Raw genomic sequence first — 57671 nt, forward strand, 5'->3', positions numbered from 1 at the left:
TTTACCCTTTAGCAAAATTGGTCCAGTTCACACGAGATACAAAAAAACGAGAAACTGCGAAATGGCGAGTATTTATTAGAAAGACTCCATAATTAAGGGGCCGAACCGCTTTCTGACGTTTTTGATCCAATAGTTCGAAATTAGCTGTACTTTTTACAGTTAATAGAGTTAAAGCGTGAATTCATGCAAAATTAACTGTATGTTATCCATTTACTATGCCTGTTACATTCCAAAACTTAGCTACTTCAAGCCACCCACTCCTAGCAAATTTCCATATAACTTCCACCTCAAGCACAAAAAGCCGCTCACATTGTGAGCAGCTTTCTATTCGATCCCCTTAGTTGGTAGCTGTCGGGGCTGGTGTTGCTGATTGTGTGGATGCCTTGCGATCCGGACGACCTTGACCACCTTCAGGACGCAGGTGAGCCGTACCTTTCTCCTCTACAGCCTTCTTGATCGAATCTGTCATGCCGTCTTTAATTTTGCTGATCAAATCATCTTCGCTAATTCCTTTCACTGTCGCGATATCAACGAGGGATTTGCCTGATTCTAACTCTGTTCTCAATTCTTCTTGAGTAAGACCTAGAATTGTCGTGATGACTTCCGGGTTACCGAAGTGTCCGCCGCCGAAGCCTCCTGGGCCACCTTTACCGCCAGGACCACCTTGGCCGCCTGGGAAACCACCCTTAAAGCCCGTACCGTCAATTTGCTTCGTTAATTGGTCGCTTAAACCTTTAATTCTCTCATCTGCCTTCTCTTGTGTCAGCTTACCAGCGGTTACTTCAGCTGTAATTGTAGCTGTCTCAGCTGCAATGAGCTTGGATAAGTAATCTTCCTTGGATAGTCCTTTTTCAAGGGCAAAAGCTGCTAATGTTTTATCCGCTTTAAGTGCTTCCTGTACAACACTTTCTTCAACACCTAGGATTGTTGCCGTTTCTTTGATCACGTTGCCGACACGGAAGCCACCACGATCTCCCATTTGTCCACGACCTTTATCGTTAAAGCCTTTGCCGCCCTGTCCTGCTGCGGGAGCTGTCGTACTCGTGGAACTGCCTACTGCTGTATCTGCGAACGCTTCATTATGTAGGGCTCCTACTAAGCCGACTCCGATGACAAAAGATGCTACTAGTGAACCTGCGAGAATTTTTTTGCTGATTTTTTTCATAATTATATTCCACCTCATCTTTGGATTTGTGTGTTTCCCTTACAAAACCAAGTATAGACCCCTTACCTGAAACCCATCTGAGCGTAAACTGAAGGTTGGTTGAGAGCTATCTGAGAATTGGCTGAAAATGGCATGGAATATGTTTCATTAAATTTTTACGTACTGGTGTTCGCTTTTGTCATGTTTCATGGTAGAATAAGGATTATATGAGCACATTTCTGAAAGAGGGGGACTCTGTCTAATGTCTTATCGTAAAGAGCGCAATATGCTAATCGCTTACTGGGTAACCACCATCCTAGGACCTGCAAGTTTCGTCATCGGCGGATTCTTCTTCATCACCCATGGAGAGCAGCAAATCGCTACGTTGACTGGGCTCGGATATCCCGAGTACATCTTAACCATCCTGGGTTTCTGGAAGCTGATGGCCGTCATCGCGATCCTGATCCCGCGTTTTCCGCGACTGAAAGAATGGGCATATGCCGGCTTTTTCTTCGAGCTCACGGGAGCCGCAGCTTCGCATATTTTGAATGGCGACAGCCTAGTTCTCGCTGCCCAACCGCTTGTGTTTCTAGCGCTCGTCATGGCTTCATGGGCACTTCGCCCACGCAGCCGTAAGCTTATCTCATAGCTATTGATTCCAAAGAGGCCGACCATTCAGGGTTGGCCCCTTTGGTGTTTGTGTACGCGGGATAAGCTGTGCCGTCACACAGTAGGATCGGGTGGAGTAGCTGGTTGTGGGGATGAGAGAGAGAGGACTAGCTCGTCTTGGCGGGTGGCGATAACTTTGTACGTTGGGATGCTACTTCTACTACTTCTACTACTTCTACTGCTTCACTCATTACCTTCTCCCGTCCCCACCAACCATTAAGTGTATAAAGTACAGTTAATTCCCGCGCAATCTCCCAATATCAATGTTTAACTGTATTTCCTCCATCTATTTCTGACGATTTTAGAGAAAATCGGTCATGTCAGCTGAATTTAGCTACAGGAAATCCATCTATTTGCTCAAAAATGCGTTTTCCATCCAATTTACCTGTATAAAATCCATCTATTCCCTCCGCCGAAGGTGGATTCTCGGCATAAACCCAGCTGTAAGCCCTACTTTGATCTGCTTATGACTCTCTAGCTCCTGCCACGAGCCCAATTACCCAAAGAGGCCAACGCCTCAGCGTCAGCCTCTTCTTTTCTTCCCTATCCCGGCAACCGCACGATAAACGTGCTTCCCTCACCGACACTGCTCTCCACATGGATGGAGCCGCCATGGAGCTCCACGATGGAGCGAGTAATCGAAAGGCCTAAGCCCGCTCCGCCGCTGCGTCGTGCCCGCGAGGAGTCGATGCGGTAAAACCGATCAAATAAATGCGTGATATGCTCCGGCGCAATCCCGGGACCATTATCGCGTACTGCAATTTCAACACCTGCGTCCGATTGCGTCAGTGAGACTCTCACCTCACCGGTCTCCGGATGCGTATGCTGGACCGCATTGTGGAACAGATTGAGGATGACCTGCTTGATTTTATCCGGGTCGCAATGACACAGTGTCTCCGGCTCCAAGAGGAAGCTGACCGACCTCTCGCCTGCAAGCAGACACAGCTGGTGTTCCATTTCATGCAGCACATCGTCCATAGCTACCTCCGTCTTGTGGAAAGACGGCGTTCGGTCCAACCTAGCCAATAACAGCAGGTCCTCAACTAATTTATTAATGCGGACGGATTCACCGTGCATGCTTTTCAGAGCTTTCAACAGCGGTTCAGGCTGTTGATACGCCCCGCGCAGCAGTACCTCCAGGAAGCCATGAATGGAGGTCAGCGGCGTGCGAAGCTCATGCGAGGCATCCGCAGCAAAACGCCGCATCTGCTCCTTCGCTTCCTTTTCTGCCTCAAATGAAAATTCCAACCGCTCTAACATACTATTGAAGGAAGTCGCCAAGCGATCCATCTCTGCCTGCCCTTGATGGTCTGGGAACCGCTCATTCAAATTACCTGAATCAATACTTTTCACTGTATCTACCAAATTAGACAGTGGCACGAGTGTCCGCCGCAGCACAGGCAGGAAGCCTAGCAACCCAATGATCATTGCCAGCATCGATAGAAATAAGAACGTGAGCAGCTGCCTTAGCAGGACATCCTTAATCGGCGCTGTGCTTGTGCTTGCTTGAATGAGCCCCTGATAGCCGCGGGAACGATCTGGTTCTCCACCTCCGATTTGATGGAAGACAACCAGCTGTTCATTCCCTTTGCTATCTTTCATGATCATGTGTTCCTGCTTCTTTGTGCGCTTTTGCAGGATTCTCACATATTCTTCCTTGTCTAGCTCCAACGTCGACTGCTCATCTTGGGACGAAACGAGTTTATAGGTCCCTTTGTCATCAATCAGTGCAATCGTTAAATCCGGTACGAAAATCCGCGGACCTTCGCCGAAATTATCCTGCCGATTGTTTCGCATGAAATCCTGCCTAGGCAGGAATGGGCTCGTACTCTTATCTCCCCCAAGCTCAGCTCGAAGCCACACATTAGGCGGTAGCGCTGCAAGTTGGTTGCGGATCGTCTCTGCTTTATTCTGAAACATAAACTGCTGCATGAACACATATTGAAACACGCCGATTAACAGCAAGAGTGCAGACATGACCAATAAGGTGCGAGATAAAATTTGAAACTTTAGGGATCTCGTCTCCAAGACAGCCGCGAACCAACCGCGCGTCTTCATGTCAAATCCATCCGATACCCTGCCCCGCGAATGGTGCGAATCAGCTTGTGCTCCTTATCTCCTAACTTGTCACGCAGGGAGCGTATGTACACTTCTACAATATTTTCTTCGCCGCCAAAATCATAGCCCCATACTTTATCCAGAATCATCGTCTTACTCAGTACGAGACCGTGATTGATTGCCATAAATTTAAGCAACTCATATTCCGTTGGCGACAGCTCTAAGATTCGGTCATGCATGCTGATCTCCTTGCGGCGATCGTCCATACGAAGCGGTCCAATAACAACTTCCCCGAACAAGTTTGGAAAATGGTTTCGAATCCGCGCATAGATCCGTGCCAGCAGCTCCTCAAAGCTAAACGGTTTGATCATGTAATCATCGGCTCCGAGCGTGAGCCCTTTCACCCGATCATCGATTTCATCTTTGGCTGTCAGCATAATAACCGCGATATTGTCTGTCTTTTTAATCATGCGACATACCTCGAAACCATCCATGCCCGGCATCATAACATCCAGAATCGCGATATGCGGCTGAAATTTATTACAAGCTGTGATTGCACTGATACCATCCTGTGCTGTCATCACTTCGAATCCTTCGTTCGTTAGTCCTAGCTCTAGAAACTCTAAGATATGTGGCTCGTCATCGACGAGTAATATTTTAATCCCTTTTAATTGACGCATCTGCACTCGCCTCCCCCGAAATTCATTCGTTCACAACTTCTACAATCAGTATCCCATATCCTGCCTAAAAGCAATCTGAGCAGCGGCTGAAAGCTAGCTGAAAGTTAGAAATCTTCAGCTATTATTCAGCTAACGGTCAATTCAATCTCAGCTATCCCTAATATACTGATCTCAGAATAAGTAAGGATTCGACAGAAAAGAGGAATTCCCGATGACAATAACGACAAACACCTTCCTCCCTTTTCATTTTCAAACGCTGGACTCGGCTATTGAACTTCTTCTTCCCCATGGTGAGCAGAGACAACAACTGCAGATTCATGAGATTGGCAACGAATGGTTCAGGCGTGAAGAGAAGCGATTCAGCCACAACCTCCCTGACAGTGAAATCAACCTTTTAAATACATTAGCCGGAGAAAGCTGCCTTGTGTCCAACGCCATGATAGAGGTGCTCTTCCTTGCTGAAATGTATCAAGCGATCACAGATGGTAAATATACACCTCTTCTATATAAAGAGGGCACAATCTCAACGTATCCCCCAACCCCTGCTACACAAAGCTGGAGAGTGAATCCTACGACCAAATCAGTAACACTGCCGGAGCATACGTGTATTCATTTGCAAGGACTCGACACAAGCTGGTCCCTGAAACGATTAACCGACTATTTGAAGAAAACCTTAGCTATTTCAAGGGGACGTTTGCTATCTCAAGGTGATGTAACGGTATGGGGGCCATCTAGCGCCGAGCAGGAGCCGTGGATGATCGGAATTCAAAATCCATGGAACGAGAATGCTAAGTTAGGTGCGATTGTGATGCTAGAAGGTGCGCTATCTACGTATAGCCCGCTTGAAGATCACAGACATGGCGAGTCTAGCAGCGATGTGCTGCAGTGCACAGTTGTTGGCCACGATCTCGTGGCATGCCATGTATGGGCACGTCTATTAGGCTCACTTGGGCTAGAGGCTGGCCTGTCCCTTCTCGCCAAACGCAGTGACACTTGTGAAGCAATTGTGCTTACTAAGCAAGATGGGCTTCACTACTTTGGGCAGGAAACCTCCCTTGGGCATCGATGGCTGGATCTTCAGGTAGATCATTATCATTTTAGCGACGGACATGGTAGGCAAGATGTTGATAGTTTCACCTAAAGGATTTGCAATAAAGACCGTTTGTGGATGAAATTAGGAAAAAGTGCATCTTATCCACAATTCATTTATAATTGTCCACAATCGATAGGTCAGTTATCCACGAAAATGGCTATTTTATCAACAAGTTATCCACGTGTTGTGTGTATCTTTTGAATATACGGCTCTCCACATGCTATGATATAGAAAATATGTGAGGCAGGAGCTCTATGGAATGACATATGATGTAATCGTAATTGGCGGCGGTTCAGCTGGCCTCATGGCTAGTATTGCCGCAAGCAGGGACGGCGCCAAAGTGCTGCTCGTCGATAAAGGCGATAAGCTGGGGCGTAAACTCGGCATTTCTGGCGGCGGCAGATGCAACGTGACGAATAACAAAGACATGGATGAATTAATTAAGCATATCCCCGGCAACGGGCGCTTTCTTTATAGTGCATTTACCCATTTTGGGAATAGGGACATTATTGCTTTCTTTGAAAATCTCGGCATTCACCTCAAAGAAGAGGACAATGGCCGGATGTTCCCCATCAGCGACAAAGCCAAAACCGTCGTCGACGCGTTGATCGGCCAAGTGCGGCGCCAAGGTGTGGAGATCCGGACCAACAGTCCGGTCAAAAAGGTGTTGTACGCAGACAGTCGCGTGAGCGGCGTCCAGCTGCAGGGCGGAGAGACGCTCAGTAGCCGCGCTGTGATCGTCGCCTCTGGCGGATGCTCAGTGCCGCATACCGGCTCCACGGGAGATGGGTATGCGTGGGCTGAGGCGGGCGGGCATACGATCACGCCGCTTTTCCCTACCGAGGTTCCGTTAACCTCGAAGGAGCCTTTCATCCGCAGCCGCGAGCTGCAAGGACTGTCCTTGCGCGACGTGACGCTCAGCGTGCTGAACGCGAAGGGGAAGACGATCATCGCGCATCGCGGTGATATGATCCTTGAATCACCCACATGCATATGTGCATAGAATGAATTCCCTAATAAAATCAACTTCTTTCGGGGGAAATTTATTTTTATTTTACATTCTTCTTTCTACGCATAGGAAAAAAGAGTTTTCAAACCTATAACTGGGGGAATAATTGCAAAAAAAAAGGAAGTGCAGCATATGCACTTCCTTTTTTTTTATAAAAAATCAGTAAGTCTTATTGTTATCGATTGGCCGAATATATACGTAGCCATCTTTATTTTTTTCTTGAACGAAGTTGTTACGCATATCAACAATTTTTGCCTCAGAGTATCTGTTATTGATATTTTGATCAAGATAGGGATTGGCAAGTCGGTCACGAGATAAATTTCCTTTTCCTTGAAATTTTTTCATGTCGTTCCCCTCCATAACTTAATTATATCACAAAAATCCAATAAGAACTAATGTTCGTTAAGTATTTTTTCTATTTTTGTAAATGCTTCTTGTTGAGAACTACTTGTTGTACTCCATTTTGAGATTTTAGTTGTATTATTTGATGATCTCATGAATTTATGCCCTTCTGTTTTCCATGCTCCATTTAATTCACTTAGCGTTAATGAATGAATACTTTTTTCTGTTTCCTCAGTCCATTTATGTATATTCCCAGTTGGTTCGATCTCATAACGCCAATCTAGATTCTCACTAATATCGCTTAAATCATTCATCATATGAAGTATCGCCCTATAACGATCATTCGGATCAACCTTCAATGCGTTCTTAATTATTTTTCTAAGCGAATTTGGAATATGTGGAAGAAATTTTCTCCTATCCGGGAAAGTACCAGACAATACCTCTTCTCTTGTAAGTCCACTTTTTAATTTCTCAGAGAATTCTTTATTCCCATTACACATTCTATATAGAGTTAAACCTGCTTGAAAAATATCATACTGAGATGTAAATGATCCAGCTAGGTACAACTCCGGTGTTAAGTGCGTAGGATAAACATACTTAGTCTTGGCGAACCCGAGTTCATCAGTAAGTTTAGCCAAGCCAAAATCAGTTAATACAGCTTTTCCTGCATCATTAATAATAATATTACTTGGTTTAACATCAAAATGAATTAATCTTTTAGTGTGGATATAGTGTAATGCACTTAAAAAATCCAAACCATATTGAACAATTTCACGGACTGTTAGAAACTTACGATCTATAAGTGCATTTAAAGAACCATTCTTGTAATACGGCATAGCCAAATAAATATGTTTATCGTCTTGACTTCCATAGTGTATTTCCATAACATTTGGATGTTTAGAGAGATACAATAATCTGGCTTCATTAAAATAAGTTGTGTCAGTTGGTATCTTCGCTTTTTCAACTTGCTTAATTACAAGCGCAGCATCTAACTGAAGGTCTTGAGCAATAAAAGTGCTTGAATTAAGACCTTCTGCTCCGATATTTTTATCTAACCTAAATGAAAGCTCAGTTACTTTCAATTCTGTAAGCATATTTGCCCTCCTACCTATTGCTCTAATGAAGCTATTGCTGTCAAAATGCTCTCACGTTTTTCGGAGTGGGATTTCCCGATATCTGGGATGCCCAAAAAATCGTTTTTTCCTTCTATGTAATCTGTTATTGTCTGATTTGTCTGGTTCAAGCATCTTGCTAACTTTGTTTTAGTAGCAAGGAAATATTTTTCAACAGAACTGTTTGCAAAAAGTTCCTGAATAACTCCTTCTAAATAAATCCTAAAATTACTCACTGATTGTGCAGTTCCCTCAGCAATTCTAACTCCAGCTTTGTTTATTTCAAATTCCATGATTATTGATAATAATGTCGTCCTTAGATACGACAGTTTGCGCGGATCATCTAAAGCCTCTGGTATTTTAATCTTATCTATTACAATTACCTCATAACTATCGTCAGATAAGCTTCTAACTATTGAATAATATATTACCTTTGGAGCAACTCTTAACCCTATTGCAATTGACATTCTACTACTCCTCGTGGTCAATTTTTGAGATTCTTTGACATTATATCAATTTGCTTCAAGATAGGATACCACTTATTGGATAATATTCCACTACGCTTTTGGGCGTTAATCTTTCTTAAGTAGTGAGCACAACTTTTTCGCGCTCGTTAAAATCCTCAGCTCGCCGACGACAACACAATCAATAATTTTTTTTAGCCGAGCAACTACGCTTCGGGGAGTTAATCCTTCTATAGTTGTGATCGAATGATTCGCCTCTCGTTAGAATCGTCAACTCGGCCAACGATAACACAATCAATATTCTTTTGGCCAAGCTGCTACGCTTCAGGGAGTTAATCCTTCTATAGTAGTGAACAGAACTTTTTCACGCTCGTTCGAATCATCAGCTCGGCCAACGACAATACAATCAATAAATTCTTTTGGCCAAGCTGCTACGCTTCAGGGAGTTAATCCTTCTATAGTAGTGAGTAGAACTTTTTCACGCTCGTTCGAATCGTCAGCTCGGCCAACGACAACACAATCAATAAATTCTTTTGGCCAAGCTGCTACGCTTCGGACCATTAATCCTTCTATAGTAGTGAGCGGAACTTTTTCGCGGCTCGTTCAAATCGTACAGCTCGGCCAACGATAACACAATCGACAAAAAGTTCTTTCGGCCAAGCTGCTACGCTTCAGGATGTTTATCCTTCTATAGTAGTGAGTGGAACTTTTTCGCCGCTCAGTCGTATGGAATATCTTGGATGTTGACTACAAACTCCAAATTTCCAGCTAGGAAGCTATGCTTTTGGGAGTAGAATCCTCAAAAGTAAGTGAGACCACATATGGAGGTAAAGCAAAATGTATTAATCCAACATCTAGCACAAGGGGCGGGGAAAAAATGGCATACCAGCAACGCAAGAAACACAAGGACCGGTTCACCGATGTCCGTGATTTTTTAATCGGTGTAGGCCCACCTGTACCAAACAATCGCATTCTAGCCTTTAGGGACGTCGTTCAATTGTTGGTATTTGACAATCTGAAAGGACTTTACCCAAAAGCGGTAACCGATGATATTGTGCAAGATGCCGTGGCTAGAATCGTAAGAGCCGCCAAAAAAGGTAAAATTAAAAAGGACCTTCTCGGCTATTCTTACTACAAGGTTCTTGATGCCATTCAGGCATATTTTGAAACCCATCTGCGGGCGAAAGAACACCTTTCGACTGAAGAATATCAGTTCAGCCCCGTAGCAGACTTCGCCACAAGCGCATCAAACAGTGTTGAACGCCGAGAAAACATATTGTCTGTACGGGTTGCAATTAATAAACTAAGCGAGCGTGAGCGAGTCGTCATCTACCGTCACTATTACTTAGAAGAAACGCTTGAAGTAATTGGACAGGACCTTAGCTACAAAAAGGGCAGTGTACGTTCCGTTCACAAACGGGCGATTGAGCGGCTGCAAAAAATGCTCGAATCAGAATGGACACTCAGCGGAGATACATACCGTGATCTTACCATTGCGGCTCCAACAAAATCCGAGCGATTAACAACACCTTGGCTGAGTGCCAGTAGCATAGAAAATATTGCAACAACAACTTGTTTGACCAAGAACAATGCAGACAGCACTTTTATTTCCATGGAGCAAGGCATCTAGAAAATCACAAAACAACAACCTATGTGGGGCTTAGAAATAAGTCCCCCACATAGGGACTACGGTCTGAGGAGAGCCAATATGACTAAGAAAACTTCTAAACTTATAACTATTAAAAAAATGCAAAACTTTATCAAGGAACATCGCACTGAGTTATTTCAAAAGGAAATCGAAGATACAAACTTTTTAATCTTCTTCCAAACTTTAAATGACATGCCAATAGAAGATATAGAAAGGAGGATTAGAAAATTACCAGATGAATTAGAAGAAGATGGAGAGGATTTAACTCTAACCGATCTCTTGGATAGAAACATAGAAAACATAAAAGTCGATCATGAAATTAAAAAAGTTATTGAATCTAAGCTTTATATATGGGATGTAAGTCCAAATAAGATAGCCCATATTTTTCATCAAATTGGATTGGAATTAGAAAAAGCTGTAGAGAAAATACAAAGTTATTGTATATCAGAGAGATATTCTGCACCTCCTGCAATAGAACTTTCTACAGGGAGAATTAGTTATAGAGAACATTCTATTGACGTTTATCAATTTAATAAAGAAATCAAAAAACGTGATTCTTTTTTACAAGAACTCAGAGAAGAATTTATAAAACTAAAATAACCTCCCCCCCAATTAGGTTATGTCTTTTGCTAGGTTGTTATCGTATATATAAAGCATTGTTAGGAATTAATATTCAATGTACAAAGAGTTAAATATAGTTTTAAACTATTAAATCCTGGACGGATCGATTATTGAGTTGATAGCTTTTAACACTAAAGTATAAGAATTTACTACTTTCTTTTTAATAAAACTTTTAAAACTTATTGTACTTATTTTTATAAAACAATTTTCCTACTCTATTCAATTTCATTTGAAGATAATAAATAATGTTTAACTATCCATTCAAACCATTATGCTACAAGTTACAACTGAGATACGCATGTTAACTGAGTTAATTTCCCTATAATCCAAGGGATCATAATTAACCACGCATACAAATGTAAGCAGTATGAGGATGGATAGGTATTATAGGTAACTTTCATCTCACTAAAGAAATAAATCTATACTCCCTATCCACTCTTATAACTGAGAGCACGCCCAATTCTGTACTTTTTTAAGGAGGTGAGAATTTTCATCACTAATTAACTATTGCCCTGTCAATTTGTCGTTTATGCCCATAAAAAACAAAAAAGGCCGTCGCATCTCGCAAATGCAACGACCCTTGCTTGACCCCTGTAAGGAGCCGGTGGAACGTATATAGTGCTAGTATAGCATGTACCTCCGGTTAATAAAAACACTAACTTTTGGAGGTAATAATATTATGAATACTTATGTCCCTACACTTACTGTTTCTAATCCCATTGACATGTCGTGGAGCCATGTGAACTGTACTGTTCTCTCCAGCTCTAAATACGGACTTCTATACGACCGCGTGAAGGTCTTGCATGAGATTGGCCTAACCTCCCCTCTCGCCCAAGACGAAAGCTTCTACGCACCGCCTGTTGGCCGTCCAATCGATGTTCGAACTATCTTCCCTGACGGAAACATAGTAAGCTTCGTTGGACAACGTTACGCCGATCTCCAAGACGAGCTTGCCAAGTACGGACAGGCTGTGGCTACCGGCAATGTTGACGAGTTGAACCGCCTACACCAGTTGTTCCTATCAACAGCCTCCCTCGCTCCTGTTCTCTTCAAACAAGGTACACAAGTGCTAACATTTGAATACGAGCTAGCGCTGCATCCTATCGCTGAAGGCACTACTGACTTCGAGTTGACGTTACTTGCACCGATGCCAAGTTTCCGCCCTGTTGGCCAAGCTCAAATCACTGTACTCATCAGCCTGCCTAGCTCGAACAATCTAGCATTTAATGCCACTGTATTAGAAAAGAACGGCTACGTGTTCGATCCAGCGACAGGTCAGATAAACGGTGAAGTACCACTTCAGGTTGAAGGCGACTACGGATTGCGAAAAGTGCTCGTATGGAACTGGCAGCAAGATCCTTACTTCCGTGTCCTTTACCGTTATAACTAATACTTTAAAAATTACCTTTTATCCCTCGATCACCATCCCTTAGGGTGACCAATTAGAGCAATACAAATATTGGTGGTATTACAAATGAAAGATCATACTCAATGAATGAGGAGGAAACATCAATGCAAAAGAATACTTGGCCACGCGATCGATATACCGGCCCAGGCGGTGGTTTATATACAGGTCCTGGTGGCGGACTTTACACTGGTCCTGGCGGCGGTGCCTATACTGGTCCTGGCGGTGGACTCTACACTGGCCCTGGCGGCGGACTTTACACTGGCCCTGGTGGTGGACTCTACACTGGTCCTGGTGGCGGACTCTACACTGGTCCTGGTGGCGGACTCTATACAGGTCCTGGTGGCGGACTCTACACTGGTCCTGGTGGTGGACTCTATACAGGTCCTGGTGGCGGAAAATACACTGGCTCCTGCGAAAATCCTTACCATAGTAATTTACCCCCTCTCAAAGCACTCTTAGATTATCTAACTCGAACAAACAATCGCAATTTACTTAGGCAGATAGAACAACATTTGGCGTAGTTGTTCTTATTACTGGCATAGTTGCTCCAAATTAAAAGGGACGCGGTGTATAGCCTCGTCCCTTGTTTTATTGCTACTCAAGAATAATAACGGTGGGTCACCTAATTGCCAAAACAACGAAAATGTTAAATGTCTACATCCTACAGATCAATCATCAATTCTTCTGCCCACTCTTTGATTAACTCCGCCTTCAATACATCTTGAAAGCTAATCCACTCCCAATTCTCTAATCCGCTGAACGCATCAATGGTGTCCAAACGAAATTCTCTTTGCTTGCTTCGTGTCACTATTCCCGAAATAGTACGTGACTGGTATTTGTCATATATCGTAAGTTGTACAGTTCTTTTGTAAATTTGGGATTGGCTAAGTGTAGCAGAGATGAAATGAATTTCTTGCTCATCGAGTGCATATCGCTGAATATATTGCTTTTCTTTCTGACCTCTGATTGCGGACTCTTTATGTTGCGGAAGGAATCTACGGAAATATATTGTACATAAATTTATTTATAGCTATATTTCCTTATTAATAAGCCTTTTCTAAGCTTTTTATAATTGTACATTATTCAACTTGAGCAAAATTCGCTTTTAATTATGCTCACTAGTTCTTCGTTTTTCATGCAACAACAAATCTTATCGCATTAATCCGTTTTCATCTCCAACCCGATTAATTAATCTGGTGATTTGAGAAAAACCCTGGCATGTATTTATTCTTTTTCCTACACCTTTTGTAGGATACTAACGAGACTTTGTATATAACTTCCAATCTTAGCACTGACCTCTGCTCGCACAAATTCTTTGGTAATAATTAACTTATCTTTGTGACCGCGGCAAACAAAACGATAATAAATTGCAGTATCATCTTTTGAAATTTCGAATAAACTAATATTTTTTTCTACAAGGATTTTTTTTACTTCTTTCAAATCCTCTCTTATAATTTTAGCTAACAATCGTGTTGTTGCCGAATACAATAACTTGAGAGTCTGAGATGACATTTCAACTTCAATATTCTTCTTTTCAATTACCTGAAGTGTGAATGCTAGAACTATATGGTTCCGCATAATTTCAGTTTCTTTTCTAGTCGGAGGTTCAGTTGCTCGGGGGGTACTGCCATTCCTCATCAACATTACTTGTTCTTTATGTTGCGGCAAGATCATCCTGCTCGATTCCCAAAGACCATTTTTTTCAAGTTTCTTACTCACTTTAATGCACCCCATTAAGCCAGATATTTATATCCACAAAAATTATCGAACATATATTCTCACTATTCATTATATACCGAACATGTATTCGCGATACAAGTGTATTCCGCATAATTTACTAAGGATGAAGGTTTGGGCAGTGATGCTAACAGATGTGGCCGATAGCAATAGTCCTAGAAAAAGCGCATTGGATTGGTCCATACCAATGCCTAGCCCAAAATAATGAGTCTCAGATTTTTACATCAGTTGGTGTAATACAGTCCTCGAAATAACGACAATGTAATTGTCTTCACCAGTCTCCTCAAAGCGCGTATATATTGAATTAGCGAATGCATTTTCATATCGCACATCCACTAGATAAATTCCAACGGTACACCCAAAGAACCGACCGCCTCGTCGCTTGGATTATTGTGTCATCAATTTTCCCAAAGATTCCAATTGTTCGTTTAAAACGCGATCCAAAAAGGAATAATAAAGGAAATCACAGCGCACTGATTCAGGAGGGTGAAAGATGACAGCAATCTCATTGGAAGCTTTAGAGCATCACCTCGCCCTAATGGATGACGCAGAGATAATTGATCGAGAGACTGCCGACGGTCTTCGCTTGACATTTATTTATCTTAGAACCTTAATTGATCAGGAACGTCTTAACGAATCGATTCTGGAGCCGCTCTTTCGCTCATTCCGAGTTTCGGTGGAAAAGAGCCTGACTACCGCCAAAATTACGCGCTTATCCAGTTTGGAGCAAGCCCTCCAGTATCTCATGAAGGGTTCGGTGCTAGCTCACGACCCATCCAGCGGGCGATGGCATGCTATTTTGCTCCCCAACTCGCTCAGCCGGTCCATCGAAACCTCCGAGACGGAAACCATAATGTTTGGCCCAAAAGACAGTTTCAGCGAACAACTCGAGCAAAACATCTTGCTAATTCGAAGAAGGCTTCCTTTAACAGCGCTCAAAACGGAGAGATACACCGTAGGCTCCTTAACCCAAACAACCGTAGTCCTTATGTACATCGACGGGCTAATCAATCCAGAATTTGTAGCAGTCGCGAAAGATAAGCTTTCCAACATCGACTTCGATATGTTTTTGGACTCTTCGCATGTTGCCGGGTTTATGGAAGACCATTATCACAGTATCTTTCCTCAATATCTTCAGACGGATCGACCGGATTCCTGCGCGTATTCACTAGGCCTTGGAAAATTGGTCATTTTCGTCAATAACACTCCTTTCGCCCTAATCGCTCCGATAACGCTGTTTCACTTGTTTCAGTCGCCTGAAGATTATATAAACCGATGGTTGGTAGCTAGCTTTTTGCGGCCATTACGCTATCTGAGTTTTCTTCTTTCCATTAGTCTAATTCCAGTTTATGTCGCATTAACGACTCATCATTATCAAATGCTACCCCTGCAAATTTTGTATGTAATCATCGAGTCTCGTAGCAAACTGCCACTATCCCCCTTTTGGGAAGCGCTTTTTATACTTATTACGCTTGAAATTATCAAGGAAGCCAGCCTAAGAATGCCGACCAAAACGAGCCAAAACCTGGGGGTAATTGGAGGGATCGTCATAGGACAAGCTGCAGTAGAAGCCGGATTTGCAAGCAAAGTGCTAATTGTTTTGGCCGGCATTTCGGCGATTTCCACTTTTCTCGTTCCAAACTATCTAGTCACCAAGTCAAGTTTACTGCTTCAATTCATGTTCTTGCTTCTCGCGTCCTATTTAGGCGTTCCCGGCATTTTGCTCGGACTCTTTGGCATGCTTGCCCATCTGAACGGGCTAACATCCTTGAACCAGCCCTATTTGGCGCCGGTATCTCCGTTCTATTGGAGAGATTGGATCGATCTCTTCGTCCGAGGGCCGTTCCACGCTATGCGCATTCGCCCTGAAGCATTGCGTCCTTTGAACAAATATCGTGTTAGGCGAAGGAGTAAATGAACCCATGCATGCTAATTCGATATTTCGAAAAACCTCACAGCAACAAAGCGGCTTTTACGCGCTCTTCCTCACCAATAGGCTTCAAATGCTGTATTACATGATTGTCATGCCCTCAGCTCTCGTTCAACCGCACATGTTGTGGGCGATTATAGCAATGGGCATAGTCTCCCAGTTTTGCTTATTTATTCTGTCCAAATGGTTCGCATCCCCCTATCCCGCCCAAGGGTACCAGGGTTTTGAAAGATTATTCGGAAAAACAGGCATCAAAATCTTAGCTTTGGTAAGCTTGCCGCTTCTTTTGCTCAAGATTTCTTTCGTTTCAATCAGTTACGCCGACATCATGCAGCAATTCATTTTTCCCTCTATGGACCGGGAATGGCACATTGTGTTTCCTTTTATCCTTAGCTGCTATTTTGCTCTGTTCGGAATGGAAAACATGATACGGTTCGTAACGGTGGTATTCATTGGAACGATTTGGATCTTATTTATGTATATTCCATTCTTTTGGGTACAATCAAATTCTATTCACGAGCTATACCCTCTCATTCCGACAGGCCCAGAGCCGTTTACGTGGAAATCCCTACTGCTCGTATTTTCGTCGTTATCCGGACCTGAATATTTAATCGCAATTTCAATTTGGCTGAATCCGCAGCGTAAAATGCTAAAATATTTAACGATCGCTAACGCCTTCTCAGTCGGTGAATACCTCTTTATTTCCATTGCGTCTTTGCTCTTCTACGGTTCCAATTACTTGCCGACCATCAAATACCCTAGCGTGGAGATGGGGCGCTACCTGCAATCTCCTGTATTCGAAAGGGTGGATATTCTCCTGATCTCGGCATATATGTTCAGCATCATTTACTCGCTCGCCCTGTTCGTGCTGATGGTATATGGCGCATCCCGCTTGTTAGGCAAAATGAAGACAAACACTACGCGTATTGGGCTGATCGTCAGCGGCTGTGCGGCGGTGACCTGCACGCTTTCGATCAGTAAATGGTGTTGGGAGCCCGGGATCGAGCAAGCATTTTGGCTTGACTTGCAGATGTGGGCAGGATCCGCATCTTATTTGTTAGCGCCACTCCTCGTCTGGATCATGATCAAGCGCAAAGCCAGGACAACGTCATGAAACGGTTCCTTCGAGCAACGCTTGTGCTACTATCGTCTTCTTTGTTGGTACTCGCATGCGGTTGCGTCCTCTTACCAGAAAACAATATGATTGAAGAAATCACTCCGATCATTTTCTGGTCCGTGAAAGGAGGAGGAGAAGACGGAAAGATAACAATCAGCACGCTCGTCCCTCCTCTTATCAAAGAGAAGAAGCGCGTGCTTACCCATAAGGTCTCTCTATTGAACGAAGGCAACAAAGGGTTTAATTTGAGCTATTATAATGAACTGAAAGCCGGCCAAATCCGCTTACTGTTCGTGGACGAAGCTTATGCGAAACAGGGACTGACCAGTCTTATCAATACCGTTCTGACCGATCCGAACATTTCGCAACGACTGTATTTAGTCATAACGAAGGGCAACTTCAATGTGTTCCTTGCCAAACACTTGGATGAAAAAGACAATATCGATTATTATCTTTATCGCATGTTCAAGCATTACGAAAAGAAAAAACAAGGCGAAATCACAATCGTTAATTTGCATCAGTTTATGAAAATGCTTTACTCCCAGGTTTCCGACCCCCAGCTACCGGTATTTCGCGCGGAAGGCGATCAGTTCCTATACGAAGGCACTGCATTTTTCAACCGGGACAGCATGGTCGCGGAGATACGAGGAAAGGACGATCAAATCAAACAGTTGTTGTATAATGATCGATTCGTACGATACTTAGTCCTTCCTGACCTCTCGGTCACGCTAGGGCATATTCGCGCACATACCCGCAAGAAACTAACTCCGGATTTATCATCCCTGTCCATCGAAATCGACTTGAAAGGCAGTATTGATGAATTGGATTCGCTCGCAAGAATCGAGGATAACTTCCAATATGCCGCTCTCACACAAAAAATCGAACAGTACTTGGAGGAGAATGTCATCCACTTGCTATCCCAAATGCAACAAATGCAGATTGACCCCCTTCAAATCGGGGGGTTGACTGCTAAACCTTTCTCCAAACCAATAACCAGAGATACATGGGATCGGCATTGGTCTACTATGAAGATTAATGTAAAAGTGCGGCTACATTTGGAGCCACTGACGAAGGTGAAATAGAAAATTGAAATCTTGTTCAAATGAGCTCATCTTGTCACTCAATTCCAACGCTTATGTACAAATTATCAATGAAAGCACTAGTGCAGAATTAATTCGTTTCGATCTTGGTGAGGATATCTCCATTGAGACAGGGAGTTGTAGTAGGAGAATTGTATCGGAATAAGGGTGAGTGGAAACTCAGCGCAATAGGCAGTGGGTATAAAGATGGGCTTGCTGGGGTTGCTCATGATTACGGCTTGCAAACATCCTAAGGTACTCTAAAGATTAAATTGAAATGTTTAACGAGGAATTATTTAGAAATTCTCACCGAATAAACAAAGCCGCTCAAAGTATATAGAAGCAGCTTTGTTTATATTTTATATTAATGAGGATTAGTATAGTTGAAATGAAAAACTCCAGAATATATATGTTCGAGTACTCGCACCAGACCTTAGTAAATGGCTTCAAGAAGGACAGAATCATAATCTCATGCCTATATGAAGAATGACCTGCGGGAATCATTATCCAGGCTCTGGCAAGGCATACTGATTGGTAACATTGGAGTGACTAACACACCTTTTAGATAATGTTAATGTTCTACAATGTAAATAACACGTTAATGAAAAAGACGTAAAGAAGGAAAAAATAGTCCAAAAAATAATCTCTATAAGTTCGTCCAGTCATCGCCTTACCATCCTCACACTTCGGACAACAAATCGAGTATCTATACGAGTAATAGGCAAAACCTTTTGGGATTGAACATTTATCAATTTTTCTTTCATAGTTCAGCTCCTATTTATGCACAACAAATTCATTGAATTCATCCATTGGATATGTAGCTAATTGCCATGTTAATGCAGGGTGCATTTATGAACAATATGAGATTATTGGAAATAAAAAAAAGCCTAAAAAATCTGGCTTTTTTTATTATTTATGCTCATATTGTATTATGTTCAAATTTCCGTAGATAGAGGAAGCATCATCCGACTTGATTCCCATAGACCATTCATTTCTAGTTTCTTGCTCATCTAAAATGTCCCCCAATTTTACCTGCTCTGTCCGTTGCCAACCCTGCATTCATTAGACTCGAAGCACGAATGATTGCTGTATTACCAAAACGGTCTTTTATGCCATCCACTACACGATCAAGCTCACGTAATTTTGTCACATCTTCAAAAAGATCGAGTTGAGTAACATCTTCCTCTGCAAGTGTTCCCAGGGTAACGCCTACCTTTCGAACGGGTAACCCGTTCCAATTACGAAGAAATATTTCTCGCACTGAGTGGTAAACTTTTAACGTATGATTTGTATTAAGTGGCATCTTGCGTTGTTGACTGAATCCTGTTGGAGAGTCATAAGGCGAGCACATACAGAAAACATGTACTGTCCCACTTGTAAACCCCTTCGACCTAGCATCGCGGCAAACTTCTTCTGTTAACTCCAAAAGTACAACGTCAACTTCTTCAGCCGTCAAATAATCCCTAGGGAGTGTCATAGCATGGCCGATCGATTTTGGTGCGATATCAAACGTTCCAGGTGTAACCGGACTATCATCTAGTCCGTTTGCCGTTCTCCACATGACTTCCGCTTGAATATCCGACTGCTTTCCGAAACGTGCGCGGAATTTTTGCTTAAGTGTTGCTAGTGGAGTTTTTGCTACATGACCAATAGTAGTCATACCAAGAGCAACAAAATGGCGAGTCATTCGTGAACCAACTCCATACATCTTATCGATAGATAACGGCCAAAGGAAACGCTCAACATCATCTTTGCCTAGCGTAAAAATTCCACTAGCATTCTTCTTTGCAAAATTATCCGTTGCCTGCTTTGCAAGTATTTTAGTCGGTCCGATGCCTACTCGGATTCGTACATTCATAGATGCAGCAACTTTCTGTTGAATCATTCCTGCGAGCTCAACTGGCGTACAGCCGAAATGATTGAGAGAACCTGTCACGTCCAAGAACTGTTCATCGATTGAGAATATCTCTACAAGATCAGTATATTTTTCGTATATAGCTGTAATTGCGAGAGATACATCAATATAACGCTGCATGTGCGGACGCATTACGATAGCATTTGGGCAAAGTTGTAACGCCTCACCAAGACGCTGGGCTGTGGTGATGCCAAAGCTTTTAGCAATAGGACAAGCCGCCAAAATAATTCCTGATCTCCTAGCTGGATCTCCGGCCACAACCACAGGGAGATTATCAAGACCTGGATGAGTAGCCTTTTCTACGCTTGCATAGAATGACTGGCAGTCAGATAGGAATATAGTCCTTTCGCATCTCTTGCTCATCTAAACGCGCCTCCGCATATTCATTAGTGTGGTCATTAGTTCTGCTTTAACCAAACTTCGAAGCATCGTGAAATAATAGATGTAACCGCGGACTTTGTATTCTACATTAATACCGATTGCATTTGTGTTTGTGTTTAGCACTTTGATATCACGCTTTTTCATATTATTCTTAATACTTTGTATTTTGGGGTAGATAGCGGTCTCGATCTCTTTCAGATAAAAAAGTAAATGATTATAAACAATTTTATCCTTATACATCTTCAGCTCCTCCATGTCTCTGGTTAACATATCGAGCAAAATAGGTAACAGCGTGTATTCTTTAATAATTTGGATATCCTCTTCGTTCTCAATTCTTGATAATAAGCTCAAATTTTTCACCACCATACACGAACATATATTCGTATTAATCATTATATACCGAACACGTATTCGCTATGCAAGCGATTTTTTAAACTAAGGCTCAATAACAAAGAACCTAAGACTAACTTTCCCCCAGGCGAACAAAGCAAGTGGATCAGGTAAAGGAAGGGGGGTTATCTTGAAGGTTTTAATTTGCTTTGTACTCCTTAAGATCTCAGCTGCTGGGATCGAACTGAAAAATTTTGAGCATCTTTTAGAGGTCCGAATAAGAACGACTCTCCCCAATTACCAAGATCTATTAAAGTAATGAAGAAACGGAAGTTAATATATTTGTTACTAACTAACAATTAACCTAAAACAGCCATCATTCTAAAAGGATGATGGCTGTTTTAAATAAATCAGTTGGCAACGACAGAAGGCGGGAAGGAATCAAGTTCACCTTTTAACTATGAACTAGGAGTTGCTTCTGGAATTACATTTGCAACAGCACGCCATTTAATTATGGCGGTTTCAGCTGGATTAAGTATTTTGTTCAGACTATTGGTTCGTTGATTAATTAATGACTGCCTGTCTCTAACATAGTCAAGTAACGCCTTGCTATCTTTTATATCCTCATAAGTAAATTTTAAATAGCCAGAAAACAAGTCATCTTCTGAGTCAATACCACGAAATGGATAAGGCTGACTCCGTTGCTCCTTGTAGATTGCAATTGAGGCTTGAGAAGGATCTGTAATTGTATTGTCTTTGAAAAGGCAACTTACTTCATAGGTGAAACCAGGTTTATGCTCTGTTCTGCCATTTTCTTTTGTCTCTACGAGAGCAGGTTTTAAGTTACTAACACTCCAATGCGGTTCTGTATCAGAAAGAGGTGGCGTTAAACTATCATTCATTGTTAGACGAAACTGATTGGCTTTATCTTCTATATTTTTTGCATATACATTCAAATTGTTCTTTACTTCTTGATAGTAGGTAGGGATTTTTACTGCTTTTGCTCTTAGGATGAGAATATAGACATTTACTGCATAGACAAATGCAGTGAATGCTTCAAATGAATCTTTTGTAGCAAGATTGCTAAGCACCAAGGGAATTTGGCCGTGTATCTCGGTAAGCAAGGCTTCATCTTTTGGAAATGAATTTAGATAAGATTTTAAGTTCATACCAATGCCAACCAAATCTGCAATTTCTTTATTTAAAAAAGCCTGATCAATCATCTGATGTATGCTTTCTTTTAAGTCTTGTATAGCATTTGCAAATTTATCTTGACCACCTGACTCGAATAGTGAAGAAGCTATCATCTTACCGAGAGCAGCACCAATTTCACCTCCAAGTGCTGATCCAAAAGCAACAGCAGCTGCTTCTAGTCCCTTTTCAACTATTGGACCCCATTCTATATCATCTATTTCATCTGGCATAATACAACTCCTTCTTAAATTCTCATTCATTTACTATTCTGAAGTAAGTTGTGTTAAATTATTCATATCATTATTTTCATGGTATAATTTAGCTAAAAGGCTCAAGAACGATAGTTTAATCAATCATTGGCAGTTTAAGTTCGAAATATTTCAATTCAATGAACACAAAAGAGTATACAATTATGTAATAATATGGTAATATTAAATCGTACTGGAAGCACCGTACAAAAAGAAGGCCCTGAGGGAAAGCATCCCCAGGGTTTTCTTTTTTAAGTACTTTTCGAAAGGAGTGTAGAAAACATTCTAGCTTAGGTTTTCCTAATTACACTTGCTTTCATTTCTTATAATTGGCTATATATCTTAATTTTTGTTGCTGTTTTATTATTTTATATATTTACTATCAAGAGCTTAACAAATCCTCGTCGTCAATAAGTTCATATGCCACCATCGAAGTATCAAAAACAATAACCTGCCCGGCATCGCCGTACACCATATCATTCACTTCAAGGTGACTCAGCGTCTTTTCTTCGCCTGTCTCCTTATGCTTGACATGATATTTCATACTATCATCCCCTAAACAATAAATTCTTCGAACACTGGCAGCCGCATTGCACCGGACTTATACCAGTCTCGATATTTCACTTTGCAACGTACTAACGGCTGCACATAGACGTGTTCCTTGCTCTCTCCACTTTTGTATGCCTGAAATACTGGCCACATCGATTGCCGAGCTGACGGTGTTATTCCCAGTTGCATTGCTCCAACCGTACGGATCCTGACACCATCTGGATAACCTAGCAGCCATGAATGTTCTTTCTTGCTGTACCCCGTTATGAAACATTCAGCCATCTGATAATTGATAACCTTCTGCCATGACCAGGAGCGTGTATCTTTCTCGTACTTAGAAGATTTTTTCTTTATGACTATGCCTTCCAAGCCATGTTGACAAATAAGTTTAAAGAAATCAGTTGTGCTGCCCTGTATTGGCCGAACTATCCTATAGTTTTCATTTTCTTGCACAGCTTCTTCAAGTAATCCCTTGCGAACCTCTAAGGGTAATGCCGTAACATCTACGCCGCGGTGGTACAAAATATCAAAAGCCATAAATACGACGGGCTTACGCTTCTTACTAGAACGGAAACCCGCGTTCGTCGCTTCAAAATCAGCCTTCCCTTGTTCGTCTAGGACCACAATTTCACCGTCCAGAATTGTACCTTTAGGAATTGGTGGATTGTGTAACTCTGGATATTTAGCTGTTGCATTCGTGTTTTTAGTATATAGGTTTAGTTCATCCAAATTTGAAACGATTAAACGTATCCCGTCCCACTTGAGTTCTGCAAAAGTGGAAGGATCATTAAAAGGCAGATTGTTTTTACTGTATTGGAGAAGCATTGGAGGAATAAACATTTTCTTCATCACCCATAATAATGGTACACCTTAGCGAAATCTATGACTAATGGAACTTGAAGGAAGTAAGGAGTCTTGTAAAATGAAGAAATTAATAATACCCAGTTCAATTGTTTGTTTGAGTATTGCAACTGCAATATCATTTCCAGTTTTCTACGCACTTAAAGGAAGATGAATCCCTGAGCGAATAGGCCTGCTTATATTATGATTTATATAGTAATGGGGCTGAATTGAATATCAATGATTCACGCAAGACTAATCAGAGCTCGAATCGGAAAAAACCGTAATCATAATGATTACGGCTTTTAGTTACTCTATTTAATTGCTTTGATTATCGCCGATTGAATGTAGTTATCTACATTTGCGCCAGGCACCCAATCCTTAATAAATTCTCGAGAATCGTCTTTAGGTTCAACAACAATACTTCGAAATCCGCTTCTTTGCAGGAATACCAATACTTCATCAATTGTAGATGCACCTGAAACGCACCCGGCTAGTGAATTAAGGTCACTTTTCAACTCCGCTGGAAGTTCTGAAGTCATTACTACATCGGAAATCGCCAAACGCCCGCCTGGTTTTAATACACGAAAAGCTTCATTGAATACTTGCTGTTTATCAGGTGACAAATTAATAACACAGTTTGAAATAATAACATCAATCGAATCGTTCAGTATCGGCAGATGCTCAATTTCTCCAAGACGAAACTCTACATTTTCATATCCATGTTTCTGAGCATTTTGACGTGCACGACTAATCATCTCTGGTGTCATATCAACTCCATAAACTATACCCTTTTCTCCAACTTGTTTAGATGCCAAAAACACGTCAAAACCAGCACCACTCCCTAAATCTAGAACAACTTCACCCAATGTTAGTGAGGCGATCGCTTGAGGATTTCCGCACCCTAACCCGAGATTTGCACCGCTTGGAACAACATTAAGCTCTTCATTTGAGTAGCCTAATTTGGTGGAAACCTCATCCGGTGTGCTACAGCAGCTTGTTACTGGTTCAGTGGAGGAGCAACAACTTGCACTAGGAATACTCTCTATTGCAATCTGTTTATACCGATTACGAACATGTTGACGTACTTCATCATTTTGAACCTGACTCATAGATCATCTCTCCTTTGTTATATCAAGAAATATTGATTAATACTTCATTTAAAAACCCACCTATGTGGGTTACGAGCAACATCCGCTTGATTGATTTTCGTCGCTTTTTCGGAAGATACAGCATAATTCTGGTGATAGCAACCTGTTAACCTCTACGTGATTTAATTCATAATAACTCCAAGTTCCTTTGGTCTCTTTCGTGATCAGATTAGCATCAAGCAATATCTTCAAATGGTATGATAATTTTGACTGCGGCATGTTTACAATATCAACCAAATCACAAACGCAGACACTTCCTTTTTGAGTAAGCTCATACATGATTTGCAACCGTTTCTGATCTGCTAAAGCTTTAAACTGGAGTTCGTATTTCGAAAAATCAACTTGACTCTCAACACTCGAAAAAATAGGAAGCTCTTTAATCACTTTTAACTCCCCCTTTAGCAACAAGCTGGACAGCATGCCAAATTGGTCTGTGGAACAATCCTAGGAAATTGCAGCTTATCTGGCTTACTTTCTTTGATATTGGCCCATTTCCAGGCATGACGAGCTTGCTCTTGGATTTCATATTGTTGAAACTGCATGAGTTTCTCCATACTGTAAGAGTTCAACATTTCAGCCGCCTCCTTAAATCAATTTTATTTGATGAACTAATCCTAACACATAATATTTGGAAAATTCAATAGTTAAATCAATTTATTTTGATTTATTTAATTCAAGATAGGATTGATTTACAAAACCTTAACTTTTATATATAACTGAATAATTATATAATCATTTACAAATGATATTGGAGCTGAGATAATGATGAAAAAACCAGTTCGCATTTACTTTTTATGCATTCAAAATCGTTGCCGAAGTCAAATAGCAGAAGCATTTGCTAAACATTATGGCGGGGAACACGTTATTGTCGAAAGTGCAGGGCTAGAGCCGCATGATATTCATCCTTTAACTCTAAAAGTCATGAGGGAAGTTGGGATTGAGTTATCAGGAAACACTTCTAAGAAAATTGATATGAAGTATTTCATCGCATCGAATGTGATTGTTAAGCTCTGCCAGCAAGTTACAGAACGTTGTCCCATTGTACCCTTTGGCATCACGAGTGTCGATTGGGATATTGAGGATCCATTACTTTCAAATGACATTCAGCCAGTTCGACATGCACGTGACACAATACAAAAGAAAGTGATTGAACTATTAAAAGGTTTGAATGTACCAATTTAAAGGAGCGTGTAATTTTGCCCGATATTGAACAATTATCTGACCTGTGTAAGCTACTTGGAGACAAAATGAGATTGACGATTCTCTCTCTGCTCAAAGAACGTGAGCTTTGTGTATATGAGCTTGTTGAACTCTTACAAACCAGTCAGCCCAATGTGAGTCAGCATATGCGAAAACTGAAAGCCGGCGGTTTAGTTAAAGAAGCCAAAAAGGGCCAATGGGTTTTTTATTCTTTACATATTGAGGATAAACCCTTTCTGAACGAGTTTTTTCAGCACCTGCCATCCCAAAAAGAAAAAGTGGATGCCATATCTTGTGAAGATCTAAATTGTTGTGATTAGGAGGAACCATGACTTACATTGCGGTATTTATTTTTCTTATTACCCATAAGCTTCACTAGTACTTGCATATAGAAACTTCGANTTTCAGCACCTGCCATCCCAAAAAGAAAAAGTGGATGCCATATCTTGTGAAGATCTAAATTGTTGTGATTAGGAGGAACCATGACTTACATTGCGGTACTTATTTTTCTTATTACATTAACTTTTGTTATTTGGCAGCCTAAAGGCCTCAACATCGGATGGTCTGCTTCTGCTGGCGCTATCCTAGCTCTTATCTTCCAAGTCGTGTCTTTCCACGATGTACTGACGGTTACATCCATCGTTTGGAACGCTACGCTCGCTTTTGTCGCAATTATTCTCATTTCCTTAATCTTAGACAATATCGGATTTTTTGAATGGGCTGCCTTGCATATGGCGAGGATTGCAAAAGGAAATGGACGGCTCATGTTTGTGTACGTCATTTTATTAGGCGCGGCAGTTGCTGCATTTTTCGCAAATGATGGTTCTATAGAAGAAACAACGGACACGTTCCGTACCCAGCCTTAATCTTAGACAATATCGGATTTTTTGAATGGGCTGCCTTGCATATGGCGAGGATTGCAAAAGGAAATGGACGGCTCATGTTTGTGTACGTCATTTTATTAGGCGCGGCAGTTGCTGCATTTTTCGCAAATGATGGTGCAGCGTTAATTCTAACGCCAATTGTATTAGCGATGGTCCGAGCGTTGAAGTTGCCAGATAAAATGATTTTTCCTTTCATCATGGCAAGTGGTTTCATTGCAGATACAACTTCTTTGCCTTTGATTGTCAGCAACTTAGTGAACATCGTATCTGCGGACTTCTTCGGTATCGACTTTGTCACTTATGCAAGCCGCATGATTGTCACGAGCCTGTTTTCATTAGTAGCAAGTCTGGTAGTCTTGTACGTGTTCTTCAAAAAGGACATTCCTACGAGTTACGATATGAAACAATTAAAGCAACCTTCAAATGCCATTAAAGATCTTAAGCTATTTAAAATGTCGTGGGTTATCCTTGGTATCCTTCTCGTCGCGTATGTAAGTAGCGGATTTATTAATATTCCTGTTTCCATCATCGCAGGAGTCGTTGCACTGATCTTCATTTTGATGGCTAGATCCAGTAAAGTGATCGAAACAAAACAAGTGATCAAAGATGCTCCTTGGGCTGTAGTCATATTCTCTATCGGCATGTATGTTGTCGTTTATGGCCTTAAAAATGTCGGTCTCACGGATGCCCTAGGAACGGTAGTTGAGAACTTAGCAGGACAAGGATTATTTGTCGCAACAGTAGGAATGGGCTTCTTGTCGGCTATTTTGTCCTCCATCATGAATAACATGCCGACGGTTATGATTGATGCTCTTGCTATCAAAGGTACAAATACAGACGGTATTATACGAGAAGCACTGATTTACGCCAATGTTGTTGGAAGCGATCTTGGACCTAAGATAACACCTATCGGTTCACTCGCAACCCTTTTATGGCTTCATGTTCTATCTACGAAAGGTGTAAAAATCACATGGGGCAATTATTTTAAGACAGGTATCATTCTTACTGTCCCAACGCTCTTGATTACCCTCACGGGGCTTTATTTATGGCTTTACGTTATTAATACAACGAGTGTGAATATTTGGTTGTTAATTGTTGCGATTGCAGTCATTTTGGTGATCGCCGCGCTAATCATAAAAGCTATTTTAGGCACAAAACAAATGAAGAAAGGGCATCAAGGCGCTTAAACCTGGATGTCCTCATACAAAAAGGAGAATAAAACCATGGAGAACAAAAAACCGTTAGTATATTTTCTTTGCACAGGAAACTCTTGCCGCAGCCAAATCGCTGATGGATATTTGAAAGCTTTAGGCGGAGATAAATATGAAGTGAAAAGTGCTGGTTTAGAAGCCCACGGATTAAATCCACGTGCAGTTGCAACAATGAAAGAAGATGGAATCGACATCTCAAACAATACTTCCGATGTGATTGATACAGAGATTCTAGGCCGCGCTGAGTACATTATTACATTGTGTGGTCATGCAGATGAACACTGCCCTGTTGTCCGTAATGATAAAGCTCAAAGATGGCACTGGGGATTTGACGATCCTGCGAAAGCAACTGGGACGGAAGAAGAAATTACAGATAAATTTCGTGAAGTGCGCGGATCCATTAAGAGCCGAATTGAACAATTTGTGAAAGAAGGCAAGTAACATGATCAAAAGAATGCACGTTGCTGTTAACTGTTTAAACCTTCAGAGGTCTCTTGATTTCTACCGTGCCTTCTTTGGTACGGAGCCTTCTAAAGTCAAAGAAAATTACGCTAAATTCGAGTTGGATGATCCAGCCCTTCATTTTTCCTTAAACGTTCGACCTTTTGAGAAAAAAGGCGTCCTTAATCATTTGGGATTCCAGGTAGATAACACGGAAGACGTTCTGGCTATGGGCGAACGGTTAAGACAAAGCGGACTTCTTCTCATAGATGAAATGAACACAACATGCTGTTATGCGGTTCAAGATAAAGTCTGGGTTTATGATCCGGACGGTAATGCTTGGGAAATTTTTTACACCAAAGAGGATTCGGAATTTGAATCTGCAGGGGATTTGCAGGATATGTCTCTATGTTGTGCTCCTCCTTCTGCACCGTCCTCGCCAGTAACAATTGAATTCACACCCTTTAAGAAAAAGTAAGGAGATCATTATGGAGAAAAATTATCAAGCACTTGTTGATGACAAAATTTTTTTTGGCGGAGCTGCAGACGTAGAGGCTATGATTAAAAACGAGAACGTTGAGATTGTAGTCGATTTGCGCGGTGAAGCTACGGAGTGTGCCTATCCAACAGATGGCGTAGAATGGCTTCAGGTGCCGCTTGGTGACAATGCAGAAGGTCCACAAGACCAACTATTCCAACAAGCCATAAATCACGTTGTAGAGGCGTATAAGAGCGGTAAGAAAGTTGGATTCCATTGCGGTGGTGGAAAGGGACGTACTGGCGCTGTGGCCATTGGCACTTTGATTACTTTAGGAAAAAGCGAAACCATCGAAGATGCTGAAAATTTGGCAAAAAGCATTCGCCCAGTTGTTAGTATTAGGCAGCCTCAGCGTGAGGCACTTGAGAAGTTATATAAAAAATAATTAAAGTTAGTCTTAAAGATATTCATGTAAGAAATAGCAATAAAAAAGAGGAGATTGTATATAAACAATCTCCTCTTTTTTATTGGTGTGAGATAATATTTAAACGTAAGTTTTTCCTTCCTATTTCTATATTTTCAAGCAATAGAAAATATCAAAGGCAAGTACAACGGATATTCCCTTACACTGGTGTTATTTTATTATCTATTAAGTATATCCTACCTCTTAACACAATTGCTCGATGTTTTGCAGGTGATATTTTAGTGACTTAGAATGGACACCAAGCTATCTGGCAATCAACTTTACTAGTTATTCCGATAACATCTGTGATACCAATTCTGCCGATAACGTTCGAGATCCACTTATACCTTTAATATACTTGAATGGGCCATAACTGGACCAATCTATAGCTTTAAGCTTCTTTACATAACTCGCCATACGTTTATAATCAATTTGCTTTTTCTCCTCAGAAACACATTTAGCAAAAATCACAGCCCCTGCCATTGCAAGAGCATTTAAACAAACGATATGAGTGATTCTATATTCCTTATAATCCAACCATTCCATATTGAAATGTTCTTTAAAAGCATTAAAGTACACCAAGACTATCATGAGTTTTTCATCCTTAGTTAAATTTGCCACATGATTTGCCTTCAACATAAACTCTAATATTTTATATAAATTCTGCAAGGTAACATGTCTACCTGTACTTCTTTTACCAGTAATCGTGCCAATGTAATGAAATGGACTATCGCTTCGAACAATAAGCTCGGTGGCTATCCAACTGAAATCATCAGAATATCTGCGTAGGTATCTACTTAGAGAAATGCCGATTCCTTTTGCCTTTGTATTTATTGTATCAAATAGCTGAATTTCTTCGTCCTCATCTAGAAAGTGAAATGCCAAGAAAGGAACGTTTATTTCTGAATTGGTATCCTGTGCATAACGTTTAATTCCACCTAATCTATGTTGTCCATCCATCAATGAAGCTTTTTCCTTACATATTAACCTGCCATAGGATGGCCTACTTTTATCATAAGTAGAGAACTCCCACTTAGATTCCGCATTTAACAAAATAGGAGTAAATAGGGCATTGTCCCCTTTTGAAAGATACATAGCAAAATCATTACATCTTTTGATATCAACAGGACGTTGATATCCTTTGCCTGAAGGATGGTCAAATGGCTTCACATAAGTAAGTTGTAAGGCAGAGGTCGTAGATAAATTACCCAAATAAGCAACTTTACCCCGCATCTTATATTGAATCACGTTTTCAATAACGTGATGGCTCATTAAATTGCTCATGGTGTTATTCTCCTTGTAGGTTAGTGTAACCTTATTTTAGGTTATATAATACCTATTTTCAAATGGTATTAAGTAGTATATTACACTTCATACTTTGTATGGACTTACCTACTCTTTAAGTAGAGAGGTGAGGATATGTCGAAGTTCTTTGCAAGCGTCGGAAAAAAAGTTAGATTCTACAGAAAAGCTGCTCAATTATCACAAGAGGAACTTGGAGCGCTATTAAACATAGATCAATCCTATCTCGGTAAAATCGAACGAGGAGAAGTAAATATAACACTTGAAACAATACAAAAAATTTATGAAGTGTTGAATATTAACCCCTCGCAATTATTTGAGGAAGAAAAAGATAGAACAACTAAAGAAAAAAATGAACTCCTTAATAAAATAGACCTTCTCTTGGTTAACCTTAAATTAGATGAGTTGAAAACGATATACAGAATTATTAAGGATATTTTGTTATTTAAATAGCTGTGAGTCTTCATCTTATTTGGGTTTGGTTCTAATTAATGATACAATTTGCAAAAATGAGTCAAGGAGTTTTGTATGGCATACGATGTAATTGTGGTCGGTGGAGGATCTGCCGGTTTAATGGCAAGTATAGCTGCCAGCTTAAGTGGGGCTAAAGTTCTTCTCCTGGATAAGGGAGATAAATTGGGGCGTAAACTTGGGATTTCTGGTGGCGGTAGATGTAACGTAACAAATAACAAAGAAACGGATGAATTAATCAAACATATCCCTGGTAATGGTCGCTTTTTACATAGTGCATTCAATAATTTTAGTAACAAGGATATCATTGAGTTTTTTGAAAACCTTGGAATTCGCCTTAAAGAAGAAGATAACGGTCGCATGTTCCCTATAAGCGATAAAGCTAAAACGGTTGTGGACGCGCTTGTTAATCAAGTTCGGAAACAAGGTGTAGATATAAGAATTAATAGCCCTGTAGATAACATTAATTTTAATAATGGCTCAGTCTCTGGGGTACGTTTAAAATCTGGTGAAACCCTTCGGAGCAAGAATGTGATTGTTGCTTCCGGCGGCAAATCCGTCCCGCATACTGGTTCTACTGGAGACGGTTATCTATGGGCTAAAGATGCAGGTCATTCAATTACTGATCTTTTCCCTACAGAAGTCCCATTAACTTCTAATGATTCTTTTATTAAAAGTCGTGAACTACAGGGGCTTTCGCTTAGAGATGTATCATTGACGGTATGGAATAGTAAAGGTAAGCCTATAATTTCTCATACTGGTGACATGCTGTTTACGCATTTTGGTATTTCTGGGCCAATTGCATTAAGATGTAGTCAATTTGTTGTAAAAGAATTATCAAAGAGTGGGCTAAAAGAAACTATCCTTACTGTTGATTTCCAGCCAAATAAAGCGCTTGGCGAGGTATATGATGAAACACTCGCTTTAACTAAAAACGAGCCTAAGAAGGCCATTAAAAACGTTCTCAGGGGATATCTGAATGAACGGATCATCCCTTTGCTTCTACAAAAGGCAGAACTCGATGAACAACTTACACATGATAATATACCTAAACAAAATTGGATGGCATTAAGCAAATTAATTAAAGCCTTTCCAATCAAAATATCAGGTACTCTCTCGATTGAAGAAGCTTTTGTAACAGGCGGTGGTGTTAATCTAAAAGAGATCGATCCCAAAACAATGCAATCCAAGCTCATGAATGGATTATACTTTTGTGGAGAAGTCCTTGATATTCATGGTTATACTGGTGGATATAACATTACAGCAGCTTTTTCTTCAGGTTATACTGCGGGTAAAAATGCAGCAATGTCTTTATCAGAATAAAAAAAGTGCCCCTATCTCTTTTTAAAGAGAAGGGGCATTTTTTAAAAATCAGGCAACACTTTGCATGGTTGTTCGTATAAAGATGAATTTCCAGTCAGTAATGCATCTCGCTCTGTTTGTAGCTTCTGAATCTCTTCACGCAGCCTCTCAACTGTAGCTTCCATCTCTGATATTCCATCATACAATTGTTTTACGTATTCATCCTGCTCATTCAATTCATCATCCCCTAACTCTCCAGTCATACAAGATCTATAGTGCCATGCTTCTCAATTACTAATATTCTTAATTTTTCATTCTCTTCTCTTAATGCATGTAGGGCTTTTTTGTACTCAGAGATTAAGTCCCTTTGTTTGCGATTCTTATCCATAAGATCAGCTAAATCTTTATGATTAACTGAGGTTTCATCCACATTACCTTGTTGATCTAAAGAAATTTTAATTTCTTCTACTTCTTTTTCTAACTTCGAATACCACTCGTCAAGGTAAGTCCAAACTTCGCCTTCCCATAGAGTACGGTCACTTTTCAAATTAATTTTAGGTCGATTTGCAATGAGTAAAAATACGTCCTTTTTAACTATTTTTGATAATCTACCCTTTTTGCACTCGTTAATAATATGCCTCTTAACTTGCCCTGCTTCATATTTTAATTCACTCATTGTAAAGCTTCTTTTCCTACCCATTCCAATTTTCCTTCTTTCAAATATTGAAGTGCTTCTTCAAAAGTTAATATTGGCTTGGTTTGCTTATATTTTTTCCAGTAACCCTTAGCTTTGTCCCATAAACCTTTTTTCAGTTTTGGGATCTCTCTCGGGGTAATTGAAAACTTCTTCTCCAATAACTTTGGAAAAGATTCATCAATAAGTTCTATAATGTCATTTGAGCGTATACTAACTAGTTCTTTCTGAATGGAGTCACGTTTTGACTTCGCCATTTCTTCCCCGCGTAACGCCAACAGCATAAATCTAAAGATTTCAGCAATATGCTCGTTATATTTATCATCATCAGGCTTGTAGTAATCGCATTTAAAACAATGAAGTTCTGTATGACCACAGTTGAGCATTTCATGCGCTACACAGTTATGTGTGAATCTCGGAAATCCAGCAGAGACATTATTTATGGGCATAAACGAGGTATCATTTGAAAAGCCAAACTCCGCTTCTTCGTTCTTGAACTTCTCAATTAGTGAGGATATAAATTGTTCTTTATCATCAGCTTCTACCACTTTTGCCGCCTGTTCAAGAAGTGGGTCAAGTTCAAGATCTGTTGGCTCCTCTAGTTTATTTACAATATTACCCCATACGCCTTCTTTATAAATTTCACTATAATATTGCTGAATTTCAGGTGAAGATGTCGCTATGTATGGAATTAATGAATTGGGACTACTATGACCTAGTTGATCTTGTATCTCATGTTTGCTTTTATTTTTCATTACCATATAAATGGCATGCATTCTCCTTAAATCATGTGATGTGAAATATTCACTTTTAGGTTTTTCAGGCCAAATCCTTTTTTGAAGCCTAATTAAAAACTTAGATATATCATTATTTGTTAATGCATTACTCTCTATTTTGTTAGCAAATATCCTATATTCGGTTAGGCCATCCCCATTATTATTTCTTGCTGAGTAAATCTTATATTTTGGAGCAAACTTAGCAGACTGATCAATCCAGTTTTGAATATCTTCATTAGCTTTAACAACACGAGGCTTACCATTCTTTGTTTTATGCAGATGCAACCACTTGTTGCCATGATGATCTGTAGTTATACAGCCTTTAAGCAACAAACAAACTTCTGTTACCCTTGATCCCGTTGCTAATTGAATAAGACAAGCTCTTCTACAACGAAACTCATATATACCATTCTCATTAATATAAGGTGATTGCTCGTCTAGAAGAGAATGTATTAAAGTGTAAGCACTTCCTAAACTTAAAACCTTACCATATACGCTTGTTTTTCTTTTTAATGAGGTAGGTATAATTGTGTTAACAACCAAATTCAATTCATTTTTCCAAATGTAATAGGTTAGCCATTTCTTTAGCAAAAATCTAAAGTGATTTATTTTTTTGCGATCCCACACACTGCTACGGCTAATATGAATTAGCACTTTATTAAGCCCACCAGATATCAATTCTAGAGGCGTATTTATTCCAAAACTATTAATATATCTTAGATGCCTCTTAAGATTACTATTTTCACTAACCCAAGTAGTTAATGTTATCTGTCTAATTGCACTTCTTACATTATGGATTCGATTAACTGGTTGTGGTAAAGCTTTTATATCTATATCCTTTACATGAGGTAGCATGTAATCAAAACTGTAATCATAAAAACTTTGTGCTAATTCTGTATTGACTTCACACAATAAGGTCTTCCATCTATTTTTCACAAGATCTATGTAAGATTTAGGAATCTTTTTTTTATAAATGCTATGTTTTATATGTGTTTCTTTTTCTCTTTCAAGAATTACACTTAATACTCCTAAAGCTCTTCTTCTCACAAAGTTTTTTTTCCTTTCAGTATGGGCTTTTAGCAACATGAGAAGATCATCGTCAACGTATTTTCTGCCTTCATTTTTTAATAGTCCATACCCAGCAGCCCAAATACAAAAGACCAAATTCATAATATCAATTTTCAGTTCTTCCTTTTTATACTCATTATTGATATCCAACTTAAATAACTCAACGAAATGCGTCTCAAGTTTATCTTCTATCCAATTAAAGTTATGAATTTTTTTTAGGGGTAGAGAGAAGAACTTAACTGATAATGTATCATCCAATGACCATGTGACTCGTTGGTACAACAATAAGTAGTTAACGTAACATTTTTCGTGTTTTAAGAGTGATTTATAAAAAACAAGATCACAGAATTTCTGTATTGGAAGTTTTGTAAGATGTTCAATTTGATTCCATGATTTTGAGATGACTAATTCCCATTCTAATTTTGTAAAGTGTCTATCTACTCCTACTTCACAAATGTATTTTTTAGTATTTTTAGCAATTGCTAATGAACCCATTATATAGCTTCCTTTTTCGTTATATTTTCTATGGCTTCAAGTACCATTTCGTCTATTTTCACTTCTGTAAGTCCAAGTTCAGTTAGCCTCTTGATGATTAATGATATAGTCCTCATTTGACCTGCTGCAATCGAATTATTAGATGTGTAATTAGTACTACATTTAATTATTGACCTCATGTTAATAATTTGTTTCACTAGAACCACTATTGCATCTTGTATTTCCTCGCGGCGCATAAGAAAATTCTGACATCCCCAGCATTTGTACCAATTGTCGCAAGATTCTTGACTTAAACAAAAACCCATTTCTACACGCTTACCATATTTAAGTAGAAACTCGTCTAACCCCATTTCTGTTGAGAGAGCATTCATCATAGCTTCAACTGGCGGATCCTCCGATGTGAGGAACTGCAACAATTTCACATAAAATTTACCACTCACTTCACCTTGCTCATATTTAGAAAGCACACGATGAAGTAAAGCATTTCTTGAAACCCTGCTTTTTAAATATAACCTTGTCATTTCTTCATTTTTATGACCAGCAGCAACCCGAACAGCCTCGAGACTACCTGTTTTCATTGCTATATGAGTTAATAAAAAAGTTCTGTAACCATGTGCACTAATTCGTTCAGAAAGTTCATCTTCATTTAGCACTACTAATTTCATTTTTTCTAAAAAACGTCGAACAGCAGAATCTGAGAGAATCCATGGTGGTTGATTAAACTGGAACAAGTGTATAAATTCTCTTTTATATTTTTTACTCCATATTGGTTTTAGTTGGAGTAGGTCCGCTCGTTTCTGTAATTCAGTAATGGCCTCATAACCTATTGGATCAAGAATGGGGAATTGCCCATACTTATTACCTGCCTTATCTTCATCATGTGAATATAATCCAAAAGCTTCAGGTTGGTTAGGTAACGGTTTCAATGCTTGTTTGCTTTCTAAGTTCAATACAAAACTAAATCTGGGAGGAGAACTAGCAACTATAATCCAAAACCATCTGCATAATTCTTCACTTTCATTTTCAGGAACATATTTATAAATACCTTCCACCATTTTTTTTGCAATCTCCTCAGATGAAAGAGCAAACCCTTCGCTATTTATATATTCCTTTGACGCTTTCTTGAATAAACTAGCCCACTCCTCCTCTGGGAAATTTAAGTGTATTGGGAAAAATGAAGGTAAAGCTCCAACTCCCCATTCAAAAAATTTTCTTAAAGTGCTTAGTTTACTTAGATGATAAGAAGTACCAATCTCTTTTTCCCCCCCCTGCTTAAACCTAATTGTTAATTTCCTAAAATCACTTATTGTAAATGATGTAAAATCATCTTTCTTCTCTTCATTTAGATACTCAAATAATTCGTACATAATTTTAGACATTCTAATAATGTAATTTTCAGAAGCATCAGCAACTAGTAGGTAATTATCATATTTGGATACAACATCTGCCCAAATTGGATTAGCATGACTTAATAATTTTTCCCAATTTGTTTTTTTTCTTCTCCTTATCAGAACATTTGTGTACCCCAATTTAATACGCAGGTCTTGTAATACCTTTGGATTATAACGATCTTCGTTGGAATAACTAATAGTCCTTGCATATTGACTATCTTCATCAGTAAAACTATTGAGAGACATCCTTTTAAGAATGGTATGCATCCCCAAACATTTTCTAAAGCCAGTGCGAGTAAAAGTGCTATTTTGAGAAATCAACTGATCTTCCTGATCTGATACTAGACCAAAATATCTAGACCATTTATATTGTAATTGGGAGGAAGTAGTGTCTTTTTGGAAGTAATTTAGCATCATGTCATAATTAATTTCATCTTTATGTTGTGGATTAATATTTAAATACCATGGAATTATATAGTACATTTCAGTGAATCTTTCTTCCTTATAACGAATTTTATTATCAAGAGATGCCTCCATCCACTGTTTTCCATCTGTAAAATCTTTATGAAGATTATCTACAATTAACTTAAGCTTTTTCAAATTTTCTATTAAATAGTCTCTTTGGCTTTTTAATCTCCCTCTCATGTGAAATGCTTCCAAATACATGATCGAAAACTTATCCCATTCTAACCATTGATAACTCATAAATGCACTTCCCTTTATTGTTTTGTCGGTTTGAAGGTTTCTAATATATCTTGCACTGATCCATCATTTTCAGAATTATAAGCATTAGGAATCCAATGAGAATAAGTTGTACGTGTAGTTTCCGTACTTCTATGTCCTAACCATCTACTAACATCATCTATTTGAATATTCAGTTTTTTCAGCAGATAGGTAGCATAAAAATGCCTAAATGTATGGGGGCTAAACTGTGAAAGATCTAAATCTCTTTCTCTTATTAGTTGTCTGTTAATGTTTTCATATTTCTTGGCTACAGCTTTACCTGTTATTGGGAGTCCTTGACTTTTTCTATTTCTGGATACAAATAAATATCCGTGGTCTACTTTAATGTTTCGCATTAATATTTGACGCTCTCTTAATGCTTCATAAAGCAAATTCAGGAAAACCTCTTGAGAAAATAGCCATGGAATTTCTCTATATTCCCCGTCCCTTTTATGTCCTGCTCTAAAATCCGGATTATCCCTATCCGTGATCTTACAAACCCAAAACCCCTTGATATCTTTTTCGTAAAAGTCTATATCGCCCTTAATACCTTGTTTAATTAGCCGTTTAGCCTTATGATAATCCAACCTTAGTAGATTGTTTGGAATGGAAGTAGGATCAATCCATATACCTGCCGCTTCGCTTGACCTCGGACCTAGGAAACGTAGAATATTAAAAAGAAGTTTATCCTGGTAATTACTTGCAATTTCTATGAATTGTTCTGTTTGTTCATATGTAAAAATCGAATCTACTTTCAAGCTTTTCAAACCATAGTATTTGCTTTTGCTCCCTACATCTCTAGTAATAGTTGAGATATCAATTGTTGGAACGCGTTTATCTCCAACTGTACTCGAAATAAAACCTCTTAATTTTTTACTCTTATGTGGTAGCTCATTAATTTGAAGTGAAGCATAATACGATGACCTTTTCTTCAAGAATAGAAGATACTGCACAGTAGTACGCACTATCTTATTTATACTCGTACTTGAGTAACTACTAATTGCAGAACGTTGTAGCATTCCAAATTCATCTCTTTGAATATTAGTAACTTTACCTTCAGATTCCCCCCAGATATTCAAAGGAATTGTTCTTAGCATAACCCACTCTAAAGCATCCTCTACACCAACATCCGTTCTAATCAACTGTAGATAGTCTGTAAACCCTTCTAATACAACTAGCAAATCTGACTCTAATAATTCAATCTCCCAAATCAATAAGAAGTCTAAGAATTTTTTTAAATCATTAGCTTCATTCCTTACTGTATTAATTGCCTTACCACTGCTTTTCCTTGATATCAGAAATGAAGTAGCTTCATGAACCGTAGTATGATCAGGTCTTGAAATGGAGACAATATTCTTATCTGGAAGAAACCTAGCATAATGTAACCCATCCAACTTTTTCTCTGTATATATCCTAACAACACTTTCTAACCTTAATTTATTGTCCATTATGTTTACTATTTTAAGAAGTTTTTGATACCCCAATCTATCCCACCTTATCCGACAATAAAATCTATAACTTCAATTCCTTTAATAAAATTAACTGTATTAATTATTAATCTTTTACCAGTATATTCATAGAGAAAACTGATTTCAATAGTTTTGGGGGTGATTACTGTTCACCCACTTCGGCCTGTCAGGGCCGATCGCGCTGCGCTGCAGCCAGTTCGTCGTGAAGGAACTGAACAAATCCGAGCGCAAAGAAGTGCTCGTCACGGTGGATTTGTTCCCCGAGCGGAGCACCGACGAGGTATACAGCGAGAGCATGGCGCTCGCGAGGAGCGACGCGAAGAAAGCGATTAAGAACGTGCTCAAGTCCCTGCTCTCCGAGCGGCTCATACCGCTGCTGCTCGCGAAGTCGGAGCTGGACGAGCAGCTGACGTATGACAACATTCCGAAGCAGAAATGGTTAGAGCTGTGCAAGCTCATGAAGGCCTTCCCTGTTATCGTTAAGGGAACGCTGTCTTTGGAAGAAGCTTTCGTGACCGGCGGGGGGATTCAGCTCAAAGAAGTCGATCCAAGCACGATGCAGTCGAAGCTGGTTCAAGGACTCTACTTCTGCGGAGAAATTCTTGATATCCATGGCTACACCGGCGGGTACAATATCACGGCAGCCTTCTCCACAGGGTATATGGCGGGCACGCATGCGGCGATGCAGGACTAGGTGATACCTCGTTTTAAACAGGAAACTCCACGACTAGACGCTCTTGAACTTCATTAACTGGAGAAACTACAGCTATTTTGCGCAAGAATCGTCATTTAATAAGAATAACTGGATTTCCTCCAGCTAATTGTGCACATCTTCGTTGAAATGGGCGAATGACGAGAAATTAGCTGGATTTTTTCCATTTAAATGGTGATTTCGATTGAAAAACGGCTAGGTTAACTGTAGATTTTCCATCTAATGCTGCTCGGAACCCCTCGGGTAGCTAGCATATGGAAGTCGCTTGGAGGGAACGCGTTACTTGGCGGGTACGCATGCGGCGAAACAGGACTACTATCCGAGATTGACGGATACGAAGTCGATGTCATTTGTTCCATTTTTAGCAGTTCGGTGATTCAGCAGCTACCCGAATGGGTAGTATTTGGTATAGAGGTCATCACCCATACCAGACAAGGGAGCTGATAACGATGGAACCGATGAAAAGCGTAGATATTGAGCAGAAGCGAATTGAGCAAAAATATGACAAGGGACTTGTCGCATCAACCTTTATCAAATATTCAGCGTACATCATCATCATTTTCGGACTGTTGTATTTCCTGGTCCGTTACGTATTCCCACGGTTGTAGAACATACATCGACCCAAAAGCAAAAAGACGAACACACACCCAAGGTGCTGTTCGTCTTTTTGCTTTTCTATTTATTAAGCAGTTACTAGATCCAACTCGTCTTCCTCATCACGATCGAATGAAGCGCGGTCGAATTCACCTTCGGATTCAGCTACTAACAGCGCCGTTACCGTAGTTCCAGTTGCATTAACAGCTGTACGACCCATATCGATCAAAGCTTCAACACCTAGAACTAGACCCATACCTTCAATCGGTAAGCCGAGTGCAGTCAATACAACCGTTGTTGAGATGGAAGCAGGACCAGGTACACCAGCCACCCCGATGGAGGAAATGACAGCTACTAAGATCAACAACGCATATTCGGAAATGCCAAGCGGCAGATTGTATACTTTTGCTACGAAAATCGCCACAATCGCCGGCCAAACACCACCACAGCCGTTAAAGTTCATCGTTGCCCCAAGCGGTGCCACGAAGCTAGCAATACGCGGTGATACGCGAAGACGTTTCGTAATCACTTCCAAATTCACAGGAAGCGTTGCATAACTACTACGTGTTGTGAAAGCAACAGCGATCGTCGGATATGCCTTTTTGAAGAATTTAATCGGGTTCACTTTCGCTACAAGCAGCACAAGGCCACCGAATACTAAGACGAAGTGAATAATGAGTGCCACGTAGGAAGTCAAAATAATTTTAGCTAACGGCTCTAACGTTTCCCAACCGTATTTCCCTGCCATAGCCGCGATCAACGCGTACACCCCGTAAGGTGTCAAACGAATCACATACTTAACAACTTGGTGCATAACCGCAGCAGCTGAAGTAATGAACGCCTTCACAGAAGCTACAGCTTCAGGTTTCTTGGAACCTACCGACACGATCGCAACAGCTACAAAAATCGCGAAGATGAGAACCGGTACAACCTTACCACTCGCCATGTCGCTAATTGGATTGGATGGTACTAGATCCAAAATAACTTGGGAGAAAGTTGGAATTTCTTTGGCTTTAAAATCCTTCGGAACAGCTTGTGCGATCCCGTTACCTGGATCAATCGCCAATGCCACGAGTAGACCGATCAAAGCTGCGATCCCCGTTGTAAGTAGGAACCAACCAATTGTTTTGAAACCCAATTTACGAAGTTGAGCCATGTTGGACAACGACGAAATACTATTAATAACAAGAATAAATACCAGTGGCATAACAAGCATTTTGATCAGATTGACGTAAATCGTTCCGATTGTGCTGACACTTTTAAATTGCAGACCTACCTGATTAAAAATGACCCCTGCGATGATACCTAATCCTAAACCGATGAATACTCGGTTACCGAAGCTGACTTTCTTTTTACCCAGAAAATAAATAAATCCAATCACTACTAATGAAACGACTAAACTGACCCAGTTTGTTTGAAATGCGCTTACTAGGTTGTTTTGCATGATCAACATCTCCAATCCCTATTGGTTCACTTGGTTTAATTGTGATAAATATATGACAACTCACATGGACTGTCAATGGTTACTGTTTCCAATTTACATAAAAAACCGAACAATCCCTCTATTTATACGAGGGTCGATTCGGTTTTAGATCATTTTTATGAAATTTTGTGTAAAACAACTACATCGTATGTTGGTCATGGACAATAGCAACCACATACCACTGTGAACCTGTGTATTCAAAAACCAACCGTAAACTGGTCCAATCCATACCTTGATACTGGGTATCAAAACCTGGGAAATGGTATTCAACTGTTATATAGGAAGACGTGGGGTACACACTGAACACATTGTTGACCATGTTTCCTTTGCCAATCATCGTGTTATAGCTAATTTGTGGCGCAGCGGCAAAGTTAGCGTTATATACAAATTTAGCCCAATAGTTTGGCATCGTCAGATCAATGGGGTCGCCCGACCCATCGAAAGTCCCCCAATGCGTGAGACTCGTGCTAGCCCATAGCGTCGCAAGATTGCTGCCTTGCACTTGAATGTCTGTCGCTGTATCAATATAGGAATACGGTGAGAATTGCACACCCTTCTGCGGATGCACGAGCTTGGCAAGCTTCGATATATTCTTCTCCTTCAGTACGGCCACCACTTCTTGAGCACGGGCTTCGATCACTTTCTTAGCATCTGCTGCAGTGGAGAAGCTGGGGGGCTTAGTAATTGGCGAAGGCTTCACGCTAGCTGTTGCCTGCTGCTTAGTCGTCGCAACTGGTGTCGTTGTCGCAGTTGGTTGTAGAGTATCTGGAGCCAGCGTAGGCACAGGGGAGGGCAGCGATGTGACACTCGTGGTTGGCTGCGTCGTTGGCTGAGAGCTGCTCGTGACCCCATTTACGGTCATCTTCTCGCTGCAGCCTGCGAATACGCTGACCAAACTGACCATCACCACGGCCATAGCAATCTTCCTCCTACTTCCCATGAGAACCACTCCTTCTTCAATTATCTTCCTTATTACAACAAACGTATGCGCGGCACGAAAGGTTACATCCTATTGATCTATAACCATAATAAAGTTGAACACAGCCCCCTCCGTTCTCGTACATGCGCCATATCGGATAATCCACTGTGCTCTGACCCTTCATCTTTTGTTAATCTTGGAGCTATTGGAGATACTACACAATTGGAAGCATCGCTTACTTAAATGGAGGAGGAATATGCGTTTGCACAAGCCAGATTTAAGCACAGAACTCGTTATGAACGAGAAGATGCTTAGAGAAACTTTTCAAGGTTGCTCCGATATCGTATTTCGTCCAATCTGCAGCAACCCTAAAGTACTGCTAATTTATACCGATGGTTTAATCGATACAAAAACATTGGATGAAGTTGTGTTACAGCCGATCCTATTTGATGAAACTTCCAGCGGGTTGAACCGTGTTCCTATTTCAGGACAGATCATCCAAGAGCAACTGATTGCGATCTCGCAAATTCAAACGGTTTCTACCCTAAAGGAAGTGACTGATGGGATTCTCAAGGCGAATATCGCCCTATTAGTCGACGGAGAAAACAAGACTATCATCGCTGATCTCAAAGGATTCGAGAAACGCGCTGTTGAAGAACCAGCCGCCGAAGTTTCTGTCCGCGGGCCCAGAGACGGCTTTACAGAAACGTTACGAATTAATACAAGTTTAATCCGCAGACGAATCCGCAGTCCCAAGCTGAAAATGGAATCGGTTACGGTCGGTCAAGTTTCTCAGACTGATCTCGCAATCGTTTATATGGATGGGATTGTCTCCAATACGATCTTAGCGGAAGTCCGTAAGAGAATCGAACGAATCCAAATTGACGGGGTTCTGGAATCAGGTTTTATCGAAGAATTTATTGAAGATGCTACTTGGTCTCCCTTCCCCCAAATTCAAAATACCGAGCGCCCCGATGTCGTATGCGCCAGTCTACTTGAAGGGAAAATCGCAATTATCGTTGATAACACACCATTCGCGCTGGTTCTTCCGATGACTTTTTGGACTGGCTTGCAAGCGGTTGAGGATTATTATGAACGCTCAATTTACACGACCTTCGTTCGATTCGTTCGCTATTCCTTATTAAATATTGCACTGTTACTTCCGTCTTTCTATGTCGCGCTCTCCACCTTTCATCAACAGCTTATTCCTACGAACCTACTCATTAGTATCGCTAATTCCAGGGAAGGCGTCCCGTTTCCTACGTTTGTTGAAACGTTGTTGATGGAGTTTATGTTCGAAGGACTTCGGGAGGCGGGAATTCGCATGCCTAAAGCCGTTGGTTCAGCCGTTAGCATTGTTGGAGCTCTTGTCATTGGGCAAGCCGCCGTGCAAGCAGGTATCGTATCCGCTCCTGTTGTGATTATTGTAGCCACAACCGGAATCGCATCCTTTGCCATTCCCCGATATAATTTCGGGAATGCCTACCGGCTTCTTCGTTTCCCGATGTTGCTATTAGCGGGAATGTTAGGTTTATATGGGATTATAAGCGGCGTATTTCTCTTAATCATACATCTCCTTAACCTACGTTCGTTTGGAGTCCCCTACATGAGTCCGGTAGTTTCACAAATGCCTCGTAACATGAAGGATGTACTCATCCGTGCGCCCAGATGGAGTATGATCTGGCGTCCCTCCAACCTCACAGGGGTAAATAAGAAGCGTATCCCCGAAGGTCAACAACCAAGTCCAAAACGAGGGAGAGAAGGCAAATGAATAGAAAATTTGGGCGATGCTTTATTCTAATCCTCTCTCTTTTATTTATAACGGGCTGTTGGGATAATTCGGAAGTGAACGAGCTTGCCATTGAACTCGCATGGGGGATCGACAAGACTCAGAACAAGAAAATCATGATCAGTACCCAAGCAATCATCCCGTCCAAAATCAAAGGCGGGCAGTACGAGGGTACAGGTGGAGTAAGCAAAGGAAAGCCATTTTTTGTCGTCACCAGCGAGGGGATGAATACGCTCGATGCGGTTCGGCGGATGCAGAGTCAGCTTTCCCGGAGAGTGTTCCGCGGTCATAGGCGAGTCATTGTGATTGGGGAATCCATGGCTCGACAGGGGATTAAGGAGGTAATCGATACCTACACAAGAGATCCGAACCTCAAGTTGCGAACCGATATATTTATTGTTAAGGGAGGTACTGCAAAGGATTTCTTACAAATATCGTACCCCTTAGAGACAATTCCCGGTCTCGCCGTTTTAGGTGAATTCAACCAGTTGGGAACAATCCGGGAAATGGGACTCTTAAACTTTTTACTCTCGGCAACCAAGGAAGGAGCCTGTCCATACGTCCCCTCAATTGCAATAGGCATGACCCCTGCTACTCGAGATGAAGAAATTCAAAAAGATCAATCCAATGCGGATGTAGAAGGTTTCCGAATCGCAGGACCTGGTATCTTTAATAAAGAATTGAAATTGGTTGGATTCTTGAATGTAGATGAAGGTTGGGCAATCCGATGGGTAACCGGGAATCTGAAGAAGTTGACGATATCAGCAGCGATACCGCAAGAGGATGGCAACACGAGTATGGACCTATACAAGATTGAAAGTAAAATTGAACCGGTTATCCAAGGGGACAAGTTAAAAATCCTTGTCACGTTAACGGGGCAAGGAGCGATTCGTGAAAACAACACTCATCTAGATCTCACCCAATCGAAAAATATTACCCTTCTCCAAAACGCATTGAACAAACACGTTGAAGAGTCCGTCCTTCAAACGATTACCAAAGTGCAACAACAGTTTGGGACAGATGTGTTCGGATTCAGCGATACCATTCGCAGGACTAATTTACCATACTGGAAATCCGTAAAGCATGATTGGGAATCCACGTTTCGGGAAGCCGATATTTCCGTTAATGCGAAATTGACGGTTCGACGGATAGGAATAACGGGGCCATCGCTGCATTTGAAAACAGACGAGACTAAGAAATGAAGATTCATTTCTTCTTCAATTGCCGCAACCAAGTAACGATGAGAAGGATTACTGGTAAGACTAAGAGCAAGGGCATCCACACGTAAGGTACAAGTATTTCAAAGTGGTGATGATAAATGTGCTCGGCAATGTTTTGGGACATGGTCATGCCAAGAAATAATGCGATGGCGCATGCTGGCACGACAAGTACGCGATAGCTCTTCATATTCGTTAATTGCTGAATCCCGCTTACCGCTGCGAGCATATGAACGACGCTTTTTAAAAGTGCCGTCATCAAAAGGTAGAGGACGCCGAACATTTGTAAGTTTTCAATGAAATTCCCGATACTTATCAAACTCAGTAAGGTGTATAAAGGGTATAAAAAACCCGAAAACATGTCTCCAAAAACTAAAATAGCCAACATGTCAAAGATAGTTATCAGGATGCCGGACAGCAAAGTTGCGAGGATCGTAATCTTCATCACTTTGTTAGGGCTTTTAGTCTCCGGCCAGAACATGGCAAGGACGAGCGTTTCCCCAAAGGATTGCGTGATGCCGGGTGGGTAAACAACTTTCCAGACAGGCTCCCACCCTTTTTCAAAAATAGGCAAGACATTATTGATATGCAAGACGCTGGAGCTAAAAAGAAGAATGACCTCAATAAAAACCAAGAATAATACGATGGGAAGGAACATTTCTCCTAGTCGAGAAAGGATCTCAACTCCACCATATACGCAATAGGCAATGATGATGGCAAATACCCCTGCGATAATAATAAGCGGTGTATTAGCTAATACGGTTGTTGAGACCATATCTCTGATATCCGCAATAATCCGCCCAACAATATACAGAGACATAAGTGGATACAGAAATGCAAGAGGCGTCCCGATCTTGCGCCCAAATTGCGCTGGAAACCATTGAACAAGGGTTAACCCCGGATTCATCCGCATTAAGGCAATATAGATCAGAATTACGAATACACCCAGACAACAGGAGACCAGTTCGCCAATCCACGCATCCCTGCCTGCCGCGCCCCCGAAGCCAAAGACAATGGTCGTACCTAATTGAAAAATAAAAGTAATCGCGAATAACTGGTAGACGGAAATTTTATGCATAGTATCCTCTCGAAACAATCTGATTCGCTCTCGCTGCCAAAGACACAACGTCTCGGAATATTAGGCTGGATCAGCCCCTTCCCGCATCAGCTATTATTACCAATGGAAAGATACGGTAATCGTTTAAAGCCCGAGAATTGCTCCTCGGGCCCTTCTACATTATGCTCTTGTCTTGAACACACCGACACCGATTAAATTCGAATACCGGCGCTAAAGTGATTATAATCATCCGCCGAAGGATCGAAAGCCGCCTCGTCATCACTCGGTACCGCATCGTGATCCGATACCACCGCGGATGCCGCATAGCTGTCGGACCAATCCTCATTCACAGTATGTGCCGGAATGCGGATGGAGCCTTCCAGGTCATACGCCATGGCGAAGGTGGCCTGCTCGGATTGCACCTGCGGACGATCCACTAGCCGCCCACCGTGGGATTGAGCGATTTCGATAGCCGAGGTGATCTCCTGCTCATCGAGGTGAATGTGCAGCGTTGCGCGCTCCACTTCCAGCAGCTCCGGCTTATAGCCGAGCTCTTCTAATGTATCTAACGCTAGCAAAGCATCTCGCCTTTGAGCGAATTCAAAAAAGATAGGAACAAAGTCCTTCATCTAACTGCACCCTTTCTCTTCCTTCAAATGGAAAGTCTGCCCTTAGGTTTGACCAATTGTTCCTATCCTATTCGAAAACCTAGTTCGCCGTCCTCATCATTGCTTCTTGAACGAGCTGGAGCAGCTCTGCGTGATAGGCTGGCACTGCGGCGACCAAGTAGATAGCTCCGTCAGCTTCCGCTTCTTCCTCAACGACTGCCGTGCCACCGAGCAAAGCAACCGGATTCCCCGCGAAATCCGTCACTTTCACACCAGCCTCCTGCGCTAGCAACAAGCCAGCATAGAGATCCTCCCCTTCGGAGTTGTACAGAACAACCCCGTGCAGATCGCCTCTGGCCAGCATCGTCCATACGATAGAAGGCGCCCATAGGCGCATCACTCTTTTGACCGAATACTCCAGATGATGTCGGAGCGCTAAGGCCCGCTGATCGTCCTTCGTTACGGCATGCCCTTGAATCCATGAAACAGTAGACTTCGTCAGCACACCACTAGGCTTCGCCAGCAGCCGCCGATCACCTTGCCAAGCGCCTTCGTCTTGAACAGCCACATAAGTGAGTTCCATAGCTGAATCATGCACGACCCCCAGTACAATCCGACCTTGATAGCTCAAAGAGATTGAAACACCGTACAAAGGGAGGCCTAGTGCGAAATTGTTCGTTCCATCTAAGGGATCCACGTGCCACACCCAGTCACTCGCTGCGCCACCCTCACCCGCTTCTTCACTATAGATGCGATGAGTCGGAAACACACTTAGGATGTCATCCACGATGAGACGATCTGCCTGCACGTCCACCTCTGTCACGAGATCACCGCGCTCATCTTTGTGCTGAAGGATGAATTGACCACCGAAACGTTTCTTGGCCAATTCCCCTGCTTTCACAGCCGCTCCTACAGCAACCTCTCTTGCTAATGTCCATTCGTTCCGATTCATTCCGTGCATCCCCCTCGCGTAATCACTTCTGTCCTTACCATATTACCATATCCTACCTAGAAAAGTTGGGTGAAAGCCTGCGCTTGCATTGACAAGCCACCTGTTCATAAGTGATAATATAGCAAAATCAGAAGGCGACAAGAGCTGTCGAAAGGGGTATTTGCGAGTATGGTAAAGCATCATCAACACAAGATTTTGGATTGTACGATTCGAGACGGCGGTTTGGTTAACGATTGGGATTTCAGCGTGGAGTTTGTCCAAGATATGTATCGTGGCTTGAGCGCTGCTGGCGTAGAATATATGGAAATTGGTTACAAAAACTCAGAAAAGCTACTAAAAGGCGGATCATCCGGCCCTTGGAGATTCCTTAACGAATCCTTCTTACGTGATGTTATCACCAAAAAAACAGATACAAAACTATCCGCTCTTGTTGATATCGGACGTGTGGATGAGAAAGACATTTTGCCTCGTGAAGACAGCTTACTTGACCTGATCCGCGTGGCTTGTTACATCAAGGATGTTGATAAAGGTCTTGAGCTTGTACAGAAATTCCATGACATGGGTTACGAAACGTCCTTGAACATCATGGCGCTTTCCCACGTAATGGAGAACGAATTAACGGAAGCCTTTGAAGAAATCAACAAAAGTGCAGTTGACGTTGTTTATGTTGTAGATTCCTACGGCAGCATGGGAAGCAAAGATATTGACTACCTTGTCTCCAAATTCCAACGCTTACTTCCAGAGAAGGAGCTTGGCTTGCATATGCACAACAACATGCAGCTCGCTTTCGCTAACACGATCACAGGAGCTTCCAAAGGTGTAACTTTCTTGGATTCCTCCGTGTACGGTATGGGTCGCGCTGCTGGTAACTGTACGACAGAATTGCTGCTCAGCCACCTCAAGGGAGCACGCTACGATGTACGTCCTGTTCTTGAAATCATTGAGAAGCATATGATCACAATGCGTGAGAAATGGGATTGGGGCTACCTCATTCCATACATGATCGTTGGTGCACTAGATGAGCACCCGCGCACAGCAATGGCATTGCTTGACTCAGCTGAGCGTAATAATTTCACTGACTTCTACGATCGTTTAACTTCCGTAGAAACATTCCCCTCTGCAAGCAAGAAATAATCTATACAACCTCAACAACCCCTATTCGGCAGTTCAGGAAGACCTTTCTCCTGACTGCACGACTAGGGGTTTATTGCGCCACATGCAACCGCTATTTGATAATTTTTGCTGACACCACATAGTTTTCTGCGTAAGCTCGATCGATCAAAAAAATGAAGTCCTCTCCATCTCTTCGATTGAAATTCTTTTTTGGAAAAACCTCAATATATTCACTATCAATCAGCATCGTGCATTTCTCATCCGTATAGATGAATCCAGATTCCAAACGCTTTATGGCTTCCACCATGACTTCCCTTGATTTCAAATCTCCATGAATCTCCACATAGACTTTGGCGGTAGCATTATGATCTTGGAGTAAAATCGCTACCTTGTGTTTCACTTTGATGCGCACCTTCTTTTTGGGAGATATGCTCATAGGTTGTTCTACTCCTTCATTCGTCTATAGATTCATTTTATGTCGGAATCGGGGCATGTGGACTAGGCTAATGGACAATTTCACACTTCTATTCCGTGAGACTTGGGTGTTTAAAGGCAAGGAAGGATAATTTTTCCCTAATTTGAAAATAGTAAGAGCATTAGCGCGTCAGGGGGTGTTCTGCGTGATTCAAGTGCTCTCGACATGGCAAACATTCTGCCTTTTGTTTTTATTCCAGCTAGGTACAACCATTGTATTTGGCTTCGCTAGCAGTGCTAAGCAGGACGCTTGGCTAGCTGCCCTACTCAGTGCCACCATTGGAATAAGCATCGTTTGGATGTTTAGTCGTATTTATGAACGAAATCCAGGTGAAACCTTAGTTTCCCTGCTCCAAATAACCTTCGGCAAGTACGTAGGCCACCTATTGACCTCACTTTATATCTTTGCTTTTACTTACGAATCGGGTCGCATTTTAAGGGATTTAGGGGAGTTAATGGGTACGTTTCTACTTCCAAGTACACCAGCTCCATTCTTAATGCTGCTTCTTGTCATATTGGTTGCTTATGCTTGTTATGCCGGGATTGAACGAATTGCCCGGTTAGCTGAACTCAGTATTATTATCGTTTTCTTGTTTACCTGCATCCAACTCATTCTGCTTATCTTCTCGGATGTCGTTGACTTCTCGTCGCTGCTGCCTGTTGCATCGGATTGGCGAAGCATTGGTGTAACGGTATTCCCCCTAGGCTTAACAACGACATTCGGTGAAGTTATCATCTTCGCCGTATTCTGGAAATTGACTGTCAGCCCCAGCAAGTTTCGCAAGGCTGCCCTTTACTCCTCCCTACTCGTCGGAGCTGTTTTTGTCGTTCTTGATCTTATTGCCGTTAGTACGCTAGGACCAGACCTTTTCTACCGCTCCTTTTATCCGCTTCTCACCAGCTTTCAGTTGATCCGAATCGCCGATTTTATCGACAATTTGGATCCTTTTGTTGTGACAACTTTCATTACAGGCGGTTTGTTCAAAATCATTCTATACGCCTACGCGGCATGCACAACGATCACCACACAGTGGAAAACGGAAAATCATCGCGTGGTGATTATACCGGTCGCTTTGCTAATTTGGTTTATTTCCATCTACACGGCCAAAAATATTGCCAGTCATATTTTTGTAGGCCTGAAGGTTGTGCCTTGGATTGTCGAACTCCCTTTATTCGTCGTAATCCCATTACTAATTTTCATCTTGAACGGGGTATTTAGAAAACGCAGCGTAGAGAGCTAAGGAGGGAGAATCGGATGCAACAAACACCAGTTGATGAGGCCATCGATATTACTCAACTGCAAGCTGATATCAATCAGCATCTTGATCACGATCCGGATCTAGTCTTCATGCACATCCGTTCTACCCTTATTGCCTACATCTCAGGTTTGGTTGACGCGGAGCGGATTGAACGCGAGATAACCAAACCCTTATCTGAAGCGCAGCCAACAACAGAAACGCTTTCCTCTCATCTTCTAACACCCGAATTCAAACAAACCCATCTGTTTGAAACGTTGATCGATAGTTTGCTCATTGGCTTTGTTATGATTGCCGAGCAAGGAGAGATGCAGGTGATATTGGCCAATCTGGCCTGCCTGCCACATCGTAATATTGAGCAACCTGAAACAGAATCAGGTGTCCGAGGTCCCAGAGAGGGCTTTACAGAGCATTTGGAAACCAATGTTTCTTTACTTCGACGTCGTTTGAAAACAGACAAATTAAGGATCAGAACCTGGCAAATCGGCGCTCTTAGCCAAACGGAAGTACGGCTCATTTATTTGGATGGTATCGCGGACCAAGAAATTGTCGATGAAATCATGAAGCGACTATCCGCTATTCATATTGATGCCGTACTGGAAAGCAGCTATATCGAGGAATTGATTCGGGATCATCCTTTCAGTATTTTCCCTACTTTGGAATACACAGAACGGCCCGATGTGGTAGCAGGTGCACTTTTGGAAGGGAAGGTATCTATTTTCACCAATAATACGCCCTTCGTATTAATTGCTCCGTTTCAATTCTGGTCGGCCTTTCAGTCCAGTGAAGACTACTACTTGATGTTCAGCAGTGCAACCTTCATTCGGTTTATTCGCTCTCTATCAATTGTTCTGGCTCTTCTATTGCCTTCTCTCTATGTGGCCATTACAACCTTCCACCCTGAGATGCTGCCGACAAATTTACTGCTATCTGTCGCAGGAGCCCGGGAAGCCTCTCCTTTCCCTGCTATGGTCGAGGCACTCATCATGGAAATTACATTCGAAGCGCTCCGGGAAGCGATACTCCGGTTACCGCGCGTCATGGGACAAACCGTTAGTATCGTTGGCGCTCTCGTCATCGGACAAGCGGTTGTGCAAGCTGGGATCGTATCGACCCCCATGGTCATCGTCGTTTCTGTGACGGGGATCGCTTCCTTCATGATCCCGCGCTATAACATGACTTTCTCCATTCGGATTATGCGCTTACTGCTGCTCTTGCTCGCCGGAACGCTCGGCTTCGTCGGAATCCTGCTTGGGCTTTTTACACTTGCCCTCTATTTGACGGGAGTCCGCTCCGTTGGTGTTCCTTACTTATCTCCGATTGCACCTTTGCGGTTAAAAGGACTGCGAGACTTTCTAATCCGTTCTCCGCATTGGCTTCTTAACCGGGATCTCGTCTCCACACCGCCAGAGGCTAGTAAGAAGAGGCACGAATGATGAGTAAAATGAATCAACTGATGGCGTACACGATGATTCTACTCCTATTGACAGGGTGCTGGGATCGCAAAGAAATTAATGATATTGCCATTATTCAGCTTTCCGCATTTGACCTGATGTCAGATACAGGCAAGTACCGTGGCTATGTGCAAGTTGCGATCCCCAAATCGATTGGTGCTGGCCAATTGACCACAAGCGGCGGCACGCAGCAGAAGACGTACATGTCGCTCGTCGATTATGGCGACAATATTGAGGCTATGACCGTGAAGCTAGAGCGTAAGCTTTCAAGAGATGTGTTGCCGTCACACCGCCGGATTTTCATGGTCGGAGAATCACTAGCCCGGCAAAACATGGCGCCCTTGCTAGATTTGATTTCAAGAAGTCCCAAAAATCGATTGCGCACCTATCTTGTCGTTGCTCGGGATACCGATGCCAAAAGTCTCGTCGAGTCGGAGTATCCCTTGGAAGCCACGAAGGAAGAAGCCTTGCGTGAAATCCTTGTTCGTAAAATGCAGATCCCTTCGATGCTCCGCAATTTCTATGCCTCCTCCGCTGCTCCTGGCATTGAGCCCGTAACAGCTGCGTTCTCCAAAGATAAGGATGGTAAAATTCTGCTCAGCAGCGTTGCCTTGTTTAATAAAACAACCTTGGTAGGCTATGTCGATGATATACAAGCTGTCGCACTTACGAGTCTGTTAGGCAAAAAGCCCTTCGGCGACGTGGATGTAGCTCTCCCCGATCAGGAAAGTAAATTGTCAGTTCGAGTCACAAAGTTAACTGCTAAAAAACGAGTGACAGTTTCTTCCGATGAGCAACCTCATTTTATTGTGGATATTACCGCTGAGGGCCGTATCATGGATAATCGATCGAATCTGGATCCAAGTGACCCAGCTATTATGGAGAAGCTCAATGTGTCCTTTCAAGAGGAATTAACGAAGAGTTATCAGAAGCTCTTTCACACCATGCAAACTACCTACAAGACAGATAATGCCGGTCTCGGACAGTCTGTCTATCGGAAGTATCCAAAGCTGTGGAAGAAAATCGAGAAGGATTGGGAGACTATTTATCCTGAAGTGGACGTTCAGTTCAAGGTTGCCGCTAATATTTATCAACTCGGCGTTCAAGGCGCTCCTTATTACCTGAGAGAGGATGAGATTAGTCAATAATGTGGCTCAAAATGACCGCTCTTACGATTCCATCTATCCTCATCGCCATCCAACAAATGTCCTATTGGACGAAACAGGGAAAGGGAAGCCGCAAACAAGCGATTATCTTTCTCATCTGGATGATCATAGCTTGGGGGATTGGATGCGCCTTTATCTGCGGATTCAGACTTCCTGAGCCTACCAAGCCGTTATTCCCTGGTTGGAAGTAGATCGGGTTAACACGCATCCGCATCTGCCCACATATATTAATCTCATTGATTAATGTGTCGTGGGAGGAATTGTGCGTGAACGTATACCCGGTTGATTTGCTTATATTTGCTCCGCATCCCGATGATGAAATACTCGGGACCGCTGGTACGATCATGGACGCCATTGCCTGTGGCAAGAGAGTTCATGTTGTATTCTTCACGAATGGCGATGGTTACCCGGAAGCGGCTACCCTCTTATTCGGCAAACCCCCAGAGGAGCTAGGGCCAGCGCATTACTTGGAGCTGGCGCGCATACGCCAGCATGAAGCGATGACAGCCGCGGCGCTAATCGGGCTCCGCCCGGAGGATTTGACTTTCCTCAGCTATCCAGATGCTGGGCTGGGTCGTGTATATGCCACTACGGGCGCCATGCCGCCGTTTCAGCAGCGTTTCACGCAGCGGCAGGCGACCTACGGCGGGCTGGTACCTGATTTCCATTCGATGCATGATGGCTGTCCTGCACCGTATCGCAAGGCTTGTGCCCTCAGTGATACGAAGGCATTAATCGCGATGTTGCAGCCACACGAGATTTATGTCACGGATGCTGCCGATACCCATCCCGACCATGCGGCGGCCCATGCATTCGTCATGGAAGCCATCCTGCAAACGGGATATTCAGGCGCAGTCTATACGTATTTGATCCATAGCGGTGCGGAATCCCAATGGCCATGGCCACGCGGCATCACGCCGGAGCTTCCTTTCGAGTCGCATCTTGTAGAGGGACATCGCGTTCCCCTGAACGTACCTTGGCCACCACCGGTCCGACGGCCACTGACACTCGCTCAGGCCTATTGCAAGTGGCAGGCGCTGCTTGCTTACCGCACGCAGATTCCAGTTGAACCGGAATTTCTGCAATCTTTTATCAAATGCGAAGAAATTTTCTGGATACCGAATCTGTACAAATAACTGCCGCTGCTTGTTCGCAGTGACTATGGGAGTGACTATGAGACGCTATGAGCCGCATTTTATTGATTGAAGATGAAGAACGTATTGCCCGTGTGCTGCAGTTAGAGCTTGAGCATGAATGCTATGAGGTTCTTATTTGTGGGGATGGGCGATCTGGACTTCAAGCTGCCTTAAGCGAAGAAGGATGGGATCTCATCCTTCTTGACGTTATGCTCCCCGAACTCAACGGACTCGAGGTTCTAAGGCGTCTTAGACAGGTAAATGCCTCCCTGCCCGTCATTCTCCTGACTGCACGCGACGCCATCCCTGATCGTGTCAGCGGACTGGATCAAGGCGCCAACGACTATGTCACGAAGCCTTTTGCTACCGTGGAGCTGTTAGCCCGTATTCGCAGTCTGCTCCGGCAGAAGAGCTTGCAAGAGCAAGCGCCCGAACAGGATCATTTGCTGAAAATCGATGATCTCACGATGGATTTGAAGAGCCGCGCGGTTTCGCGTGAGGGTACGGCCATTGAGCTGACGCCAACGGAGTTCGATTTGCTGCGCTTCTTGATTCAGCATCAGAATGAGGTGATGTCACGCGAGCAAATTATCACCGAGGTGTGGGGCTATGATTTTATCGGGGATACGAATGTTGTCGATGTGTATATTCGCTATTTACGTCAGAAAGTGGACAAGCCCTTCACGACCAAGCTGATTCAGACGATTCGCGGCATCGGCTATTTAATTAAGTGTGAAAAGACAGAGTCAGAAGACACCTCCTCCTCTGACGGGCAAGAGTCCGTATGAGCCTAAGACTGAAAATCACGTTATGGGTATCGATCGGATTGATGGTGATCTTATTCTTCAGCTTTACCTTCGTTTATTACATGTTTATCCGTGTGACAACGAAGGGCGAAATCGACCTTTTGAAAGATAAAGCCAGTGCTTTATTACTGAAGGATCTACCTAACCATCCCGAATACTGGAAAGATAATATGCAGATGGATGAACTGCTCATTCCACAAGAAATGCTGCGATATATTACGCCGGACTCGAAAGTCGCACATGAAATTTATTCGGATACGAATCTTGCTAGTTACCCTGCAAGCTATTCGACTAAGGCGTCTGAGGCCTTAGTTACCGATGCGGATGGCATTCTATTATTCGTTCGAACACCCGTATTCAAAGACGGGAAACAAGTGGCCCTCTTAGAAATAGGACGCAGCCTGCGAAGACTTGGCGTGTACTCGGAAATGTTGATCTCAATTCTTGTCCTGACTTCCATTGGTGCGCTCATCTTAGCTCTGATTGGGGGTTATTTTTATACGAATGTACTGTTTCGACCGCTTAAACAATTCATCGCTACCATGCAAAATATTGAAGAAAGCGGTTCATTCCGTCATATTGAACTACCTGCCAACCAAGCTAATGATGAATTGAAGAGGCTTGGCAATACCTTCAATCGCATGATCGACAGGCTGCAAGATATGTTTCGGAAACAAGAGCAATTCCTCGCCGATGCGTCCCATGAGCTGAGAACCCCGCTCACCATTATTGAAAGCTACGCCAGTCTCCTGCGGAGATGGGCTTCTAGCAATGATCAATTGCGGGAAGAGGCACTAGAGGCCATCGTCTCCGAGTCCGCTCAGTTGAAGCTGCTCACGCAAAATCTGCTCTCACTCACGAATACCAACCGTGAAAACTGTGAACAACATGCAGACTTTGACCTTATTCCACTGGTAGAGCAAACCGCCGCGTCTCTGCGAGTTACCTCTTCCCGAGAGATTCGCGTACAGTGCGAGAACAACATGAAGGAACTCCCGATGACTGGGGATTCCTATCAGATCAGGCAGTTGCTTATTATTTTAATAGACAACGCTTTAAAATATAGTCAGAAGATCGTAGATATTCGCATCTTTTTGCAGGATAAGCAGGTGGTTCTCAAGGTCATGGATCAAGGCATTGGCATCGCTGAAGAGGATCTCCCCCATATCTTTGACCGCTTCTATCGGTCTGATAAAGCTAGGAACCGCAAACAAGGAGGAGCAGGTCTGGGGCTCGCTATTGCCCAACATATTGTGCAAAAACATCACGGAACTATAGAGCTCCAAAGTACTCTAGGACTAGGCTCCACAGCCGTTGTAACGCTTCCACAATCCTGTCAATAAGAACATTATAAGGGGATTCTCATCATTCTCTCAGAATTGGGCTTCCCCCCTGATATAGCACGAATTATAAGATTGCGTGGTAATTAATAGGGCAAATTTCATCTGGTATACTGAGTCTCAGGTCGACAACACATCGCCAAACTCATTGATCCGTATGAACTAAGTTTACTTGAGATAAATTCAGCGGGAGCTTACCTATATAAGGTTTTCGCGATAAACTCTAAGGAGGCAACCCCTATGAAAAACACACAACAAACTTGGTACAAAAAATTAATCGTTACGGCATTGTCCGTGTCTATAGGATTATCAATAGCTGCAGCAGCTACACCAGGTAAGGCAGAGGCAGCTACAGCCGCGTCAACAGGAGTCACCAATGCTACAGCGCTTACAGCGTCAGCAACATCGACTTCCAGAGGCAGTCAAGTTATTTCTATCGGTAAACGATATTTAGGAACACCTTACAAGTTCGGAGCTACAGCAGGTCAAACTCGTAACTTTGACTGTT

At 42.0% G+C, this 57671-nt stretch carries 57 protein-coding genes and 5 pseudogenes (1 of these 62 running past the window's edge); 34 read left to right on the forward strand and 28 right to left on the reverse strand.

The annotated features are described in order from the left end of the window. Window positions 1-337: 337 nt before the first annotated feature. On the reverse strand, window positions 338-1165 hold the full coding sequence (locus tag ASG89_RS13900) for a hypothetical protein (RefSeq protein ID WP_057311317.1): 828 nt from the start codon (window positions 1163-1165) through the stop codon (window positions 338-340). 241 nt (window positions 1166-1406) lie between these two features. Here ASG89_RS13900 and ASG89_RS13905 point away from each other — a divergent pair, with 241 nt between their 5' ends. Next, window positions 1407-1793: a DoxX family protein gene (locus ASG89_RS13905; RefSeq protein ID WP_057311318.1), complete on the forward strand. Its 387-nt coding sequence runs from the start codon at window positions 1407-1409 to the stop codon at window positions 1791-1793. Window positions 1794-2356: 563 nt separating this feature from the next. Here the strand turns inward: ASG89_RS13905 and ASG89_RS13910 are convergent. Then, entirely contained in the window at window positions 2357-3871 is a 1515-nt protein-coding gene (locus ASG89_RS13910; RefSeq protein ID WP_057311319.1) for a HAMP domain-containing sensor histidine kinase, read from the reverse strand. Next, window positions 3868-4551: a response regulator transcription factor gene (locus ASG89_RS13915; protein ID WP_057311320.1), complete on the reverse strand. Its 684-nt coding sequence runs from the start codon at window positions 4549-4551 to the stop codon at window positions 3868-3870. Before ASG89_RS13915 ends, ASG89_RS13910 begins: the two co-directional genes overlap by 4 nt. Window positions 4552-4762: 211 nt before the next feature. On the opposite strand from ASG89_RS13915, the gene ASG89_RS13920 reads away from it, so the two are divergent. Further along, window positions 4763-5692 (forward strand): FAD:protein FMN transferase, encoded by a 930-nt coding sequence (locus tag ASG89_RS13920; protein ID WP_057311321.1) that lies wholly within the window; start codon window positions 4763-4765, stop codon window positions 5690-5692. Between the two features lie 211 nt (window positions 5693-5903). Next, window positions 5904-6617 (forward strand): annotated as a pseudogene (locus ASG89_RS13925) (aminoacetone oxidase family FAD-binding enzyme); the annotation flags it as partial. 195 nt (window positions 6618-6812) lie between these two features. On the opposite strand, the gene ASG89_RS13930 reads toward ASG89_RS13925, so the two are convergent. The 3 genes from ASG89_RS13930 to ASG89_RS13940 are packed head-to-tail and all read right to left on the reverse strand — an operon-like array spanning window position 6813 to window position 8574. Beyond that, window positions 6813-6998, reverse strand: coding sequence for a hypothetical protein (locus tag ASG89_RS13930; RefSeq protein WP_057311322.1), 186 nt, complete (start codon window positions 6996-6998; stop codon window positions 6813-6815). A gap of 47 nt (window positions 6999-7045) precedes the next feature. Continuing rightward, the gene (locus ASG89_RS13935) at window positions 7046-8089 is read right to left on the reverse strand and encodes a serine/threonine-protein kinase (RefSeq protein ID WP_057311323.1); all 1044 of its coding nucleotides are present in this window, start codon (window positions 8087-8089) and stop codon (window positions 7046-7048) included. A 14-nt stretch (window positions 8090-8103) separates the two neighbouring features. Next, window positions 8104-8574 carry a hypothetical protein gene (locus ASG89_RS13940; RefSeq protein ID WP_057311324.1) on the reverse strand — a complete coding sequence of 157 codons (471 nt, stop codon included), beginning with the start codon at window positions 8572-8574 and terminating at the stop codon, window positions 8104-8106. A gap of 874 nt (window positions 8575-9448) precedes the next feature. Between ASG89_RS13940 and ASG89_RS13945 the strand changes: the two genes are divergently transcribed. The 4 genes from ASG89_RS13945 to ASG89_RS13960 all read left to right on the forward strand — a co-directional run bounded on the left by ASG89_RS13945 (window position 9449) and on the right by ASG89_RS13960 (window position 12769). Beyond that, window positions 9449-10201 (forward strand): sigma-70 family RNA polymerase sigma factor, encoded by a 753-nt coding sequence (locus ASG89_RS13945; RefSeq protein ID WP_057311325.1) that lies wholly within the window; start codon window positions 9449-9451, stop codon window positions 10199-10201. A gap of 78 nt (window positions 10202-10279) precedes the next feature. Next, the gene (locus tag ASG89_RS13950; protein WP_057311326.1) at window positions 10280-10819 is read left to right on the forward strand and encodes a hypothetical protein; all 540 of its coding nucleotides are present in this window, start codon (window positions 10280-10282) and stop codon (window positions 10817-10819) included. A gap of 700 nt (window positions 10820-11519) precedes the next feature. Next, window positions 11520-12230, forward strand: a complete 711-nt coding sequence (locus ASG89_RS13955; RefSeq protein WP_057311327.1) for a hypothetical protein — start codon at window positions 11520-11522, stop codon at window positions 12228-12230. A gap of 122 nt (window positions 12231-12352) precedes the next feature. After that, a complete protein-coding gene (locus ASG89_RS13960) occupies window positions 12353-12769 on the forward strand; it encodes a hypothetical protein (protein WP_082593179.1) in 417 nt (138 codons plus the stop codon). A 140-nt stretch (window positions 12770-12909) separates the two neighbouring features. Here the strand turns inward: ASG89_RS13960 and ASG89_RS35610 are convergent, their stop codons facing one another. Together ASG89_RS35610 and ASG89_RS13965 are read right to left on the reverse strand one after the other, a co-directional pair. Continuing rightward, window positions 12910-13272 (reverse strand): YolD-like family protein, encoded by a 363-nt coding sequence (locus tag ASG89_RS35610; RefSeq protein ID WP_082593182.1) that lies wholly within the window; start codon window positions 13270-13272, stop codon window positions 12910-12912. Window positions 13273-13484: 212 nt separating this feature from the next. Continuing rightward, entirely contained in the window at window positions 13485-13967 is a 483-nt protein-coding gene (locus ASG89_RS13965) for a hypothetical protein (protein ID WP_057311329.1), read from the reverse strand. A gap of 511 nt (window positions 13968-14478) precedes the next feature. On the opposite strand from ASG89_RS13965, the gene ASG89_RS13970 reads away from it, so the two are divergent. The 4 genes and pseudogenes from ASG89_RS13970 to ASG89_RS35615 form a co-directional block, all read left to right on the forward strand. Then, entirely contained in the window at window positions 14479-15903 is a 1425-nt protein-coding gene (locus ASG89_RS13970) for a spore germination protein (RefSeq protein WP_057311330.1), read from the forward strand. Between the two features lie 4 nt (window positions 15904-15907). Then, window positions 15908-17029 (forward strand): GerAB/ArcD/ProY family transporter, encoded by a 1122-nt coding sequence (locus ASG89_RS13975; RefSeq protein WP_057311331.1) that lies wholly within the window; start codon window positions 15908-15910, stop codon window positions 17027-17029. Next, window positions 17026-18114: a Ger(x)C family spore germination C-terminal domain-containing protein gene (locus tag ASG89_RS13980; protein WP_057311332.1), complete on the forward strand. Its 1089-nt coding sequence runs from the start codon at window positions 17026-17028 to the stop codon at window positions 18112-18114. The genes ASG89_RS13975 and ASG89_RS13980 overlap by 4 nt, the downstream gene beginning before the upstream one ends. A gap of 43 nt (window positions 18115-18157) precedes the next feature. Beyond that, window positions 18158-18365, forward strand: a pseudogene (locus ASG89_RS35615) (TerD family protein); the annotation flags it as partial. Window positions 18366-19117: 752 nt separating this feature from the next. Here the strand turns inward: ASG89_RS35615 and ASG89_RS13985 are convergent. From ASG89_RS13985 to ASG89_RS36395, 8 genes are all read right to left on the reverse strand, one after another. Beyond that, window positions 19118-20389: a DNA polymerase IV gene (locus ASG89_RS13985; protein WP_057311333.1), complete on the reverse strand. Its 1272-nt coding sequence runs from the start codon at window positions 20387-20389 to the stop codon at window positions 19118-19120. Beyond that, entirely contained in the window at window positions 20390-20758 is a 369-nt protein-coding gene (locus ASG89_RS13990; protein WP_057311334.1) for a hypothetical protein, read from the reverse strand. It abuts the gene before it with no gap. A gap of 437 nt (window positions 20759-21195) precedes the next feature. Further along, window positions 21196-22191: a hypothetical protein gene (locus ASG89_RS13995; RefSeq protein ID WP_157276652.1), complete on the reverse strand. Its 996-nt coding sequence runs from the start codon at window positions 22189-22191 to the stop codon at window positions 21196-21198. Window positions 22192-22561: 370 nt separating this feature from the next. Further along, a complete protein-coding gene (locus ASG89_RS36390) occupies window positions 22562-22723 on the reverse strand; it encodes a hypothetical protein (protein ID WP_157276653.1) in 162 nt (53 codons plus the stop codon). 11 nt (window positions 22724-22734) lie between these two features. Beyond that, on the reverse strand, window positions 22735-23577 hold the full coding sequence (locus tag ASG89_RS14000) for a DNA ligase (protein WP_235549759.1): 843 nt from the start codon (window positions 23575-23577) through the stop codon (window positions 22735-22737). A 305-nt stretch (window positions 23578-23882) separates the two neighbouring features. Continuing rightward, on the reverse strand, window positions 23883-24680 hold the full coding sequence (locus tag ASG89_RS14005; protein WP_057311336.1) for an arsenite methyltransferase: 798 nt from the start codon (window positions 24678-24680) through the stop codon (window positions 23883-23885). A gap of 69 nt (window positions 24681-24749) precedes the next feature. Next, on the reverse strand, window positions 24750-25103 hold the full coding sequence (locus ASG89_RS14010) for an ArsR/SmtB family transcription factor (protein WP_414813264.1): 354 nt from the start codon (window positions 25101-25103) through the stop codon (window positions 24750-24752). A 14-nt stretch (window positions 25104-25117) separates the two neighbouring features. After that, complete coding sequence (locus tag ASG89_RS36395; protein ID WP_157276654.1) at window positions 25118-25291, reverse strand: hypothetical protein; 174 nt, start codon at window positions 25289-25291, stop codon at window positions 25118-25120. 190 nt (window positions 25292-25481) lie between these two features. On the opposite strand from ASG89_RS36395, the gene ASG89_RS14015 reads away from it, so the two are divergent. From ASG89_RS14015 to ASG89_RS14045, 7 genes and pseudogenes are all read left to right on the forward strand, one after another. Beyond that, window positions 25482-25901 (forward strand): arsenate reductase ArsC, encoded by a 420-nt coding sequence (locus tag ASG89_RS14015; protein WP_057311337.1) that lies wholly within the window; start codon window positions 25482-25484, stop codon window positions 25899-25901. A 14-nt stretch (window positions 25902-25915) separates the two neighbouring features. Then, window positions 25916-26239, forward strand: a complete 324-nt coding sequence (locus ASG89_RS14020) for an ArsR/SmtB family transcription factor (protein ID WP_157276655.1) — start codon at window positions 25916-25918, stop codon at window positions 26237-26239. A 162-nt stretch (window positions 26240-26401) separates the two neighbouring features. Further along, window positions 26402-26605 (forward strand): annotated as a pseudogene (locus ASG89_RS38650) (ArsB/NhaD family transporter); the annotation flags it as partial. A gap of 176 nt (window positions 26606-26781) precedes the next feature. Further along, window positions 26782-27990, forward strand: a pseudogene (locus ASG89_RS14030) (arsenic transporter); the annotation flags it as partial. Window positions 27991-28026: 36 nt separating this feature from the next. Beyond that, window positions 28027-28455, forward strand: coding sequence for an arsenate reductase (thioredoxin) (gene arsC, locus ASG89_RS14035; RefSeq protein ID WP_057311339.1), 429 nt, complete (start codon window positions 28027-28029; stop codon window positions 28453-28455). 1 nt (window position 28456) lies between these two features. Next, window positions 28457-28933: an ArsI/CadI family heavy metal resistance metalloenzyme gene (locus tag ASG89_RS14040; protein WP_057311340.1), complete on the forward strand. Its 477-nt coding sequence runs from the start codon at window positions 28457-28459 to the stop codon at window positions 28931-28933. A gap of 10 nt (window positions 28934-28943) precedes the next feature. Then, a complete protein-coding gene (locus tag ASG89_RS14045; protein ID WP_057311341.1) occupies window positions 28944-29378 on the forward strand; it encodes a dual specificity protein phosphatase family protein in 435 nt (144 codons plus the stop codon). A 306-nt stretch (window positions 29379-29684) separates the two neighbouring features. On the opposite strand, the gene ASG89_RS14050 is transcribed toward ASG89_RS14045, so the two are convergent. Next, complete coding sequence (locus ASG89_RS14050) at window positions 29685-30680, reverse strand: DGQHR domain-containing protein (protein ID WP_057311342.1); 996 nt, start codon at window positions 30678-30680, stop codon at window positions 29685-29687. Between the two features lie 135 nt (window positions 30681-30815). Between ASG89_RS14050 and ASG89_RS14055 the strand changes: the two genes are divergently transcribed. Further along, the gene (locus ASG89_RS14055; RefSeq protein ID WP_063867878.1) at window positions 30816-31151 is read left to right on the forward strand and encodes a helix-turn-helix domain-containing protein; all 336 of its coding nucleotides are present in this window, start codon (window positions 30816-30818) and stop codon (window positions 31149-31151) included. Window positions 31152-31226: 75 nt separating this feature from the next. Beyond that, entirely contained in the window at window positions 31227-32492 is a 1266-nt protein-coding gene (locus ASG89_RS14060) for an NAD(P)/FAD-dependent oxidoreductase (RefSeq protein ID WP_057311343.1), read from the forward strand. A 41-nt stretch (window positions 32493-32533) separates the two neighbouring features. Here the strand turns inward: ASG89_RS14060 and ASG89_RS14065 are convergent, their stop codons facing one another. From ASG89_RS14065 to ASG89_RS14085, 5 genes are read right to left on the reverse strand one after another with little or no spacing between them, the layout of a single operon-like run. Further along, entirely contained in the window at window positions 32534-32734 is a 201-nt protein-coding gene (locus ASG89_RS14065; protein WP_057311344.1) for a hypothetical protein, read from the reverse strand. Beyond that, window positions 32731-33147 carry a hypothetical protein gene (locus ASG89_RS14070; RefSeq protein WP_157276656.1) on the reverse strand — a complete coding sequence of 139 codons (417 nt, stop codon included), beginning with the start codon at window positions 33145-33147 and terminating at the stop codon, window positions 32731-32733. The genes ASG89_RS14065 and ASG89_RS14070 overlap by 4 nt, the downstream gene beginning before the upstream one ends. Further along, window positions 33144-35504 carry a tyrosine-type recombinase/integrase gene (locus tag ASG89_RS14075; RefSeq protein ID WP_057311346.1) on the reverse strand — a complete coding sequence of 787 codons (2361 nt, stop codon included), beginning with the start codon at window positions 35502-35504 and terminating at the stop codon, window positions 33144-33146. The genes ASG89_RS14070 and ASG89_RS14075 overlap by 4 nt, the downstream gene beginning before the upstream one ends. After that, complete coding sequence (locus ASG89_RS14080; RefSeq protein ID WP_057311347.1) at window positions 35504-37600, reverse strand: site-specific integrase; 2097 nt, start codon at window positions 37598-37600, stop codon at window positions 35504-35506. The genes ASG89_RS14075 and ASG89_RS14080 overlap by 1 nt, the downstream gene beginning before the upstream one ends. Before the next feature lie 14 nt (window positions 37601-37614). Continuing rightward, a complete protein-coding gene (locus tag ASG89_RS14085) occupies window positions 37615-39102 on the reverse strand; it encodes a tyrosine-type recombinase/integrase (RefSeq protein WP_057311348.1) in 1488 nt (495 codons plus the stop codon). Window positions 39103-39229: 127 nt separating this feature from the next. Between ASG89_RS14085 and ASG89_RS14090 the strand changes: the two are divergent. The 3 genes and pseudogenes from ASG89_RS14090 to ASG89_RS37145 form a co-directional block, all read left to right on the forward strand. Further along, window positions 39230-39781 (forward strand): annotated as a pseudogene (locus ASG89_RS14090) (aminoacetone oxidase family FAD-binding enzyme); the annotation flags it as partial. Window positions 39782-40021: 240 nt separating this feature from the next. Next, complete coding sequence (locus tag ASG89_RS37665; protein ID WP_157276658.1) at window positions 40022-40243, forward strand: hypothetical protein; 222 nt, start codon at window positions 40022-40024, stop codon at window positions 40241-40243. Between the two features lie 5 nt (window positions 40244-40248). After that, window positions 40249-40407, forward strand: a complete 159-nt coding sequence (locus ASG89_RS37145) for a hypothetical protein (protein ID WP_200963481.1) — start codon at window positions 40249-40251, stop codon at window positions 40405-40407. A gap of 74 nt (window positions 40408-40481) precedes the next feature. Here the strand turns inward: ASG89_RS37145 and ASG89_RS14095 are convergent, their stop codons facing one another. Both ASG89_RS14095 and ASG89_RS14100 read right to left on the reverse strand, forming a co-directional pair. Continuing rightward, window positions 40482-41837, reverse strand: coding sequence for a dicarboxylate/amino acid:cation symporter (locus ASG89_RS14095; protein WP_057311350.1), 1356 nt, complete (start codon window positions 41835-41837; stop codon window positions 40482-40484). Between the two features lie 178 nt (window positions 41838-42015). Further along, window positions 42016-42792: a hypothetical protein gene (locus ASG89_RS14100; protein ID WP_057311351.1), complete on the reverse strand. Its 777-nt coding sequence runs from the start codon at window positions 42790-42792 to the stop codon at window positions 42016-42018. Between the two features lie 259 nt (window positions 42793-43051). Between ASG89_RS14100 and ASG89_RS14105 the strand changes: the two genes are divergently transcribed. Both ASG89_RS14105 and ASG89_RS14110 read left to right on the forward strand, forming a co-directional pair. Next, on the forward strand, window positions 43052-44566 hold the full coding sequence (locus ASG89_RS14105) for a spore germination protein (RefSeq protein WP_057311352.1): 1515 nt from the start codon (window positions 43052-43054) through the stop codon (window positions 44564-44566). Then, entirely contained in the window at window positions 44563-45786 is a 1224-nt protein-coding gene (locus ASG89_RS14110; protein WP_057311353.1) for a Ger(x)C family spore germination protein, read from the forward strand. The genes ASG89_RS14105 and ASG89_RS14110 overlap by 4 nt, the downstream gene beginning before the upstream one ends. A gap of 4 nt (window positions 45787-45790) precedes the next feature. On the opposite strand, the gene ASG89_RS14115 is transcribed toward ASG89_RS14110, so the two are convergent. From ASG89_RS14115 to ASG89_RS14125, 3 genes are all read right to left on the reverse strand, one after another. Then, window positions 45791-46879: a GerAB/ArcD/ProY family transporter gene (locus ASG89_RS14115; RefSeq protein WP_057311354.1), complete on the reverse strand. Its 1089-nt coding sequence runs from the start codon at window positions 46877-46879 to the stop codon at window positions 45791-45793. 191 nt (window positions 46880-47070) lie between these two features. Further along, a complete protein-coding gene (locus ASG89_RS14120) occupies window positions 47071-47487 on the reverse strand; it encodes a hypothetical protein (RefSeq protein WP_057311355.1) in 417 nt (138 codons plus the stop codon). A gap of 79 nt (window positions 47488-47566) precedes the next feature. Beyond that, complete coding sequence (locus ASG89_RS14125) at window positions 47567-48418, reverse strand: inositol monophosphatase family protein (RefSeq protein ID WP_057311356.1); 852 nt, start codon at window positions 48416-48418, stop codon at window positions 47567-47569. Between the two features lie 168 nt (window positions 48419-48586). On the opposite strand from ASG89_RS14125, the gene ASG89_RS14130 reads away from it, so the two are divergent. Continuing rightward, the gene (locus tag ASG89_RS14130; RefSeq protein WP_056610687.1) at window positions 48587-49552 is read left to right on the forward strand and encodes an aldolase catalytic domain-containing protein; all 966 of its coding nucleotides are present in this window, start codon (window positions 48587-48589) and stop codon (window positions 49550-49552) included. A gap of 91 nt (window positions 49553-49643) precedes the next feature. Here the strand turns inward: ASG89_RS14130 and ASG89_RS14135 are convergent, their stop codons facing one another. Beyond that, on the reverse strand, window positions 49644-49967 hold the full coding sequence (locus tag ASG89_RS14135) for a hypothetical protein (protein ID WP_057311357.1): 324 nt from the start codon (window positions 49965-49967) through the stop codon (window positions 49644-49646). A gap of 184 nt (window positions 49968-50151) precedes the next feature. On the opposite strand from ASG89_RS14135, the gene ASG89_RS14140 reads away from it, so the two are divergent. From ASG89_RS14140 to ASG89_RS14175, 8 genes are all read left to right on the forward strand, one after another. Continuing rightward, window positions 50152-51246, forward strand: coding sequence for a GerAB/ArcD/ProY family transporter (locus ASG89_RS14140; RefSeq protein WP_057311358.1), 1095 nt, complete (start codon window positions 50152-50154; stop codon window positions 51244-51246). Between the two features lie 14 nt (window positions 51247-51260). Next, window positions 51261-52697: a spore germination protein gene (locus ASG89_RS14145; protein WP_057311359.1), complete on the forward strand. Its 1437-nt coding sequence runs from the start codon at window positions 51261-51263 to the stop codon at window positions 52695-52697. Continuing rightward, a complete protein-coding gene (locus ASG89_RS14150; protein WP_082593196.1) occupies window positions 52694-53863 on the forward strand; it encodes a Ger(x)C family spore germination protein in 1170 nt (389 codons plus the stop codon). The genes ASG89_RS14145 and ASG89_RS14150 overlap by 4 nt, the downstream gene beginning before the upstream one ends. Next, complete coding sequence (locus ASG89_RS14155; protein ID WP_057311361.1) at window positions 53863-54072, forward strand: hypothetical protein; 210 nt, start codon at window positions 53863-53865, stop codon at window positions 54070-54072. Before ASG89_RS14150 ends, ASG89_RS14155 begins: the two co-directional genes overlap by 1 nt. Before the next feature lie 75 nt (window positions 54073-54147). After that, window positions 54148-55017: a PIG-L deacetylase family protein gene (locus ASG89_RS14160; RefSeq protein ID WP_057311362.1), complete on the forward strand. Its 870-nt coding sequence runs from the start codon at window positions 54148-54150 to the stop codon at window positions 55015-55017. Between the two features lie 47 nt (window positions 55018-55064). Continuing rightward, window positions 55065-55805, forward strand: coding sequence for a response regulator transcription factor (locus ASG89_RS14165; protein WP_057311363.1), 741 nt, complete (start codon window positions 55065-55067; stop codon window positions 55803-55805). Next, the gene (locus ASG89_RS14170; protein ID WP_057311364.1) at window positions 55802-57166 is read left to right on the forward strand and encodes a sensor histidine kinase; all 1365 of its coding nucleotides are present in this window, start codon (window positions 55802-55804) and stop codon (window positions 57164-57166) included. Before ASG89_RS14165 ends, ASG89_RS14170 begins: the two co-directional genes overlap by 4 nt. A gap of 237 nt (window positions 57167-57403) precedes the next feature. Then, window positions 57404-57671, forward strand: partial view of a C40 family peptidase gene (locus ASG89_RS14175; protein WP_063867880.1) — the 5' portion only. 281 nt of this gene lie beyond the right edge of the window; only the first 268 of its 549 coding nucleotides appear in the window; its start codon is at window positions 57404-57406; its stop codon lies beyond the right edge, outside the window.

Source organism: Paenibacillus sp. Soil766, assembly GCF_001428105.1.
Taxonomy (GTDB): Bacteria; Bacillota; Bacilli; order Paenibacillales; family NBRC-103111; genus Paenibacillus_E.

Coding starts and splice junctions, on each gene's coding strand:
- ASG89_RS13900 (WP_057311317.1), bottom strand. CDS start 1,165: ATGAAAAAAATCAGCAAAAAAATTCTCGCAGGTTCACTAGTAGCATCT.
- ASG89_RS13905 (WP_057311318.1), top strand. CDS start 1,407: ATGTCTTATCGTAAAGAGCGCAATATGCTAATCGCTTACTGGGTAACC.
- ASG89_RS13910 (WP_057311319.1), bottom strand. CDS start 3,871: ATGAAGACGCGCGGTTGGTTCGCGGCTGTCTTGGAGACGAGATCCCTA.
- ASG89_RS13915 (WP_057311320.1), bottom strand. CDS start 4,551: ATGCGTCAATTAAAAGGGATTAAAATATTACTCGTCGATGACGAGCCA.
- ASG89_RS13920 (WP_057311321.1), top strand. CDS start 4,763: ATGACAATAACGACAAACACCTTCCTCCCTTTTCATTTTCAAACGCTG.
- ASG89_RS13930 (WP_057311322.1), bottom strand. CDS start 6,998: ATGAAAAAATTTCAAGGAAAAGGAAATTTATCTCGTGACCGACTTGCC.
- ASG89_RS13935 (WP_057311323.1), bottom strand. CDS start 8,089: ATGCTTACAGAATTGAAAGTAACTGAGCTTTCATTTAGGTTAGATAAA.
- ASG89_RS13940 (WP_057311324.1), bottom strand. CDS start 8,574: ATGTCAATTGCAATAGGGTTAAGAGTTGCTCCAAAGGTAATATATTAT.
- ASG89_RS13945 (WP_057311325.1), top strand. CDS start 9,449: ATGGCATACCAGCAACGCAAGAAACACAAGGACCGGTTCACCGATGTC.
- ASG89_RS13950 (WP_057311326.1), top strand. CDS start 10,280: ATGACTAAGAAAACTTCTAAACTTATAACTATTAAAAAAATGCAAAAC.
- ASG89_RS13955 (WP_057311327.1), top strand. CDS start 11,520: ATGAATACTTATGTCCCTACACTTACTGTTTCTAATCCCATTGACATG.
- ASG89_RS13960 (WP_082593179.1), top strand. CDS start 12,353: ATGCAAAAGAATACTTGGCCACGCGATCGATATACCGGCCCAGGCGGT.
- ASG89_RS13970 (WP_057311330.1), top strand. CDS start 14,479: ATGACAGCAATCTCATTGGAAGCTTTAGAGCATCACCTCGCCCTAATG.
- ASG89_RS13975 (WP_057311331.1), top strand. CDS start 15,908: ATGCATGCTAATTCGATATTTCGAAAAACCTCACAGCAACAAAGCGGC.
- ASG89_RS13980 (WP_057311332.1), top strand. CDS start 17,026: ATGAAACGGTTCCTTCGAGCAACGCTTGTGCTACTATCGTCTTCTTTG.
- ASG89_RS13985 (WP_057311333.1), bottom strand. CDS start 20,389: ATGAGCAAGAGATGCGAAAGGACTATATTCCTATCTGACTGCCAGTCA.
- ASG89_RS13995 (WP_157276652.1), bottom strand. CDS start 22,191: ATGAATGAGAATTTAAGAAGGAGTTGTATTATGCCAGATGAAATAGAT.
- ASG89_RS36390 (WP_157276653.1), bottom strand. CDS start 22,723: ATGAAATATCATGTCAAGCATAAGGAGACAGGCGAAGAAAAGACGCTG.
- ASG89_RS14000 (WP_235549759.1), bottom strand. CDS start 23,577: ATGAAGAAAATGTTTATTCCTCCAATGCTTCTCCAATACAGTAAAAAC.
- ASG89_RS14005 (WP_057311336.1), bottom strand. CDS start 24,680: ATGAGTCAGGTTCAAAATGATGAAGTACGTCAACATGTTCGTAATCGG.
- ASG89_RS36395 (WP_157276654.1), bottom strand. CDS start 25,291: ATGTTGAACTCTTACAGTATGGAGAAACTCATGCAGTTTCAACAATAT.
- ASG89_RS14015 (WP_057311337.1), top strand. CDS start 25,482: ATGATGAAAAAACCAGTTCGCATTTACTTTTTATGCATTCAAAATCGT.
- arsC (WP_057311339.1), top strand. CDS start 28,027: ATGGAGAACAAAAAACCGTTAGTATATTTTCTTTGCACAGGAAACTCT.
- ASG89_RS14040 (WP_057311340.1), top strand. CDS start 28,457: ATGATCAAAAGAATGCACGTTGCTGTTAACTGTTTAAACCTTCAGAGG.
- ASG89_RS14045 (WP_057311341.1), top strand. CDS start 28,944: ATGGAGAAAAATTATCAAGCACTTGTTGATGACAAAATTTTTTTTGGC.
- ASG89_RS14050 (WP_057311342.1), bottom strand. CDS start 30,680: ATGAGCAATTTAATGAGCCATCACGTTATTGAAAACGTGATTCAATAT.
- ASG89_RS14055 (WP_063867878.1), top strand. CDS start 30,816: ATGTCGAAGTTCTTTGCAAGCGTCGGAAAAAAAGTTAGATTCTACAGA.
- ASG89_RS14060 (WP_057311343.1), top strand. CDS start 31,227: ATGGCATACGATGTAATTGTGGTCGGTGGAGGATCTGCCGGTTTAATG.
- ASG89_RS14065 (WP_057311344.1), bottom strand. CDS start 32,734: ATGACTGGAGAGTTAGGGGATGATGAATTGAATGAGCAGGATGAATAC.
- ASG89_RS14070 (WP_157276656.1), bottom strand. CDS start 33,147: ATGAGTGAATTAAAATATGAAGCAGGGCAAGTTAAGAGGCATATTATT.
- ASG89_RS14075 (WP_057311346.1), bottom strand. CDS start 35,504: ATGGGTTCATTAGCAATTGCTAAAAATACTAAAAAATACATTTGTGAA.
- ASG89_RS14080 (WP_057311347.1), bottom strand. CDS start 37,600: ATGAGTTATCAATGGTTAGAATGGGATAAGTTTTCGATCATGTATTTG.
- ASG89_RS37665 (WP_157276658.1), top strand. CDS start 40,022: ATGCTGCTCGGAACCCCTCGGGTAGCTAGCATATGGAAGTCGCTTGGA.
- ASG89_RS37145 (WP_200963481.1), top strand. CDS start 40,249: ATGGAACCGATGAAAAGCGTAGATATTGAGCAGAAGCGAATTGAGCAA.
- ASG89_RS14095 (WP_057311350.1), bottom strand. CDS start 41,837: ATGCAAAACAACCTAGTAAGCGCATTTCAAACAAACTGGGTCAGTTTA.
- ASG89_RS14100 (WP_057311351.1), bottom strand. CDS start 42,792: ATGGCCGTGGTGATGGTCAGTTTGGTCAGCGTATTCGCAGGCTGCAGC.
- ASG89_RS14105 (WP_057311352.1), top strand. CDS start 43,052: ATGCGTTTGCACAAGCCAGATTTAAGCACAGAACTCGTTATGAACGAG.
- ASG89_RS14110 (WP_057311353.1), top strand. CDS start 44,563: ATGAATAGAAAATTTGGGCGATGCTTTATTCTAATCCTCTCTCTTTTA.
- ASG89_RS14115 (WP_057311354.1), bottom strand. CDS start 46,879: ATGCATAAAATTTCCGTCTACCAGTTATTCGCGATTACTTTTATTTTT.
- ASG89_RS14120 (WP_057311355.1), bottom strand. CDS start 47,487: ATGAAGGACTTTGTTCCTATCTTTTTTGAATTCGCTCAAAGGCGAGAT.
- ASG89_RS14125 (WP_057311356.1), bottom strand. CDS start 48,418: ATGAATCGGAACGAATGGACATTAGCAAGAGAGGTTGCTGTAGGAGCG.
- ASG89_RS14130 (WP_056610687.1), top strand. CDS start 48,587: ATGGTAAAGCATCATCAACACAAGATTTTGGATTGTACGATTCGAGAC.
- ASG89_RS14135 (WP_057311357.1), bottom strand. CDS start 49,967: ATGAGCATATCTCCCAAAAAGAAGGTGCGCATCAAAGTGAAACACAAG.
- ASG89_RS14145 (WP_057311359.1), top strand. CDS start 51,261: ATGCAACAAACACCAGTTGATGAGGCCATCGATATTACTCAACTGCAA.
- ASG89_RS14150 (WP_082593196.1), top strand. CDS start 52,694: ATGATGAGTAAAATGAATCAACTGATGGCGTACACGATGATTCTACTC.
- ASG89_RS14155 (WP_057311361.1), top strand. CDS start 53,863: ATGTGGCTCAAAATGACCGCTCTTACGATTCCATCTATCCTCATCGCC.
- ASG89_RS14165 (WP_057311363.1), top strand. CDS start 55,065: ATGAGCCGCATTTTATTGATTGAAGATGAAGAACGTATTGCCCGTGTG.
- ASG89_RS14170 (WP_057311364.1), top strand. CDS start 55,802: ATGAGCCTAAGACTGAAAATCACGTTATGGGTATCGATCGGATTGATG.